The sequence below is a fragment of the Burkholderia sp. GW821-FHT14F03 genome (assembly GCF_058803765.1).
On the sequence record NZ_JBXAPG010000020.1, the window covers coordinates 57,672 to 114,733 of the forward strand.

General features: G+C 68.1%; 47 protein-coding genes and 1 pseudogene (1 of these 48 only partly in view). 24 read left to right on the plus strand and 24 right to left on the minus strand.

What is annotated here, in order from left to right; all coding sequences use genetic code 11:
• The 4 genes from AC1RQF_RS15625 to AC1RQF_RS15640 all read left to right on the plus strand — a co-directional run.
• A protein-coding gene (locus AC1RQF_RS15625; protein ID WP_492872425.1) for a polysaccharide biosynthesis tyrosine autokinase crosses the window boundary here: on the plus strand, positions 1 to 1,105 show its 3' portion. Its footprint begins 1,121 nt before the window's first position; only the last 1,105 of its 2,226 coding nucleotides appear in the window; its start codon lies beyond the left edge, outside the window; it ends in the stop codon at positions 1,103 to 1,105.
• 3 nt (positions 1,106 to 1,108) lie between these two features.
• Positions 1,109 to 2,794, plus strand: a complete 1,686-nt coding sequence (locus tag AC1RQF_RS15630) for a glycoside hydrolase 5 family protein (RefSeq protein ID WP_492872426.1) — start codon at positions 1,109 to 1,111, stop codon at positions 2,792 to 2,794.
• Between the two features lie 2 nt (positions 2,795 to 2,796).
• Positions 2,797 to 4,005, plus strand: coding sequence for a hypothetical protein (locus AC1RQF_RS15635; protein WP_273996771.1), 1,209 nt, complete (start codon positions 2,797 to 2,799; stop codon positions 4,003 to 4,005).
• 413 nt (positions 4,006 to 4,418) lie between these two features.
• On the plus strand, positions 4,419 to 7,091 hold the full coding sequence (locus AC1RQF_RS15640; protein ID WP_492872427.1) for an autotransporter family protein: 2,673 nt from the start codon (positions 4,419 to 4,421) through the stop codon (positions 7,089 to 7,091).
• Positions 7,092 to 7,169: 78 nt separating this feature from the next.
• Here the strand turns inward: AC1RQF_RS15640 and catC are convergent, their stop codons facing one another.
• Genes catC through AC1RQF_RS15655 form a run of 3 tightly spaced genes read right to left on the minus strand, consistent with a single transcriptional unit; the run spans position 7,170 to position 9,563 of the window.
• Positions 7,170 to 7,460, minus strand: coding sequence for a muconolactone Delta-isomerase (catC, locus tag AC1RQF_RS15645; protein WP_273996769.1), 291 nt, complete (start codon positions 7,458 to 7,460; stop codon positions 7,170 to 7,172).
• A 27-nt stretch (positions 7,461 to 7,487) separates the two neighbouring features.
• Positions 7,488 to 8,396, minus strand: a complete 909-nt coding sequence (gene catA / locus AC1RQF_RS15650; RefSeq protein ID WP_273996768.1) for a catechol 1,2-dioxygenase — start codon at positions 8,394 to 8,396, stop codon at positions 7,488 to 7,490.
• A gap of 42 nt (positions 8,397 to 8,438) precedes the next feature.
• Positions 8,439 to 9,563: a muconate/chloromuconate family cycloisomerase gene (locus AC1RQF_RS15655; protein ID WP_273996767.1), complete on the minus strand. Its 1,125-nt coding sequence runs from the start codon at positions 9,561 to 9,563 to the stop codon at positions 8,439 to 8,441.
• Positions 9,564 to 9,652: 89 nt separating this feature from the next.
• Here AC1RQF_RS15655 and AC1RQF_RS15660 point away from each other — a divergent pair, with 89 nt between their 5' ends.
• Positions 9,653 to 10,537, plus strand: a complete 885-nt coding sequence (locus AC1RQF_RS15660; protein WP_273996766.1) for a LysR family transcriptional regulator — start codon at positions 9,653 to 9,655, stop codon at positions 10,535 to 10,537.
• A gap of 86 nt (positions 10,538 to 10,623) precedes the next feature.
• Here the strand turns inward: AC1RQF_RS15660 and andR are convergent, their stop codons facing one another.
• The gene (andR, locus tag AC1RQF_RS15665) at positions 10,624 to 11,547 is read right to left on the minus strand and encodes an anthranilate 1,2-dioxygenase regulatory protein AndR (protein ID WP_492872428.1); all 924 of its coding nucleotides are present in this window, start codon (positions 11,545 to 11,547) and stop codon (positions 10,624 to 10,626) included.
• 192 nt (positions 11,548 to 11,739) lie between these two features.
• Between andR and andAc the strand changes: the two genes are divergently transcribed.
• The 5 genes and pseudogenes from andAc (at position 11,740) to AC1RQF_RS15690 (ending at position 15,559) form a co-directional block, all read left to right on the plus strand.
• Complete coding sequence (gene andAc, locus AC1RQF_RS15670; RefSeq protein WP_492872429.1) at positions 11,740 to 13,011, plus strand: anthranilate 1,2-dioxygenase large subunit AndAc; 1,272 nt, start codon at positions 11,740 to 11,742, stop codon at positions 13,009 to 13,011.
• 13 nt (positions 13,012 to 13,024) lie between these two features.
• Positions 13,025 to 13,501, plus strand: a complete 477-nt coding sequence (gene andAd, locus AC1RQF_RS15675) for an anthranilate 1,2-dioxygenase small subunit AndAd (protein ID WP_273996763.1) — start codon at positions 13,025 to 13,027, stop codon at positions 13,499 to 13,501.
• A gap of 31 nt (positions 13,502 to 13,532) precedes the next feature.
• Positions 13,533 to 13,859: an anthranilate 1,2-dioxygenase ferredoxin subunit AndAb gene (gene andAb, locus AC1RQF_RS15680; protein WP_273996762.1), complete on the plus strand. Its 327-nt coding sequence runs from the start codon at positions 13,533 to 13,535 to the stop codon at positions 13,857 to 13,859.
• A gap of 17 nt (positions 13,860 to 13,876) precedes the next feature.
• Positions 13,877 to 15,046 (plus strand): annotated as a pseudogene (locus AC1RQF_RS15685) (NAD(P)/FAD-dependent oxidoreductase); the annotation flags it as partial.
• A gap of 96 nt (positions 15,047 to 15,142) precedes the next feature.
• Entirely contained in the window at positions 15,143 to 15,559 is a 417-nt protein-coding gene (locus tag AC1RQF_RS15690) for an HIT family protein (RefSeq protein WP_273996760.1), read from the plus strand.
• Positions 15,560 to 15,574: 15 nt separating this feature from the next.
• Here AC1RQF_RS15690 and AC1RQF_RS15695 read toward each other — a convergent pair whose 3' ends face one another.
• From AC1RQF_RS15695 to AC1RQF_RS15710, 4 genes are all read right to left on the minus strand, one after another.
• On the minus strand, positions 15,575 to 17,179 hold the full coding sequence (locus AC1RQF_RS15695; RefSeq protein WP_492872450.1) for a phospholipase D family protein: 1,605 nt from the start codon (positions 17,177 to 17,179) through the stop codon (positions 15,575 to 15,577).
• A gap of 384 nt (positions 17,180 to 17,563) precedes the next feature.
• On the minus strand, positions 17,564 to 19,045 hold the full coding sequence (locus AC1RQF_RS15700) for an efflux transporter outer membrane subunit (RefSeq protein WP_492872430.1): 1,482 nt from the start codon (positions 19,043 to 19,045) through the stop codon (positions 17,564 to 17,566).
• A complete protein-coding gene (locus tag AC1RQF_RS15705) occupies positions 19,042 to 20,100 on the minus strand; it encodes an HlyD family secretion protein (RefSeq protein WP_492872431.1) in 1,059 nt (352 codons plus the stop codon). The genes AC1RQF_RS15700 and AC1RQF_RS15705 overlap by 4 nt, the downstream gene beginning before the upstream one ends.
• A 10-nt stretch (positions 20,101 to 20,110) precedes the next feature.
• Positions 20,111 to 21,739, minus strand: a complete 1,629-nt coding sequence (locus tag AC1RQF_RS15710) for an MFS transporter (protein ID WP_492872432.1) — start codon at positions 21,737 to 21,739, stop codon at positions 20,111 to 20,113.
• Positions 21,740 to 22,090: 351 nt separating this feature from the next.
• On the opposite strand from AC1RQF_RS15710, the gene AC1RQF_RS15715 reads away from it, so the two are divergent.
• On the plus strand, positions 22,091 to 22,534 hold the full coding sequence (locus AC1RQF_RS15715) for a hypothetical protein (protein ID WP_273996757.1): 444 nt from the start codon (positions 22,091 to 22,093) through the stop codon (positions 22,532 to 22,534).
• Between the two features lie 105 nt (positions 22,535 to 22,639).
• Here the strand turns inward: AC1RQF_RS15715 and AC1RQF_RS15720 are convergent, their stop codons facing one another.
• Positions 22,640 to 23,875, minus strand: coding sequence for an NADH:flavin oxidoreductase/NADH oxidase family protein (locus tag AC1RQF_RS15720; RefSeq protein ID WP_273996756.1), 1,236 nt, complete (start codon positions 23,873 to 23,875; stop codon positions 22,640 to 22,642).
• Positions 23,876 to 24,070: 195 nt separating this feature from the next.
• Between AC1RQF_RS15720 and AC1RQF_RS15725 the strand changes: the two genes are divergently transcribed.
• Positions 24,071 to 24,988, plus strand: a complete 918-nt coding sequence (locus tag AC1RQF_RS15725) for an acetoacetate decarboxylase (protein ID WP_492872433.1) — start codon at positions 24,071 to 24,073, stop codon at positions 24,986 to 24,988.
• 52 nt (positions 24,989 to 25,040) lie between these two features.
• The gene (locus tag AC1RQF_RS15730) at positions 25,041 to 26,285 is read left to right on the plus strand and encodes a saccharopine dehydrogenase family protein (protein WP_273996754.1); all 1,245 of its coding nucleotides are present in this window, start codon (positions 25,041 to 25,043) and stop codon (positions 26,283 to 26,285) included.
• Positions 26,286 to 26,681: 396 nt separating this feature from the next.
• Here the strand turns inward: AC1RQF_RS15730 and AC1RQF_RS15735 are convergent, their stop codons facing one another.
• Complete coding sequence (locus AC1RQF_RS15735) at positions 26,682 to 27,833, minus strand: porin (RefSeq protein ID WP_273996753.1); 1,152 nt, start codon at positions 27,831 to 27,833, stop codon at positions 26,682 to 26,684.
• A gap of 572 nt (positions 27,834 to 28,405) precedes the next feature.
• Here AC1RQF_RS15735 and AC1RQF_RS15740 point away from each other — a divergent pair.
• The 3 genes from AC1RQF_RS15740 (at position 28,406) to AC1RQF_RS15750 (ending at position 31,318) form a co-directional block, all read left to right on the plus strand.
• Positions 28,406 to 29,443 carry an ABC transporter substrate-binding protein gene (locus AC1RQF_RS15740; RefSeq protein WP_273996752.1) on the plus strand — a complete coding sequence of 346 codons (1,038 nt, stop codon included), beginning with the start codon at positions 28,406 to 28,408 and terminating at the stop codon, positions 29,441 to 29,443.
• Between the two features lie 73 nt (positions 29,444 to 29,516).
• Positions 29,517 to 30,482 carry an ABC transporter permease gene (locus tag AC1RQF_RS15745; RefSeq protein WP_273996751.1) on the plus strand — a complete coding sequence of 322 codons (966 nt, stop codon included), beginning with the start codon at positions 29,517 to 29,519 and terminating at the stop codon, positions 30,480 to 30,482.
• Between the two features lie 14 nt (positions 30,483 to 30,496).
• Entirely contained in the window at positions 30,497 to 31,318 is an 822-nt protein-coding gene (locus tag AC1RQF_RS15750) for a quaternary amine ABC transporter ATP-binding protein (RefSeq protein WP_273996750.1), read from the plus strand.
• A gap of 365 nt (positions 31,319 to 31,683) precedes the next feature.
• Here the strand turns inward: AC1RQF_RS15750 and AC1RQF_RS15755 are convergent, their stop codons facing one another.
• From AC1RQF_RS15755 to AC1RQF_RS15775, 5 genes are all read right to left on the minus strand, one after another.
• The gene (locus AC1RQF_RS15755) at positions 31,684 to 33,348 is read right to left on the minus strand and encodes a GMC family oxidoreductase (protein ID WP_492872434.1); all 1,665 of its coding nucleotides are present in this window, start codon (positions 33,346 to 33,348) and stop codon (positions 31,684 to 31,686) included.
• A gap of 17 nt (positions 33,349 to 33,365) precedes the next feature.
• Complete coding sequence (locus tag AC1RQF_RS15760) at positions 33,366 to 34,583, minus strand: mandelate racemase/muconate lactonizing enzyme family protein (protein WP_273996747.1); 1,218 nt, start codon at positions 34,581 to 34,583, stop codon at positions 33,366 to 33,368.
• Positions 34,580 to 35,905 (minus strand): MFS transporter, encoded by a 1,326-nt coding sequence (locus AC1RQF_RS15765; RefSeq protein ID WP_492872435.1) that lies wholly within the window; start codon positions 35,903 to 35,905, stop codon positions 34,580 to 34,582. Before AC1RQF_RS15765 ends, AC1RQF_RS15760 begins: the two co-directional genes overlap by 4 nt.
• Before the next feature lie 93 nt (positions 35,906 to 35,998).
• Entirely contained in the window at positions 35,999 to 37,423 is a 1,425-nt protein-coding gene (gene aldA / locus AC1RQF_RS15770) for an aldehyde dehydrogenase (protein ID WP_492872436.1), read from the minus strand.
• Positions 37,424 to 37,733: 310 nt separating this feature from the next.
• A complete protein-coding gene (locus tag AC1RQF_RS15775) occupies positions 37,734 to 38,672 on the minus strand; it encodes a LysR substrate-binding domain-containing protein (RefSeq protein ID WP_273998412.1) in 939 nt (312 codons plus the stop codon).
• A 202-nt stretch (positions 38,673 to 38,874) separates the two neighbouring features.
• Between AC1RQF_RS15775 and AC1RQF_RS15780 the strand changes: the two genes are divergently transcribed.
• Complete coding sequence (locus AC1RQF_RS15780) at positions 38,875 to 39,750, plus strand: LysR substrate-binding domain-containing protein (RefSeq protein ID WP_492872437.1); 876 nt, start codon at positions 38,875 to 38,877, stop codon at positions 39,748 to 39,750.
• Between the two features lie 75 nt (positions 39,751 to 39,825).
• On the opposite strand, the gene AC1RQF_RS15785 is transcribed toward AC1RQF_RS15780, so the two are convergent.
• From AC1RQF_RS15785 to fae, 6 genes are all read right to left on the minus strand, one after another.
• Positions 39,826 to 40,194 carry a hypothetical protein gene (locus AC1RQF_RS15785; RefSeq protein WP_273996743.1) on the minus strand — a complete coding sequence of 123 codons (369 nt, stop codon included), beginning with the start codon at positions 40,192 to 40,194 and terminating at the stop codon, positions 39,826 to 39,828.
• Positions 40,191 to 41,108 (minus strand): hypothetical protein, encoded by a 918-nt coding sequence (locus tag AC1RQF_RS15790; protein ID WP_492872438.1) that lies wholly within the window; start codon positions 41,106 to 41,108, stop codon positions 40,191 to 40,193. The genes AC1RQF_RS15785 and AC1RQF_RS15790 overlap by 4 nt, the downstream gene beginning before the upstream one ends.
• 376 nt (positions 41,109 to 41,484) lie before the next feature.
• Positions 41,485 to 42,852 carry an MFS transporter gene (locus tag AC1RQF_RS15795; protein ID WP_443111456.1) on the minus strand — a complete coding sequence of 456 codons (1,368 nt, stop codon included), beginning with the start codon at positions 42,850 to 42,852 and terminating at the stop codon, positions 41,485 to 41,487.
• A gap of 114 nt (positions 42,853 to 42,966) precedes the next feature.
• Complete coding sequence (locus tag AC1RQF_RS15800) at positions 42,967 to 44,418, minus strand: NAD-dependent succinate-semialdehyde dehydrogenase (RefSeq protein WP_492872439.1); 1,452 nt, start codon at positions 44,416 to 44,418, stop codon at positions 42,967 to 42,969.
• Positions 44,419 to 44,440: 22 nt separating this feature from the next.
• Positions 44,441 to 45,463 carry an aldo/keto reductase gene (locus AC1RQF_RS15805; protein ID WP_273996740.1) on the minus strand — a complete coding sequence of 341 codons (1,023 nt, stop codon included), beginning with the start codon at positions 45,461 to 45,463 and terminating at the stop codon, positions 44,441 to 44,443.
• Positions 45,464 to 45,503: 40 nt separating this feature from the next.
• Positions 45,504 to 46,028 (minus strand): formaldehyde-activating enzyme, encoded by a 525-nt coding sequence (gene fae, locus AC1RQF_RS15810; RefSeq protein WP_273996739.1) that lies wholly within the window; start codon positions 46,026 to 46,028, stop codon positions 45,504 to 45,506.
• Positions 46,029 to 46,359: 331 nt separating this feature from the next.
• On the opposite strand from fae, the gene AC1RQF_RS15815 reads away from it, so the two are divergent.
• Positions 46,360 to 47,373, plus strand: coding sequence for a LysR family transcriptional regulator (locus AC1RQF_RS15815; RefSeq protein WP_273996738.1), 1,014 nt, complete (start codon positions 46,360 to 46,362; stop codon positions 47,371 to 47,373).
• Between the two features lie 287 nt (positions 47,374 to 47,660).
• Here the strand turns inward: AC1RQF_RS15815 and AC1RQF_RS15820 are convergent, their stop codons facing one another.
• Complete coding sequence (locus tag AC1RQF_RS15820; protein WP_273996737.1) at positions 47,661 to 48,650, minus strand: LysR family transcriptional regulator; 990 nt, start codon at positions 48,648 to 48,650, stop codon at positions 47,661 to 47,663.
• 124 nt (positions 48,651 to 48,774) lie between these two features.
• Between AC1RQF_RS15820 and AC1RQF_RS15825 the strand changes: the two genes are divergently transcribed.
• On the plus strand, positions 48,775 to 50,067 hold the full coding sequence (locus AC1RQF_RS15825) for a DUF445 domain-containing protein (protein WP_273996736.1): 1,293 nt from the start codon (positions 48,775 to 48,777) through the stop codon (positions 50,065 to 50,067).
• 645 nt (positions 50,068 to 50,712) lie between these two features.
• On the opposite strand, the gene AC1RQF_RS15830 is transcribed toward AC1RQF_RS15825, so the two are convergent.
• Positions 50,713 to 51,189, minus strand: a complete 477-nt coding sequence (locus tag AC1RQF_RS15830) for an Lrp/AsnC family transcriptional regulator (RefSeq protein ID WP_273996735.1) — start codon at positions 51,187 to 51,189, stop codon at positions 50,713 to 50,715.
• Positions 51,190 to 51,381: 192 nt separating this feature from the next.
• On the opposite strand from AC1RQF_RS15830, the gene AC1RQF_RS15835 reads away from it, so the two are divergent.
• The 5 genes from AC1RQF_RS15835 to AC1RQF_RS15855 all read left to right on the plus strand — a co-directional run bounded on the left by AC1RQF_RS15835 (position 51,382) and on the right by AC1RQF_RS15855 (position 56,363).
• Positions 51,382 to 52,590 carry an amino acid aminotransferase gene (locus tag AC1RQF_RS15835; protein WP_273996734.1) on the plus strand — a complete coding sequence of 403 codons (1,209 nt, stop codon included), beginning with the start codon at positions 51,382 to 51,384 and terminating at the stop codon, positions 52,588 to 52,590.
• Positions 52,591 to 52,637: 47 nt separating this feature from the next.
• Positions 52,638 to 53,021 carry a RidA family protein gene (locus AC1RQF_RS15840; protein WP_492872440.1) on the plus strand — a complete coding sequence of 128 codons (384 nt, stop codon included), beginning with the start codon at positions 52,638 to 52,640 and terminating at the stop codon, positions 53,019 to 53,021.
• A gap of 181 nt (positions 53,022 to 53,202) precedes the next feature.
• Entirely contained in the window at positions 53,203 to 54,276 is a 1,074-nt protein-coding gene (locus tag AC1RQF_RS15845) for a porin (RefSeq protein WP_492872441.1), read from the plus strand.
• A gap of 90 nt (positions 54,277 to 54,366) precedes the next feature.
• Entirely contained in the window at positions 54,367 to 55,806 is a 1,440-nt protein-coding gene (locus AC1RQF_RS15850) for an amino acid permease (protein ID WP_273996732.1), read from the plus strand.
• 302 nt (positions 55,807 to 56,108) lie between these two features.
• Positions 56,109 to 56,363 (plus strand): hypothetical protein, encoded by a 255-nt coding sequence (locus AC1RQF_RS15855; protein ID WP_492872442.1) that lies wholly within the window; start codon positions 56,109 to 56,111, stop codon positions 56,361 to 56,363.
• A 246-nt stretch (positions 56,364 to 56,609) separates the two neighbouring features.
• Here AC1RQF_RS15855 and AC1RQF_RS15860 read toward each other — a convergent pair whose 3' ends face one another.
• Positions 56,610 to 56,876: a hypothetical protein gene (locus AC1RQF_RS15860; RefSeq protein ID WP_273996730.1), complete on the minus strand. Its 267-nt coding sequence runs from the start codon at positions 56,874 to 56,876 to the stop codon at positions 56,610 to 56,612.
• Between the last annotated feature and the right edge of the window lie 186 nt (positions 56,877 to 57,062).

The following is a 57,062-nucleotide window of genomic DNA, read 5'->3' on the forward strand; positions in this document are numbered from 1 at the left end:
GAAGGCCGATTTCGATTCGCATTTCAAGGCGCTGCCAAATGCGGCGCGCCGTACGTCGGATCTGACCCGCAGCGTGAAGGTCGCGGAAGACATCTACGTCGCGATGGTCAACAAGGCGAATGAACTGATGGTCACGCAGTCGGGCACGCTCGGCAACGTGCACCTGATCGACACGGCCGTGCTGCCGGCCGAACCGTTCAAGCCGAACCGGCTGTTGATCGTGGTGGCCGGCGCGGCGGGCGGCTTCATCGTGGCGGTGCTGTTCCTGTTCTTCCGCGCGCAGTTGCAGCCCGCGTTCGACAACCCGCGCGTCGTCGAACGTCAGCTCAATGCGCCCGTGCTCGGCAACGTGCTGTACAGCGAACGGCAGGCGCAGCTCGACCGGCTGCAGTTCGTGCGGCTCATCGAGCCGGAGCGGCCGAACGATTGGGAAGTGATCGGGCCGCGTCAGGCGGGTCAGCATTTCCTGCTGGCGGCCGACCGTACCGGCGATCTGTCGATCGAGGAACTGCACCGCGTGCGCGCGTCGCTGCAGTTCCGCATGGCGCAGACCAGCAACAACATCCTCGCGGTGACGGGCGCGACGGCGGAAACCGGCAAAACCTTCATCGCGGCGAATCTCGCTGCCCTCAGCGCGCAGGCGGGCCAGCGGGTCCTGCTGATCGACGGCGACCTGCGGCGCGGCCGGCTCGCGGCCTTGTTCGGGCAGCCTCTGCGGCCCGGGCTCGCGGAGGTGCTGGCCGACGACCTCGACGTGCGCGAGGCGATTCGCAGCGTCGGCATCGACGGGCTGTCGGTGATGGCGGCCGGCCGCTATCCGGCGAACCCGTCGGCGTTGCTGTCGACCCCGGTCCTGCGCGAACGGCTCGCCGATCTGGCGAAGCGCTACGACATCATCATCGTCGATACGCCGCCCGTGCTTGCCGCGAGCGATGCGCACCTGATCGGCGCGATCGCCGGCTCCTCGGTGCTCGTGGTGCGGCCGAACGCGCAGAGCGCGAACGAGATCTCGGAAGCGTCGCAGCAGCTCGACCGCACCGGCTCGTGCGTCGTCGGCGTGGTGCTGAACGCGATTCCGCGCCGGCGCAGCGAGCGCTACGCCTGAGCCGTGAAGGTCTTCCCGCATCGTCGTCTGCGCGTCTGCGCGCGCGGGCTGCCCGGCGCGTCGTGGGCCGTCCGCGCGGCCGCGTTCGGCGCGGCGGTCCTGGTCGCGGCGAGCGCGCCGGCGGCGCGGGCCGCCTCGGCGGACGCCGCGCTGACGCTCGCCAATGCGCCCGGCTCGCTGATCCTCGCGCAGCCGGGGCCGTTGCCGCTGCGCTTCTCGACCCAGGTGCCGCCGGGCGCGGGCGAGGCGACCGTGACGGTCGAATTGCTTGGCCGCGATCGCGACGGCGCGCCGCTCGACGCGCCCATCGCCGTCTATCGCGCGGCAGCGCAGCCGGACCTGCGCATCGACGTGGCCTTGCCGCGTCCGGGCTGGTTCGCGGTGGATGTGCGCATGAGCCGCGCGGGCGCGGTGCTGGCCGAGCGCCGTTTCGGCGCGGCCGCGGTGCCGGCGGCTGCCGAGGGCTTGCCGGACGCCGGCGTCGCGACGCACTTCGGCCAGCATCGCGGCGATCCCGAACAGGTCATGCCGCTGATCCGCCGCGCCGGCTTCAGCTGGTTCCGCGATGAACTCTACTGGGATCAGATCGAACGGACGCCGGGCGTCTTCGCGTTTCCGCCCGACTACGATCATTACCTCGCCGTCGCGGCGCGGGAGGGCCTGAAGCCGCTCGTCGCGCTCGACTACGGCAATGCGGCGGCGTATCCGGGGCTGTTCACGGGGCCGCAGGGCTTTCCGCGCACGGTGAAGGAGCGCGCGCTGTTCGCGCGCTATGCGGCGCGCGTGACGGCGCGCTACGCGGGCCGCATCAGGCACTGGGAGGTATGGAACGAGCCGTCGTTCGGCCCGATCCGCCTCGAGGATTACGCGGCGCTTCTGACGAGCACGTCGGCAGCGATCAAGCAGCAGGACCCCGGCGCGCAGGTGATCGCGTGCGGCGGCGGCGGCGCGGGCGGCGGCCCGGGCGGCGACTGCGCCGAACCGATGCTGAAGCAGCTGCCGCGCGCCGTGTTCGACGGCGTCAGCATTCATCCGTACATGACGCCGTTCGATCCGGACGCCGGCTATCCCACGCCCGGCACGTCGCTTTCCGCCGTCAGCATCCCGACTGTGTGGCCCATCCTGCGCGATCGGGTGGTGCACGCATCGGCGTCGCCCGAGCGGCCGCCGGGCCTGTGGGTGACGGAACTCGGCTGGCCCTCGCGCGCGGCGAACTCGCCGCTCACCGATGCGACGCAGGCTGCCTTCCTGCTGCGCAGCTTCCTGCTGTCGCGCCGCTATGCATCGGTGGTCGCGATGTTCTGGTATGACTTCGTCGACGACGGCGTCGATCCGGCCGATTCGGAGAAGAACTTCGGGCTGTTGAGCGCGGACCTCGCGCCGAAGCCGGCCTATGTCGCCGCCACGGTGCTCGCGAACGCGCTGGGCGCGCGCGCCTGGCGGCGGACCCTGTACGAAGCGGGCGGGGCGCGCGTCTATCAATTCGGCGACGCCGCGCCCGTGTTCATCGGCTGGCGCGCCACGGCGGCGGCCGGCCCGGTCCGCGTCGCGGTGCCGGCGGGCCGCTATCGCCTCAGTGACTGGCAGGGCGCGATGCGCGACGTCGTCGTGCCGGCCGAGGGCTACACGTGGACGCTCGGGCCGATGCCGCAATACCTGATTCCCGCCGCCGTCCAGGGCAAGGGGTAGCCATGTACGCCCGATTCGTCTCGATGCTGTTCTACATGCTGTTCACGTGCGTGGTGCTGAACCCGCAGGTGGGCGGCTTCACGATCTACCTGTACATCTTCGTGCCGTTCCTCGATCCGGATTTCTCGCGCTTCGTGATGGATACCGCGCGCAAGTGGAGCGGCCCGTTGCTGTTGGCGGTGGCGGCGGGCGCGATCGGCTCGCCGTCGATGGCGATGCGGATCGCGTCGATCGCGATCTGCATCGCCTACCTGATGTACACCCACGAGCGCCGCATCGCGTATCTGCAACCGTGGATCGTATTCAATGTCGCGTTCGCGACCCTGCAGTTCACCACCTACTACGTCGACCGCCCGCTGTCCTACCAGCTCGGGCCGACGGCGATCTCGGAGATGGTGTGGGGGCCGTACGCGACGCTCACCTACACGAACTTCTTCGAGGTGTTCTACTTCTCGCGCGTGTCGGGCCTGTCGCGCGAGGCGGGCTTCTTCTCGTCGCTGCTGGTCGGGTCGTTCATCGTCTACCTGTACACGGAGAAGCCGACCTGGAAGATGATTGCGATCTATGCGATCGGCTTCTTCATCAGCTTCTCGAAGTCGACGGCGGCGATCGGCATCGTCGCGCTGCTGTATCCGTACCGGCACAATGTGCGGCGCGTGCATCCGCTCATCGTGCTGGTGCTGTTCAGCGCCGCGATGTGCGGGTTCTCGCTGTATCTCGCCGCGCATAATTTCTTCGAGTCGGATACGTTCGGCCATCGTTTCAGCGGCTATGCATTTCTGTTCGATGCGCGCATCGATGATCTGATCAAGGGCATCGATCAGCATGAGATCGTGCGGCGCTACGGCGACCTCTCGTACATCCGGCTCGTGCGCAAAGACATCAATGTCGCGGGCTTCGCCGGCCTCGCGGACAACGTGACCGAGATGGGCCTGTTCCCCGCGCTCGTGGCGCTCGCCGTGCTCGCGTTCACGGTCAGCGACGGCTTCAGCATGATGATCCTGTTGCTGCTGACATCGACACTCGCGCTGTCGTCGGTCACCTCGATCATTCCGATCGCGTATCTGATCGCCTATTGGCCGCGTTTTTCCGCATACAGCAGGGCGCGCGTCGCGCGCGCGAACGTGGAGCGCGAGGCCATCGCCGCCGATCCATGGCGAGTGAAACCGGTTCGCTCGAATCCGCGCGCACCGGATGGACGTTTCATTTGACAATCGTTTTTGCGCTTTAATTGTCACTTCTGCATTGGTGCAATGCGGCGATTGCATTTTATCCACCGACGAATGTGAGCCAGCCTACATAATCCAATCAGCATCGCACCCTCTTCTTGACCCATGCGGATCGGGTCAGTAGTTTGGCACCAGCATCAGAACGCACGTAAATCAGAACACCTAAGTATTTGACACTCGGGCCACAAGCTCGCCGCGCTCTGATCACTAATTTCCAACTTCTGACTTTAGACAAGAAAATGCTGCGATCTATCGGAGGCCGTTTGAAACGGCACACGAAGACAGCTGCGGCGCGCGTCGCCCCGATGCCTTCATGGTTCAACCTCACACCGCGTTCGATCGCGTCCGTTTCGGGTAAACGGACAGATGACAGCGGTTTCGCGATGACGCGCGCGGTGACTGCCGCGTCGGCCGTGCTGGCGTTCCTGCCCGCATCGGTCTATGCGAACTGCACGACGACGGGCCTCAACACGGTCTGCGACACCGCCGCGCCGTCGCCGTGGACGTCGACGATCGGCACGGGTTCGTCGACGCCGACCGGCTCGACCATCACGCTCAATCCCGGCAGCCAGCTGGTGGTGGGCGACGCTTCGGCGATCTCGGTCGGCCAGAACACGACGATCACGGTCGGCTCGGGTTCGCTGGTGCAGAACACGCCCGTGTCGAATCCGGGCTTCTACGGCACCGGTTCGAACACCATCGACATGTATCACGGCAATACACTCGTGATCGAGCAGGGCGCGCAGGTGATCTCGTCCGGCTCGGGCACGGACGGCCAGCTGTGGCGGGCCGAGCCGATCAATACCGAAGGCTCGAACAACACGATCATCAACAACGGCACGATCCGCGCGACGAATTCCGCGGCGATCTGGTTCGACAACCTCATCGAGACCGGCCCGAACACCGTCGTCAACAACGCGACGGGCGTGATGATCGCGCCGGGCAGCGTGATCGGCGGCGGCGACGATCCGATCGATTTCACGAATCGCGGCAAGATCGTCGGCGACCTGACCTTCATGGGCGGCGACGACGCGCTGCACCTGTACACCGGATCGAGCATCTCGGGCACGCTCGACGGCGGCGGCGGCAACAACCTCGTCACGCTGAACGGCACGGGGGCCGGCACGATGTCCGGCACCTTCACGAACTTCCAGACGCTGTACAAGCAGGACAGCGGCACCTGGACCCTGACGGGGCCGCTGTCCGGCATGACGCTCGCCGAGGTGCAGCAGGGCGTGCTCGTGCTCAACGGCGACAACTCGGGCTATACCGGCAAGATGGTGGTCGACGCGGCCGGCACCTTGCAGGCCGACGCGGCGAGCCTGCCGAACGCGATCACCGACAACGGGCTCGTGCACGTCGCGCAGCCGGCCGACGCCGCGTATGCGGGCAGCATCACCGGCACGGGCGCGCTGCTCAAGGACGGCGCGGGCGCGCTGACCTTCAACGGCGTGCAGTCGTACAGCGGCGGCACGACGGTTGGCGCGGGCACGCTGATCGTCGGCGACGCCGCGCACGCGAACGCGGCGCTGTCGGGCGGCGGCCCGGTGCAGGTCAACGCGGGCGCGACGCTCGGCGGCTACGGCGCGGTGACCGGCAACGTGACCAACAACGGCACGCTCGCGGTCGCGAACGCGCTCGCCCAGCTCGCGAGCGGGCCGGCCGGCAATTTCGCGGTCAACGGCAACCTGACGAACGCGGGCGTGATCCGCCTCGGCGGCGCGCAGATCGGCAACACGCTGACGGTGACGGGCAACTACCTCGGCAGCAACGGCACGATCGCGATCAACGCCAAGCTGGGCGGCGACAATTCGCCGACCGACAAGCTGGTGCTGAACGGCGGCACGGCGAGCGGCACCACCGCGCTCAAGGTGACCAACGTCGGCGGCGGCGGCGCGCTGACGAGCGGCAACGGGATCCAGGTCGTGCAGGCGCTCAACGGCGCGACGACCGCGGCGGGCACCTTCACGCAGGGCACGTCGGTCGACGCCGGCGCCTATACCTACTCGCTGTATCGCGGCGGCCTGAACGGCAGCGATCCGAACAGCTGGTATCTGCGCTCGCAACTGGTCGGCCCGGTCAAGCCGGACGTCTTGCCGCCGACGCCCGTGCCGACCTACCGGATCGAAGTGCCGATCTACGCGGAGGTCGCGTCGCTCGCGCGCGAGATGGGCGTGCAGCAGCTCGGCACCTTCCACGACCGCCTCGGCTCGCAGACGCTGCCGTCCGAGACGGGCCCGGTGCCGGCGGCATGGGGGCGCGTGTGGGGCAATCACGTGAATCTCGCCAACGAGGGCACGGTGAACCAGGGTTTCGACGGATCGATCATCGGCGGCCAGGTCGGCCAGGATCTGTATGCGGACCGCACCGCGAGCGGCCATCGCAATCATTACGGCTTCTTCCTCGGCTTCACGCGCGCATCCGGCGACGTCAGCGGTTTCGCGCTCGGCCAGCAGGGCCTGCCGGTCGGCAACCTGTCGATCAACTCGTACAGCGCGGGCGGCTACTGGACCCACATCGGGCCGAGCGGCTGGTACACGGACACGGTGCTGATGGGCAGCACCATGACGATCGATCCGAAGTCGAACAACAACATCGGCGCGACGACGCACGGCACCTCGATGACGGCGTCGGTCGAGGCCGGCGCGCCCGTGCCGTTCTCCCAGAGCCTGATGTTCGAGCCGCAGCTGCAGCTGATCTTCCAGCACACGAACATCAACGACCTGAACGACGGTACGTCGAGCGTCTCGTTCGGCAACGCGAACTCGGTGATCGGCCGGATCGGCGCGCGGCTGTTCGGCACCTTCACGGCGGCCGGCGTCGTCTGGGAACCGTATGCGCGCCTGAACGTGCTGCACTACTTCGGCGGCTCCGACACGGTGTCGTTCGGGAACAGCGCGACGGTGTCGACCGAGCAGAACGCGACGCTCGGTCATGTCGGCGTCGGGGTGTCGACGCGCTTGAACCAGCGGGTCAGCGTGTATGCGTCGGCCGGCTACTGGTTCAACCTGAGCGGCGCGCACCAGCGGATGGTGGGCGGCAACGCCGGCGTGCGCGTGAGCTTCTGATCCGGGCAGGACGGCCGGAATCGACGCCGCTCCTCGGAGCGGCGTCGTGCGTTTACGGCGCGCCGCGCGCGGGGGCGCTCAGCGATCGTCGTCGTGGATCGACGACGGGTGGCGGCACAGCGCGCGCACCTCGATCTCCATGTACGGGAACAGCGGCAGCTGGCTCAGCACGTCGTGCAGGTGCTGCGGGCTTTCGACGTCGAAGACGCTGATGTTCGCGTAGCGTCCGGCGATGCGCCACAGGTGCCGCCAGATGCCCTCCTGCTGGAGGCGCTGCGAGACGGCCTTCTCCTCGGCCTTCAGGCTCGCGGCTTTCACGCCGTCGAGGTCGGCGGGCAGGTTGACGGTCATTTCCACATGAAACAGCATGGTCGATGGCTCCCGGTGAATGGCGCGTCAGGCGCTGGCCCGCGCGCGCTCGACCTCGGCGCTCGGCAGGCTCGCGCGCTGCCGCAGCAGCGTGAAATCGAAATCGATCAGCACGAACGGCCCGTCGACGCCATAGGGCCGGCCGGCCGCGCCCTCGGCGCGTTGCAGCGCGGGCACGAGGCCGTCGCGGGTCGCGAATGCGAAATCGTCCCACAGGTACGGGTCGCCGTCGATGTTGATCTGGGTCGTCAGCTTGCGGTGATCCGGCGCGGAGACGAAGAAATGAATATGCGCGGGCCGGTGGCCGTGGCGGCCGAGCTGGTCGAGCAGGCGCTCGGTCTGGCCGCCGGGCGGCACGCTGTAGCCGACCGGGACCACGCTGCGGAAGCTGTAGCGCCCCTCGGCGTCGGCGCGGATCGAGCGGCGCAGGTTGAACGGCGGCTGGGCGGGATCGAAGTGCGAGTAGTTGCCGAGGTGGTTCGCATGCCAGACCTCCACCAGCGCATGCGCGAGCGGCGCGCCGGTTTCGTCGAGCACGCGGCCGCGCATCACGAGCGTCTCGCCGGGCTCGTCGCCGCTGTCGAGCCGCGCGTGACCGTCCGACGCGGGCGCGCCCGCGACGTACAGCGGCCCTTCGATCGTGCGCGGCGTGCCGCCCGCGACGCCCGCGCGCTGTTCGGCTTCGTCGAGGCGCAGGTCGAGGAAGTGCTCGAAGCCGAGCCCGGCGGCGAGCAGCCCCAGCTCGCCGCTCCTGCCCGCTTCGCCGAGATAGTTGAGCGCGGTCCAGAATTCGTCGGGCTGCACGTCGAGGTCCTCGATCGTCTGGAACAGATCGCGGACGATGCGGTTGACGAGCGCCCGGGTGCGGGCGTTGCCGGGCCGGGTGGCGCTGTCGTCGATCGACTTCAGCAGCGTGTCGATGGCTTCCCTGTTCATCATGCGTCTCCTGTGGTGTCGTGTGGGGTGTCGGGGGCGGGCTCAGCGGCGCCGCAGGCGTTCGATGCGCGCCCAGTCCGGCGCGATGCCGAGCCCGGGCCCGGTCGGCAGGTGCAGCGCGAAATCGTGATAGCGCAGCGGCTCGACCAGGATCTCCTCGGTCAGCAGCAGCGGGCCGAACAACTCGGTGCCCCAGCCGAGCGAATCGAAGGTGCTGAACACCTGCGCGGAGGCGATCGTGCCGATCGGCCCTTCGAGCATCGTGCCGCCATACAGGTCGATATGCGCGGCCGACGCGATCGCGGCGACGCGCGCCGCGCCGAGCAGGCCGCCCGATTGCGCGATCTTGACCGCGAACACGTCGGCCGCGCGCGCCTGCGCGAGCCGGAAGGCGTCGTGGGGGCCGTGCAGCGCTTCGTCGGCCATCACCGGCACGGCCGCCTGCGCGGTCAGGCGCGCGAGGCCCGCGTGGTTGGCGGCGGCGACCGGCTGCTCGATCAGGCTCACGCCTGCCTCCGCGAGGCGCGGCGCGGCCCAGAGCGCGTCGGATTCGCGCCAGGCCTGGTTCACGTCGATGCGCACGTCGCCGCGCGCGCCGAGCGCGCGCTTGATCGCGACCACGTGCGCGACGTCGTCGGCCACGGCGCGCGCGCCGATCTTGAGCTTGAAGGCGCGATGGCGGCGCGCGTCGAGCATCGCTTCCGCCTCCGCGATGTCGCGCTGCGTGTCGCCGCTCGCGAGCGTCCACGCGACCTCGAGCGTCTCGGTCGCGCGGCCGCCGAACAACTCGGACAGCGGCACGCCGAGCCGGCGCGCCTGCGCGTCGAACAGGGCGGTCTCGACCGCGCACCGGGCGAAGCGGTTGCCCTGGATCGCGCGCCGCAGCCGCGCGAGCAGCGCGCCCGGGCGGGTCGCGTCCTGGCCCAGCAGCAGCGGCGCGAAATACGTGTCGAGGTTGACCCGGATGCTCTCCGGGCTCTCCTCGCCGTAGGCGAGGCCGCCGATGGTCGTGCCTTCGCCGACGCCCTCGACGCCGTCGCTGCAGCGCAGGCGCACCAGCACCAGGGTTTGCCGGTGCATCGTCGCGACCGACAGCTTGTGTGCGCGGATGGTCGGCACGTCGACGAGCAGCGTCTCGACGCGGTCGATGGTGGCGGTTGCTATCATGCGATTCCTCCTGTGTCGCACAGGGTAGGGACGGACGGGCGGGGGCGTCCAACACCGTTTCCGACTACTTCCATACTTTCGAGGTATGCATGGAATTGCGCCAGCTTCGGTATTTCATCGCGGTGGCCGAGGAGATGAACATCACCCGGGCGGCGGAGCGGCTGCACATGACGCAGCCGCCGCTGAGCAGACAATTGCAGATGATCGAGGAGACGCTCGGCCTGCCGCTGTTCGAGCGGGCCGCGCGGCCGCTGAAGCTGACCGAGGCGGGGCGGGTGTTCTATGCGCAGGCCAAGCGCCTCGTCGACCAGGCCGACGAGCTGGCGCCGCTGACGCGCCGGCTCGCGCAGTTGTCGGCGCGGATCGTGATCGGCTTCGTGCCGTCCACGCTGTACGGCGCGCTGCCCGAGGTGATCCGCGCGTTCCGCGAGCGCGCCCCGTCGATCGAGGTCGCGCTGATCGAAATGTTCACGATCGAGCAGCTGGGCGCGCTGAAAGGCGGGCGCATCGACGTCGGCTTCGGCCGCGTGCGCTTCGACGACGAGCAGCTGGTGCGCGAAGTGCTGGTCGAGGAGCGGCTGATCGCGGTGCTGCCGGACGGCCATCCGCTCGCCGATCCCGCGCGCCCGCTGATGCTGCGCGATCTGGCGCGCGAGACGCTGATCGTCTATCCGAGCACGCCGCGCCCGAGCTTCGCCGACCAGCAGCTGTCCGCGCTGCGCGACGGCGCGCTCGCGCCCGCCGCGGTGCACGAGGTGCGCGAATTGCAGACGGCGCTCGGGCTGGTGGCCGCGCAGGTGGGCGTGACGCTGGTGCCGGAGAGCATCGAGGGCCTGCGGGTGCGCGGCGTCGTGTATCGGCGGCTGGCCGAGCCGGTCGCGACCTCGCCGATCATCATGAGCCGCCGGCTGCACGATGCGAGCGCGACGACGGCGCTGTTCTGCGAGGTCGCGCGCGCGTGGTGCGCGCGTTAACTCGGGCGTGACGGCGCGCGTCGGCCTGCTTGCCCCGCGCCGGAAGGCCCCGCGCCGGGATGCCCCGCGCGCATGGACCCGTTCCGCTAGAGCCGCCCGTCGACCGTTCCCGACGGCAATTCCCCGAATCGTTCCCGGTACGCGAGCGCGATATCGGCGATCCGCAAGCCGGGCGGCGCACCACGCAGCCGCTCGCGCGCCTTGTCGAGCCGGATCTGTCGCAGGTACTGCATCGGGCTCACGCCGCGGAACCGCAGGAAGCCGTCGCGCAGGGTGCGCTCGGGCACGCCGGCGGCGCGCGCGACATCGGCGAGTTGCAGCGGTTGCGCGGAATGCGCGTCGACATAATCCTGCGCGCGCCGCACGAAGGCCGGCGCGGGATCGGCGCGAAGCGCCGCCGCCGCCGCGGAGGCGTGTCCGTCGACCAGCAGGTCGAGCAGCAGGCGCTCGACCTGCGCCGCGACGCGCGGATTGGCCTGCGCGGAGCCGAGCAGGGCCGCCGAGCCCGCGACGCACATCAGCTGCTGTCGCCACGCGGCCAGCGACGCCTCGCCGACCTCCACCACCGGTTCGAGCGCGGGGCCGCACTCGCCGGTCGAGGCGGCGAGCGCCGCCGCATCGATGCGCAGCACGAACTGTTCGCAGTCCGCAGACAGGCGCGCGTCGAAACATTCGCCGGGCGCGCACAGCACGCCGGTGCGCCGGTCGACGTCGACCGTGCGGCCCATCGAGCGGACTTCCGCATGCCCCGCGAGGCAGAACATCAGCAGGTGATAGCCGTCCACCGCCTCGACGCGCACGCGCATCGCGTCGCCGAACGCGATCGCGCCGATGCCGAGCCCGCCAAGCCGGACGAAATCCATATGGGCGGCGCCCGGATGGCGGCTGTCCGGCATCAGCGCATGCGGCTGCATCACGCGCGAAATCCGCTCGCGGGTTTCGTCGAGATCGCGGGACTCGAAGAGCCGGTGCGCACGCAGCGCGCGCGGCTCGAATGGGGTCGGGGACATCGTCGTCTGCCTCGCATCGTGGCGCCGGTTCGACTGGCCGGGCGGCATGGGAATCCGAGCATCCTAGCGCAGAAAGCCGCCGGAAGTGGATAGTGCGGCGCCGCAATCGCACTTTCCGGATAGACGGCGGCGCGGGTCTTTTCAACAATCGCTCCCAATCGGCGGTGTGCCGTCACGATCAGGAGAGAGGAGATGGAACAGACCGAGCAGCCCCTGCGCCGGCTGGCGCGCGACGATGCCGCCGAGGTGCGGTTTCCGCACGACGACGGTTCGCGCGTGCCGTACAAGGTGTTCAGTTCCCAGGCGGTCTACGAGCGCGAGCAGGAGCGGATCTTTCGCGGTCCGGTCTGGAATTTCGTCGCCCTCGAAGCGGAAATTCCCCAACCCGGCGATTTCAAGAGCACCTTCGTCGGCGATACGCCCGTGGTCGTCACCCGCTGCGAGGACGGCGCGCTCGCCGCGTGGGTGAACCGCTGCGCGCATCGCGGCGCGCAGGTCTGCCGCAAGGCGCGCGGCAACGCGAGTTCGCATACCTGCGTCTATCACCAGTGGAGCTTCGATCCGGCGGGCAACCTGCTCGGCGTGCCGTTCCGGCGCGGCCAGAAGGGCATGAGCGGCATGCCGCCCGACTTCGACCCGGGCCGGCACGGCCTGCGCCAGCTGCGCGTCGACAGCTATCGCGGGCTGGTGTTCGCGACCTTCAGCGAGACGGTCGGCGCGCTGCCCGACTACCTCGGCGCGCAGATGAGGCCGTGGATCGATCGCATTTTCCACAAGCCGATCGAGTATCTCGGCTGCACGCGCCAGTATTCGTCATCGAACTGGAAGCTTTATTTCGAGAACGTAAAGGATCCCTATCACGCGAGCATGCTGCATCTGTTTCATACGACCTTCAATATCTTCCGGGTCGGCATGCGCGCGCGCGCGATTCCCGATGCGACGCACGGCCTGCACAGCCTGATCACGGTGACGAAGACCGCCGACGACACCTCGGCCGCGTATCGTCAGCAGCATATCCGTTCGTATGACGAAGGGTTCGCGCTCGAGGACGATTCGCTGCTCGCGCTCGTGTCCGAATACGATGAGGACACCACCAACCACATTCAGCCGATCTTTCCGCAGCTGGTGATCCAGCAGATCCACAACACGCTGGTCGCGCGCCAGCTGCTGCCCAAGGGCCCCGATCATTTCGAGCTGGTGTTCCACTTCTTCGGCTACCAGGACGATACGCCCGAGCTGCGCGCGCTGCGCATCCAGCAGGCCAACCTGGTCGGCCCGGCCGGCTATATCTCGATGGAGGACACCGAGGCGACGGAGCTGGTGCAGCGCGCCACGCTGCGCGACCCGGACGCGACCTCGGTGATCGAGATGTCGCGCGCGAATCCCGACCAGCAGGACACGACGATCACCGAGAGCCTGATCCGCCGCTTCTGGGTCGGCTACCAGCAACTGATGGGCTATTGAACGGGAGCGCGACATGAGCGACGACATCCGGACGTGGTTCGAACTGCACATGCTGCAGTCGCGCTACATCGGCCACCTCGACAACGACCGGCTCGAACAATGGCCGGACCTGTTCACCGAGGACTGCACGTACGAAATCATCCCGAAGGAAAACGCCGATCTCGGCCTGCCGGTCGGGATCATGCATTGCACGAACCGGCGCATGCTGCGCGATCGCGTGGTGTCGCTGCGTCACGCGAACATCTACGACGCGCATTCGTACCGGCACATGACGTCGGGCCTCGCGATCGTCGCGACGCGCGACGGCGAGATCGACACCGAGAGCAGCTACGTGGTCGTGCAGACCCGCAGCGACGGCGAATCGCAGGTGTATCAGGCGGGCGTCTACCGCGACACCGTCGCGCGCACGCCGGAAGGGCTGCGGTATCGCGCGAAGCGCGTGATCTACGACACCTCGCGCGTGCGGACCCTGCTCGCGACGCCGATCTGAAGCCAACCCGACGCACTGGAGGACAGAACCGATGAACGATGCCACCGTCGCGACCTGGCGGCCGCTGGGCGCGCTCGACGAATTCACCGAGGGCGAGCCGGCCGCGCGCGTGATCGAAGGCCGGCCGGTCGCCGTGTTCCGGCTCGGCGATGCGCTGCATGCGCTGCACGACCTCTGCACGCATGGGCATGCGCGCCTGTCCGACGGCTTCGTCGAGGGCGATTGCGTCGAGTGCCCGCTGCACCAGGGGCTGATCGACATCCGCAGCGGCGCGCCGCGCTGCGCGCCCGTGACGGAGGCGGTGCGCGTCTATCCGGTGCGGATCACGGACGGCCGGGCGGACATCGATGTCGGCTGATCCGTACCTGATCCTCGGCGGCGGAAACGCTGCGCGCGCGCGACGCGGCCGCGCGCATCGTGATGGTGGGCGCGGAGCCGGAGGTGCCGTATGACCGGCCGTGCCTGTCGAAGGAGGCGTTGCTCGCGGAGGACGGCGCTGCGCGCGCGTTCGTGCGCGACGCCGCGTGGTATGCGCGGCAGCGCATCGAGTTGCGGCTCGGCGTGCCGGCCGTCGCGCTCGACCGGGGCGCGCAGCGGGTGCGGCTCGCCGACGGCGTGGCGTTGCCGTATGCGCGTTTGCTGCTCGCGACCGGCTCGCGGGTGAGGCGTTTCGACGGGCCGGTCGAGGCGGGCGTGCGGCTGCACTACGTGCGCACGCTGGCCGACGCGCACGCGCTGCGCGCGGCGTTGCAGCCGGGACGGCGCGTCGCGGTGCTGGGCGGCGGCTTCATCGGCCTCGAAGTGGCCGCGGCGGCGACGCGGCGCGGCTGCGCGGTCACCGTGATCGAGCCCGGCGAGCGCCTGCTGCGGCGGGGCGTGCCGGAGTCGGTCGCCGCGTTCGTGCACGCGCTGCACGCGCGGCACGGCGTGGACCTGCAATGCGCGACGCGGCCCGCACGGATCGCGCGCGGGCCGCATGGCGGCGCGCGCATCGAGACGAACCGGGGCGCGGTCGACGCGGAGGTCGTGGTGGTGGGCATCGGCGTGGCGCCGAATGTCGAGCTGGCGGCCGAGGCGGGGCTGGAGACGGCCGACGGCATCCGCGTCGACGCGGGCGGGCGCACCGCCGATCCGGCGATCGGCGCGGCGGGCGAGGTCACGTCGCATTTCAACCCGTTGCTGGGGCGTCATGTGCGGGTGGAGTCGTGGCAGGTCGCGGAGAACCAGCCCGCGGTGGCCGCGGCGAACCTGCTGGGCGGCGACGAGATCTATGCGGAGTGGCCGTGGCTGTGGTCCGATCAGTACGACTGCAACCTGCAGACGCTCGGCGTGTTCGAGGCGGAGCACACGCTCGTGTTGCGCGGCGATCCCCGGCAAGGCCCGTTCTGCGTGTTCGGGCTGCGTCCCGACGGCGTGCCGGCGGCCGCCGCGGCGGTCAACGCGGGGCGCGAGATCGCCGCGAGCCGGCGGCTCCTCGCGGCGGGCGAGCCGCTCGACGCGCGCCGGCTCGCGGACCCGTCGATCCCGCTGCGCGCGCCGCGCTGACGCGGATTGCGCGGCATGGCTTGCGGGATTGGCCGCGACCGGTAAGAATCGACATCCCTGATCGCTGTCGATTGCATTTCACACCGGGAGACCCAGATGGCCTACGACCAATCCAATATCTTCGCGAAGATCCTGCGCGGCGAGATTCCGTGCATCAAGCTGTGCGAGACCGACACCACGCTCGCCTTCATGGACATCATGCCGCAGTCCGAGGGCCATGCGCTGGTGGTGCCGAAAGAGGCGGCCGAGACGTTCTACGAGCTGTCGGAAGCCGCGGCGGCCGATTGCATGAAGATGGCGAAGCAGCTCGCGATCGCGCTGCGCAAGACGCTCGAACCGGACGGCCTGTTCATCGGCCAGTTCAATGGCGCGGCGGCGGGCCAGACGGTGCCGCACGTGCATTTCCACCTGATTCCGCGCTGGCGCGGCGAGGACCTGCGCATGCATGCGCGCGAGATGGCCGACGCGGCGCAGCTCGAAGCGCTCGCGGTGAAGATCCGCGCCGCGCTGTAGGCGCGCGCGGCCCGCTCACAGCTGGTCGTCGATCGGCAGCAGCACGGCGAGGCCGGTCAGCAGGTTGCGATACAGGCCGGCCTGCGGATCGACGTGGTACGTGTGGACCTGGCCGTCCTCGACGTCGGTCCACACCAGCGGCGAAGCGGTCGCGCCCGGCTGCGCGCGCGCCTCGGGCGTAGCCAGCGTCACGCGGTAGCTGATCGCGGGCGCGCTGACCTGGTCGAACAGCGTCGCCACCTGGCGCGCGAGCGCCGGGCTGTGGATCACCAGCGCCATCTCGGTGTTCAGGTACGCCGAGCGCGGATCGAGGTTCATCGAGCCGATCACGAGGATCTCGCGGTCGATCACATAGGCCTTGGCGTGCAGGCTCGCGCGCGAGCGCGAGCGCGAGCCGAACATGTTCAGCGGACGCGGGCCCTGCTCCGGCTTGTATTCATACAGCTCGACGCCGCGCCGCAGCAGCGGCGCGCGATACGGCGCATAGCCGGCCTGCACGGCGACGGCGTCGGTCGCCGCGAGCGAATTCGTGAGGATCGCCACCCGCACGCCGCGCGCGGTCAGCGCGCCGAGCGCGGCCACGCCCGCGTCGTGCGGCACGAAGTACGGCGAGAACACCTGGAATTCGCTGCGCGCCGCCTGGGTCAGGTCGACGAGCCGCTGCATCGGCGGGCTGCGATAGGCCGCGTCGGGCCGCGCGATCTTGTCCGGCGAGTCGACCTTGAATTCGGCCGGCGCCCACACGAGCCCCAGTTCGTTTCGCTCGATCTGCGCGGCGAGCGGCGTCGCATTCAGCGGCTTCGCGTCGTAGGGAGCCGCGTTCGCGCGCCAATGCGCGCGCAGCGCGTCGCGCGTCGCGTCGAGATCATGCGGGTCGAAGCGCTGGTGGTTCAGCGCGCTCAGCGGATACGCGCTGCTGCTCGCCCAATAGGCATCGAAGCTCGCCGATACGTCGCGCGCGACCGGGCCGGCCGCGAGCACGTCGAGGTCGCGAAAGCGCAGCGTCGGGCTCGCGCTGAAATATTCGTCGCCGAGATTGCGGCCGCCGACGATCGCGAGCTGGTTGTCCGCGATCATCGCCTTGTTGTGCATGCGGCGCGTGAAGCGGTCGATCTTCGTGAACAGGTTCGCGGTGCGCGCGAACATGCCGCGCTGCGCCGCGCCGAACGGATTGAACACGCGGATCTCCAGGTTCGGATGCGTGTTCAGCGACGCCATCACCTGATCGATGTCCTTGAAGTTCAGGTCGTCGACCAGCATCCGCACGCGCACGCCGTGGTCGGCCGCATACAGCGCGGCCCCGAGCAGCAGCTTGCCCGTCGTGTCCTCGGCCGCGATGTAGTACTGCATGTCGAGCGTGCGGGTCGCCGCGCGCGCGAGCGCGATGCGCATCTGCAGCGCCTCGGTGCCGGTGTCGAGCACGCGGAAGCCCGATTCGCCCGGGTGCGCGCGCATCGGCGCGGCGAGCGCGCCGGACAGCGGCGTCGCGGCGTCGGCGGGCAGGGCGTGGGAGACGCTGCGGGGCAGCGACGTGGCGGGCGGCTGGGTCGCGCAGCCGCCCAGCAGCGCGAGGGTCGCGCCGAGCGCGGCGCACAGGCGGACGACAGGCGCGGAAAGAATCGGGCGGCGCGCACGGGCGCCGGGGCGGGCGGAATGGTCCAGCACGCTGCGGACTCCTGGATGATGCGGCAAGCGCCGGGAGGCGGCTTTGCAGGCATTCTAGGGGGCCCATGCGACGCGGGTCAACCGCGTGGCGCAGCGGGCGCGGGGCGGCCGTCGGGCCGTCACGGCCCGCCGCGCGTGCGTGCATGACGCGCGTATGCGGCGGGTTCGCGTCGCACGGCGTCGATTCGGCCGCGCCGCACCGCGCGCGACCGAGCGGCGCGGGAGGCGCATGTCGCCCGCCCGGCCCGCCTGCCGCTGTGCCGGGCGGCGCGGCGCGGTTCGCGTCGACGCCCTCGCTGAAGGATCGCACTGGGCTCCCGCACGACACGCGCGCCGGCATCAGCGCGCGTCCGCGCGCGCACCGCCTGCCTCGGCGACCGGAAACGCGGTCTCCCAACCGCCGCCGAGCGCCTTGAACAAGCCGATCAACGCGAGCGCCTCGTCGGTCGCGGCCGTGACCCGCGCCTGCTGATCCTTGAGCAGGGCCTGCTGGACCGTGAGCACGTTGAGGAAATCGGTCGCGCCGGCCACGTACTGACGGTGCGCCTGTTCGAGCGCCACGCGATCCTGCGCGATGGCTTCGGCGAGGCGCGCGCCGTGATGCTGGCGCGCCGCGTACTCCGTCATCGCATCGTCGATCTCGTGCCAGGCGGCGAGCACCGTGCGCCGGAACGCGAGCATCGCCTCGCGCTGCTGCGCGGTGCGCAGCGCCAGCTGGCCCTCGAGGCGGCCCCCGTCGAAGATCGGCACGCTGAGCGCCGGTCCGATGCCGAACATGCGCGCGCTCCATTCGCCGAGATCGCCCGAATGCATCGCCTGCAGCGCGACGTTCGCCGACAGCGTGATGCGCGGATAGAAGCTGCCCCGGGCGACGCCGATGTCGGCCGTCGCCGCGTGCAGGCGCGCCTCGGCCTCGCGGATGTCGGGGCGGCGCTCGGCGAGTTCGGACGGCAGCCCCGCCGGCACCACGGGCGGCGTGACCGGGATCGGCTCGGCCGCGGCGAGCAGCGCGTCGAGCGTGCCCGGCGGTTCGCCGAGCAGGTAGCCGAGCGCATTGACGCGCCGCGCGCGTTGCGCCTCGAACAGCGGCAGCTGCGCCTCGATCGTGCGGACCTGCGCGGTGGCCTCGGCGACCTCGAGCCGGGTCGCGACGCCGTCCTTGAAGCGGATCTGCGTGAGCGCCTCGCTATGCCGGGCGATGTCGAGATTGTCGCGGAGGATCGCCTGACCGGCCTGCACGCCGCGCAATTGCACGTAGTTGCGCGCGAGTTCCGCGAACACCGAGACCAGCACGTCGCGCCGCATCTCCTCGCTCGCCTGCGCATTCGCGCGCGCGGCCTCCTTGAGGCGGCGCACCCGGCCCCACAGATCGAGTTCCCAGGAGGCGTCGAAGCCCGGCTGCCACAGGTTGTAGTCGGTTTCTCCGTTCAACCCGGATACGTCGAGCAGGCCGCGCCGGCTCGAACGCGCATGCTGGTACGACGCGCTGCCGTTCAGTGACGGCAGCGCGGCGGCGTCCGTGACGCCGCGGATCGCGCGCGCCTGCGCCAGGCGCTCGGTGGCCGCCTGCACGTCGAGGTTCGATGCGGCCGCGCGCTCGATCAGCGTCACCAGCCGCGCGTCATGGAATGCACGCCACCAGCGCGTCTCGACCGGATCGGACGTGACGAGGCTGCGCGGCGAATCGTGTGCCTGTGCCGCGAGATTCCAGTGCGCGGGCGCGACGGCATCGGGGCGTTGAAAATCCGGACCGACCATCATGCAGCCGGCGAGCGAAGTCGCGCACGAAGCGAGCGCGAGCGCGCGGATGAGCGGCTTCATCGCGACGTTCTCCCCGCGGGCGTCGAGGCCGTGTCGATCTCCGCGACCACCGACATGCCGGCGCGCAGCGGCTCGCGCGCCGCCTGCCCGGGATCGAGCACGATCTTCACCGGAATGCGCTGCACCACTTTCGTGAAATTGCCGGTCGCGTTGTCGGGCGCGATCGCGGCGAAGGTCGCGCCGGTGGCGGGCGCGATGCTGTCGACGCTGCCGCTGAACAGCCGATCCGGATAGGTGTCGACGCGCACCAGCGCGCGCTGTCCGGCGCGCACGCGCGTCAGCTGGTTCTCCTGGAAATTGGCGATCACATAGGCGTCGCGCAGCGGCACCACCGCGAGCAGCGGGCTGCCGGGCGTCACGTACGCGCCGACGCGCGCCGCGCGCTGGCCCACCACGCCGTCGACGGGCGCGACGATGCGCGTGTAGGAGAGCCTGAGCCGCGCCGTGTCGAGCGCCGCGCGCGCGCGTTGCAGGGCACCCTCGGCCTGCGCGCGCTGCGCGTTCAGCACGTCGACCTGCTGCCGCGCGGCCGTCGAGGCCGCGCTGTCGCGCGCGACGGCGGCCGCCGACATGTCGGCGCGGGCGCGCGCCTGCTCCGCGCTCTGGGTGCTGCCCGCGCCGTGTCGCGCGAGATCGGCGTAGCGTTCGAGATCGGCGCGCGCGAACGCGTGGTTCGCGCGGCTCTCGGCGAGACCCGCATCGGCCTGCGCGATCGAGGCGCGCTGCTGGACGAGGCGGGTCGACGCGTGATCGAGCGCGGCCTGCGCGACCGCGACGTCGGCCTGTGCGGCTTCGAGCGCGGCCGCGTAGTCGCGATCGTCGATCTGCGCGAGCAGCTGGCCGCGCTTGACGGCCTGGTTGTCGTCGACCGTCAGCGCCGCGATTTGTCCGGCGATGCGCGGGCTGACGAGCGTGAAGTCGGCGGCGACGAACGCGTCGTCGGTGGCTTCGCGCGTGGTGTTGCCGACCATGCCGGTGAGCGCGGCGCACGCGGCGGCGAGGGCCAGGACGGCGGCGAAGGCCATCAGGCGGCGCCGGGAAATGAGTTGGGACATGAGGAAACCTTCAGGATGCGGCGGGAGGCGCTCCCGCGCCGGGCGGATAGACCCGGGTGGGAACGAACGGGATCAGCACGAGCATCGCGGCGGCGAGCGCGATCATCAGCCAGTACATGTCGGCGGAGGCGAGCACCAGCGCCTGCTCGCGCACGCGGCGATCGAGCACGGCGAGGAACGCATCGTGATCGAGGCCGAGACGCGTGGACAGATCGTGCCGCGCGAGCGCGAACGCCTGCGGGCTCGCGGCGAGCCGATCGATCAGGTGCGCGGAGTGCAGGTGTTCGCGCATCGTGATGAAGCCTTCGGTGACGGCCCCGCCGACGACCACCGAGAAGCCCTTCACGGTGTTGAACCACGACGAGGCGAACGGGCCTTCGGCGGCCGACATGCCGTGGGTCGCGAGCATCAGCAGCGGCACGACCGTCATCGGCTGGCCCAGCACCTGCAGCGCCTGCAGCAGGTAGAAGTTGTCGCGCTGCCAGTCGGCGGTGAGGCGGGTGCCGGCGTAGCACGACAGGCCGATCAGCACGAAGCCGAGCGCGAGCACCCAGCGGCAGTCGACGCGCCTCAGGTTGCAGAGCGCGGTGACCAGGGGCAGCGCGATCAGTTGCGGCAGCGCGACCGCGAGCGCGAGCGGCGCGCTCTGCGCGGGCCGATAGCCGTGCACCTCGGCGAGATAGCCGAACGGCACGCCGAGCGCGCCGACCAGGATCACCAGCACGCCGGCGAGCGCGACGAGCGAGAAGCAGAGGTTGCGGCGCGCGAGCAGCTGCAGCCGGAAGAACGGCAGCGGATGGAACCACTCGTTGACGAAGAACAGCACGAGCGCCGCGCTGCCGCCGGCGAGCAGCAGGCAGATGACGGGCGAATCGGTCCAGCCGAGCCGCGTGCCCTGCGACAGGCCGATCACGAGCAGCGTGATCGCGGGAAAGCCGAGCAGCACGCCGCGCCAGTTGAACTGACGCAGGCGTTCGAGGCGCGGCGGATCCTGCGGCAGGCCGTAGGCGACGAGGCCGATCGCGAGCAGCGCCTGCGGGACGATCTGCCAGAACACGAAGCGCCAGCCGACCTGATCGGTCCAGAACGCCGCGAGCGGCGTGCCGAGGTTGGGCGCGAAGGTGGCGGTGAGCGCGTAGGCGCCGAGGCCGTAGAGCTTGATGCCGGGCGGCAGGAAGCGCAGCGCGACCGTCATCAGCATGGGCGGCAGGCAGCCGCCCGCGAAGCCTTGCAGCGCGCGCAGCACGTACAGCGCGGGCAGGGACGGCGCGAACGGGAACAACACGCCGAGCAGCGCGAACGCGGCCGTCATCGCGATCGTGAAGCGGCGCAGCGAGAAGGTGCCCGAACACCACGGCGCGAACATCATCGCGGCGACCTGGGTGGCCTCGTAGAGCGCGGTGAGCCAGCTGCCGTCGTCGTGGCCGACATGGAAGACGCCGCGGATGTCGGGCAGCGCGGCGGCGGTGACCCGGTCGTTGATCTGCGCGCACATCACCGCGAGCAGCACGCCGCACAGGCCGAGCGCGATGCGGGCGTCGAACGGCTGGGGCAGGGGGGCGGGGCGGGCTTCCTGGCGGGACGGGGGCTGGGTGGCGGGCGCGGCGGGGAGGGGCAGGTGGAGGGTCGTGCCGCTCACGGCGCGGATCCTCCGGCGACGGGTGGGGCGGCGGGATGCGCCGCGACGGCGATGGACATGGGTCGGGCTCCGGGGAATGAGGGTGGAGCCAGTCTAGGCGGGCGCGGCGGGTTCGGCGATGCCGCGCGGCGCATGCCTGCGATGCGCGGGATGCACGGGTCCGCATGCGCCCGTGATCGGGAATGGGAAATCCGATCGTCAGATAAATTTAATCGAATTGAAGCAATTGAAAGCGATGCGCTTTTTTTGTTTTTCGACTTGGTAAATGGTTTAACGATTTCTATATTCGTATCTGCCGTTTCGTGAGAAATGAAGCGGAAATGTAATTAATAAATTGAAAGGGGAACCGCAATGAGCGAGATTTCAGGACGTGAAAGGAATGTCGATGCGACAGCGGTGCTGGCCAAGATCGACGACGTGATCGAAGATGTCGACTGGCACATCTACGATGGTTTGCTCGTGACGCACAGCGTCCCTGCCGACCAGAAGATCTACCTGGTGCTGCAGGGGGAACTGCGTCATGTTCCGAACCTCAGGACCTTCAACAACCTGTTCAAGTCGCCCACGGTGAGCATAAACGATTACCTGGTCGATCGTTGTCCGCGCGGTACCGCCCTGTCGGATGGCGCGGTGATCGTGATAGCGGGGGCGCTGAATCAATTTATCATTACCGACGGCGTGAAAATGTTGATTCCCGACCCGGCTACCAGAGACAAGTTCCAATTAAGAATCGACCCCGTGATCGTTCCCGACATCATGCTTGAATTCATCCCGAAAGGGCCGGATATCGGCTGATGGACGATACGCGCCGGGGTATCCCGGGCGGCCGCCGGCGCGTGTTGCGCGCGTCGGCGGGGATTGACGGTGCGACGCCCCGGGCTGCGGGGCGTCGCTTTCCGATCAATGCCGGGCCAACCGCGCCATCGCGCGCCGGTAGCGGCGCGTGCGGCACGCATTGCCCACTTCCTGCAGCACCAGCGCGCGCCACGGCGCGACATGCGCATCGGTCGTCTGGCCGCGGCTCAGCTTGCGCAGCTGGAACTTGACGCTCGCCATGTTGGCGAGCGAGGCCAGCGCCTTGTTCTTCCAGGTGATCGGCGCGAGCGCGGGCGCGTTGTCCTTGCCCTTGCGCCAGTCGCGCGGCAGGTACGGATCGAGGGCGAGCGCGGTGCCGATGCCGACCATGTCCACGCCGCTGTGCACCACCTGCTCGGCCACCGGCCGGCGCCGGATGCCGCCCGTGACCATCACGGGCATCTTCGCCACCGTGCGCAGGTCGCGCGCGAACTCGACGAAATAGGCTTCGCGCGCGAGCGTGCGGCCGTCGCGCGCCTCGCCCTGCATGGCCGGCGCTTCGTAGCTGCCGCCCGACAACTCGACCAGATCCACGCCGAGCCCGTTGAGCAGCATCACCACCTGCCGCGCATCGTCGACGCTGAAGCCGCCGCGCTGGAAGTCGGCCGAGTTGAGCTTCACCGCGACCGCGAAGCCGGGCGACACCACGGCGCGCACCGCCTTGACGATCTCCAGCAGCAGGCGCGCCCGGTTCTCCAGCGAGCCGCCCCATTCGTCGGTGCGGCGATTGGTGAGCGGCGACAGGAATTGGCTCAGCAGATAGCCGTGCGCCGCATGGATCTCCACGCCGGTGAAGCCGGCCTGTTCGCCGAGTTGCGCCGCGCGCGCGAAGCGCCGGATCACGTCGTCGATGACGTCGCGCGTCATCGCGCGCGGCGTGCCGAAGTACTTGGACATCTTGCCCAGGTTCATCGCCACGGCCGACGGCGCCCAGGTTTCCTGGCCCAGGTTGGCCTGCATCTGGCGGCCGGGATGATTGATCTGCAGCCAGAATTGCGCGCCCCGGGCGCGGCCGATCGCGGCCCAGCGGCGAAACTTGTCGAGCTGCCGGTCGTCTTCCAGCACCACGCCGCCGGGCCCCGTCATCGCGCGGCGGTCGACCATCACGTTGCCGGTGATGAGCAGGCCCGCGCCGCCCTCGGCCCAGGCCTCGTACAGGCGCATCAGCCGTTCCGACGGCCCGTGGTCGGCGTCCGCCATGTTTTCCTCCATGGCGGCCTTGGCGATGCGGTTCGGAATGCTCGACCCGTTGGGGAGCGTCAGGGTGTCGAATACGTTCATGGCAGAGGGCCTCGTGTGATCGTGGCTCGACTTTAGGTTTGAAGTCAGCTTCAAGGTCAAGCGTCTTTTTCAAGGGTGGGATGCCGTGCGTCGATGCGCCCCGGAACGCTTGACCTTGAAGCCGTGTTCAATCTTAGAGTGGGCGTCGACGGTGACCGACCGGCGGGACGCCGGGGCACTCGGCGAGGAACTTCAATGGACAGGGACGGGCGTTTCACTCAGGTCGAATTCGGTGCGCAGCAGGTCGAGGTGCCGGCGGGCGGTTACTACGACCGCTTCCGGATGAACCCGGACCTCGACGAGGTGGCGCGGGATCCCGCCGCCGGCAACATCGAATATTTCCGCAGGATACCCAAGCATCTGGCGGCATCGCGGATCGGCCCGACCTGGGCGCCGAACTTCTATTACCGCGCGGGCAGCGTGCAGTTGCTGATGCTCGCGCCGCTGGACCGGCTGCGCGCCACGCTGCCCGCGCCGCTCGAACCGCTGCGCGCGGTTCCCGGCCATGGACTGGTGGCGCTGACTTTCTTCTCGTATGCCGTCTGCGACAACGATCCCTACGACGAAGCGTCGGTCGCGGTGGTGATCCGGCGGCCGGGCGCGCGCGGCTCGCATGCGCGGGAACTGTTGCAGTCGATGCGGCGCCGCAGCTTCTGCGCGCACGTGCTGGCGCTGCCCGTCACGACCGAGATCGCACGGGTGCGCGGCGTGCACGGCTATCAGCTGCCGAAATGGCGGGCCGCGATCGACGTGGCCATCGGCGCGGACGTGAACGCGTCCATCGCCGCGCCCGACGGCACCCCGGACCTGATCCTGCGCGCGCCGCTGCCGGCCTTGCGCGAGGTCGCGCCGCAGTCCCACATGGCGAGCACGACGATGATCCACCTGATCGACGGCGCGTGGCACCAGACCTCGGTCCAGACCAACATGCTATCGTTCGCGCAGCGCATGCTCCCGCGCGACGTCAGGCTGACGCGCGGCGGCGGCCCGCTGAGCCAGCTGCTGAACGGGCTGGGCGCCGCCACCCGGGTTCGCCTGGACGTGGTCAAGGATGCGCAGCTCGTGCTCGACCTGCCGATGCCGCTGACGGCGTTCGATCCTGCCGGACACTGAGCGCGCGGCCGCCGTGCCGGCCGTCCCTCCCGCACTTCGCAAGGAATCCTCGATGACCGCTCCGGATCTTGATTTCGTTGTGTTTGGCGCCACCAGCTTCGTCGGCCAGATCCTGACCCGCTACCTGGCCGAGCATCTCGCGGGGCAGGCCGATGCGCCGCGCTGGGCCATCGCCGGCCGCGCCGAGGCGAAGCTCGCGAACGTCCGGCAGGCGCTGGGCGAGGCGGGCCGGTCCCTGCCCGTCATCGTCGCCGACGCCGGGAACGACGCGCAGCTGCGCGCGCTGTGCGCGCGGACCCGGGTGGTGGTCTCCACCGTCGGGCCGTATGCGCTGTACGGCGAGCCGCTCGTGAAGGCCTGCGCGGAAAGCGGCACCGACTATTGCGACCTCACCGGCGAGACCCAGTGGATCCGGCGGATGATCGCGCGCTACGAAAGCGCGGCGCGGCAATCGGGGGCGCGCATCGTGCATTGCTGCGGCTTCGATTCGGTGCCGTCGGACCTGGGCGTGTATTTCCTGCAGCAGCAGGCGCTGCGCGCATGGGGCGTGCCGGCGACCCGCGTCAAGATGCGCGTCAGGACGCTCAAGGGCGGCGCGTCGGGCGGCACGGTGGCGAGCCTCATCAACGTCGTCAGGGAGGCGACGGCCGATCCCGAGTTGCGCAGGGCGCTGCTGAATCCCTATGCGCTGTGCCCCGAGGGGCACGGCTTCACGGTGCGTCAGCGCATGCTCAAGGGCGCGAGCTTCGATGCGGATTTCGGTGCGTGGATCGCGCCGTTCGTCATGGCGGCGATCAACGAGCGCGTCGTGCATCGTTCCAATGCGCTGTCGGGAAATGCGTATGGCGGCCGCTTCGCCTATGACGAGGCGATGCTGACCGGGGCCGGTTTCAAGGGACGCCTGGCGGCGCTCGCGATGACGGCGGGCCTCGGCGCGTTCATGGCGGGCGTCGTCGTCAAGCCCGTGCGCACGCTGATGGAGCGCTTCCTGCTGCCGAAGCCCGGCGAAGGCCCGAGCCCGGAAGCGCAGCTGGCCGGCCGCTACGATATCCGCTTCGTGGGGCATGGCGACGCGGGCCAGGTCATGCGCGTGAAGGTGACCGGCGACCGCGATCCGGGTTACGGCTCCACCGGCAAGATGCTGGGGCAGGCGGTGCTGAGCCTGGCGGTCGACCACGTCAAGGACGGCGCGAAGGTCGGCCGCGCGGGCGGCTTCTGGACGCCGGCCACGATGTTCGACGACCGTTTCATCGCGCGCCTGACGCGCGATGCGGGCCTGCGTTTCGAGGTGATCTGAGCGCGTTCGTCGGATGGGCCGGGCGCGTTCCCCGGGCAGCACGAAACGCGTCGCGGCGCTTGCGACGTGACATCGCGTGGAGGTGACGCGCATCGCTGCCGTCGTTGAATCGATGACGAGACATCCGAAGTTGAATCACGCCTGCCGGGCCGACCGGGTTCGACTGTCGCCGGATCGCGGGGCGCCGCGTCGATGCGGGGGCGGGCCTCGCGAACGGACGATACCGTCCCGCGCCGACCGTCTCCCATTCCCTCAAGCGTGCGACGAAGCGATCGGGCGCTCTGCTGCCGGCGATCCATGAAAAAGCCGCCCGCGGGCGTGACGCCTGCGGGCGGACAAAGACACCTCGGGCCGACCGGCGCGGGCGTCGCGTGAAGAACGGAGAACCGGGGCGCGTCAGAACTTGTGGCGCAGCGCGAGGCGCACGGCCACCTGGTTCGACGTCGACGACGGCGCGTCGGTGCCGGGGATGAACGCCTGGTCGAGGATCGAGTTCGTCTTGTCGCCCGCGACGTGCTGGTACGCGGCCTGCAAGTACACGTCGGTGCGCTTCGACAGGTTGTAGTCGGCCATCAGCCCGACCGAGTGGATCTTCGGTTTCGCGTCGCCGGTCGACGCGTCGTACTTCTCGAGCGACAGCACGTACTGCGCGCCGACCATGAACGCCGGCGTGATCTGGTACGAACCGTTCAGCTCGAAATTCTGGTACTTGATCGCGCTGACCGTCGCGCCGGGCGCGATGATCGCGCCCGGCGTGCTCAGGTAGCCGTTGCCGGTCGGGTTCTTGTAGTTCGAGTTCGTGTACGCGAAACCGACCGTCGCGGCCCCGAACGTGTAGTTGATGCCCGCGCCGAATACGCGCATGCGCTCGGCGATGTAGCTCGCGTCGTTCGCGGTGATCGCGCCGGCCGAACCGTCGCCCGGATGGTTCGCCTGCAGGTACGCGGCGCCGATCAGCAGCCCGTTGTTCTGGTACTGCGCGCCGAAGCTGTACGCGCGGTTGTCCGAGAAGTTCGTGCTGTTGCTGAAGCTGTACGCGCCGCCGAACTGGAAGCCGCTGAAGTTCGGGCTCGCGTACTTCACCGTGTTGTCGAGGCGGAACGAGTTGTCGGTGTTGTCGTTGTCGAACGGATGCGCGAGCAGGTAGCCGCCCCAGTTGCCGTTGGCGGTGGTCGGCGCGAGATAGTCGACGACGGAGTCGTACTGGCGACCGAACGTCAGCGTGCCGTACTGCGCCTGGCTCAGGCCGACGTACGCCTGGCGGCCGAACATGCGGCCGCCCTGGTTGAGCCGGCCGCTGTTCACGTCGAAGCCGTTTTCGAGCTGGAAGATCGCCTTCATGCCGCCGCCGAGATCCTCGCTGCCCTTCAGGCCCCAGCGGCTGCCCTGCGCGTAGCCGCTCGCCATCTCGTAGACGTGGCCGGCGCCGGCGTTGTTCGTGTAGTTCAGGCCTTCGTCGATCACGCCGTACAGCGTGACGCTGTTTTGCGCGAACACCGGCGAGGCGAATGCCGCCGTTACGGCGAGCGCCGTCAGTTTCTTGTTCATTGAGAGATCTCCGGGATATCCAGCTTGTATCGATTGTCGTGAGCGCGTCCGGCGAGGCGCGTCCCGTCATCCGGGGCGATCCGGCGCAGCGGGCGCGGCGCCGGACGCGCGCAAGGCGCGGCGGCGCGGCGACCGACGGTGTCGGGCCGTGTCTCCTCCGATGACACCGGGCATTCTTCCCAAGCCGAAAATGAAGCGAAAGCGAGTAATTTCGATGGGTGGGATCGGGATCGCCAATGGCGGGCCGGCGGGCGGCTTCGACGGCCAAGACGGCATGCGCGCGGCCGTGCTTCAAGGCCGGCCGGGCCGCCGTCGAACCGGGGCGCGATACCGCCCGCGCCGGACCGCGCGCGCTTGCTTACAATTGGCCGCGAAGTCCGTCCGGCGGGCCTGACAGCGCGTTCCGATATTGATTGGCGGCGCCGATTGCAATGATCGGAATTACTCGTTTCCCTAAACAATTTGGCGGCGGAAACATGCAGACTGACCGGACGTGGATGGATTTGCGATTCGCCGGTCGCCGCGCATGCCGCGACGCACAAACAACAGATTCGATTTGGAGACAACCCACCATGCAGATTCGACGACTGAAAGCGGTCCTGTTCGCCGCCGCGGCAATCCTGTCCGCGCCCGCGGCCCACGCGGCCGGCGGCGCGTGCGCCGACGGCAGGACGGTCCATTTCGCGGGCATCACGTGGGAAAGCGGATCGTTCGCGACCGAGGTGTTGCGGCAGATCATGGAGAAGGGGTACGGCTGCAAGACCGACGTCGTGCCGGGCAGCACGGCCGCGACCGAAACGGCGCTCGCGCGCAACGACCTGCAGATCTGGGCCGAGCAGTGGACGGGCCGCAGCGAGATCACCGCGAAGGCCGTCGCGTCGGGTTCCGTGAAGCTGATCGGCGACACGCTGCCGGGCGGCACGACGGAAGGCTGGTTCGTGCCCGAATACGTGGTGAAGGGCGATCCGGCGCGCAACCTCAAGCCGGTCGCGCCCGGGCTCGTGTCGGTCGACGATCTGCCGAAGTACAAGCAGGTGTTCGCCGACGAGGAGGAGCCGGACAAGGGCCGTTTCCTGAACTGCCCGACCGGCTGGGACTGCGAGCGCGTGAATACGCGCCTGCTGCGCGTGCTGAAGCTCGACCAGTCGTATACGAACTTCCATCCGGGCACGGGCGCGGCGCTCGACGCGGCGATCGCGTCCGCGTACCAGCGCGGCGCGCCGATCGTGTTCTATTACTGGGGCCCGGCCGCGCTGATGGCGAAATACAAGTTCACGGCGCTGAAGATGCCGGCCTATAACGAAGCATGCTGGAAGACGCTGCGCGACGAGAGCAGCACGCACCAGTGCGCGTCGTCGTACATGGTGTCGCGGCTGACGGTCGGCGTGTCGAAGCCGTTCGCCGATGCGAATCCCGATCTCGTCGGCGTATTCGGCAAGGTGCGTTTTCCGATGGACTTCCTGAACCAGACGATCCTCGAGATGACGACGAAGAAGATCGACGGCGCGGCGATGGCCACGCAGTTCCTGAAGACCCGCCCGGACCTGTGGAAGCAGTGGGTGCCGGCCGACGTCGCGCAGAAGATCGCCGGCAGCCTGAAGGGCGCGTAACCTGCGCGCGGCGGCGGGCCCGCGCCCGCCGCCGCCGCCGTCACGCGCCCGCGCGGCGCGACGGAGAATCAACATGAACGGCTTCTTCCTGCACCTGTCGATCGCCGACTGGGTCAACAGCGCGCTCGAGACCTTCGTCGCGCAATACGGCGACAGCTTCCATCATTTCAGCACGCTGCTGCTGCGCTACCTGCTCGTGCCGCTCGAAGGCGCGCTGCGCGTGGCGCCGCCGTGGCTCGTGCTGCTGGTCGTCGGCGCGATCGCGTGGAACGCGACGCGCCGCATCGGCCTCGGCGCGCTCTTCATGCTGCTGCTCTACGCGATCGGCTGCTTCGGCCTGTGGGACAAGCTGATGCAGACGCTCGCGCTGATGCTCGTCGCGACGGTGCTGTCGGTCGCGATCGGCGTGCCGGCCGGCATCCTCGCCTCGCGCAGCGCGTGGCTGCGCCGGGTGCTGCTGCCGGTGCTCGACGTGATGCAGACGCTGCCGAGCTTCGTGTACCTGATCCCGGTGCTGATGCTGTTCGGCCTCGGCAAGGTGCCCGCGATCCTCGCGACGATCATCTACGCGCTGCCGCCGCTGATCCGCCTGACCGACCTCGGCATCCGCCAGGTCGATCCGGACGTGACGGAAGCCGCGCGCGCGTTCGGCACGACGCGCTGGCAACTGCTCGTGAACGTGCAGCTGCCGCTGGCGCGACCGAGCATCATGGCCGGCATCAACCAGACGACGATGATGGCGCTGTCGATGGTCGTGATCGCATCGATGATCGGCTCGCGCGGGCTCGGCGAGGACGTGCTCGCGGGCATCCAGACGCTCGACGTCGGCAAGGGCACGCAGGCCGGCCTCGCGATCGTGATCCTCGCGATCGTGATCGACCGGATCAGCCAGGGCTTCGGCCAGGAACGCCGCGCACGGCGACGGCTCGCGCAGCAGCGCCGGCAGAAGGGCGCGTCGCGCGTGCCGTACCGGCAGCCGCGCAAGGCGCAGTCGGCGAGCGTCGATTCGAATCAGGCGGCGCAATCGTCGCGCGCATAGGAACGGAGGCAGACATGGCGACCATCGACGTCAAACACGTGTACAAGCTGTTCGGGCCGCAGGCCGCGCATGCGCGCGTGCTCGACCTGCTGAGGAGCGGCAAGCGCAAGGCCGACGTGCTGGCCCAAACGGGCTGCAACGTCGGGCTCAACGACGTGAGCCTCGGCATCGCGTCGGGCGAGATCTTCGTGATCATGGGGCTGTCGGGTTCCGGGAAGTCGACGCTCGTGCGGCACTTCAACCGGCTGATCGAGCCGACGGCCGGCGAGATCGTGATCGACGGCAGCGACGTGATCAAGCTCGACGCGCACGGGCTGCGCGAACTGCGCCGCTTCAAGGTCAGCATGGTGTTCCAGAACTTCGGGCTGCTGCCGCACCAGACCGTGCTCGACAATGCCGCGTATGCGCTGCGCACGCGCGGCGAGAAGCGCCACGACGCGGTCGAGGCGGCGCGCAACTGGCTGACGAAGGTCGGGCTCGACGGTTACGGCGACCATTATCCGGACGAGCTGTCGGGCGGGATGCGGCAGCGCGTCGGCCTCGCGCGCGCGCTGGCCGCCGATACCGACGTGCTGCTGATGGACGAGGCGTTCTCCGCGCTCGATCCGTTGATCCGCACCGAGATGCAGGATCAGCTGCTCCAGCTGCAGGCGACGCTCGCGAAGACGATCGTGTTCATCACGCACGATCTCGACGAGGCCTTGCGGATCGGCAACCGGATCGCGATCCTGCGCGACGGCACGCTCGTGCAGGTCGGCACGCCGGACGACATCCTGTCGCGCCCGGCCGACGATTACGTGCGCAGGTTCGTGGAGAAGCGCACGAGCGCGAACTGACGCGCCGGGCCCGGTCAGGCCGCGCGGCGCGCGGCCTTCGCCGGCAAGGTGTGGCCCGGTGTGCGTGCCGGAATCGATCGGGATGTACGCCGCGTCGTGCGCGTCAAGGCAGAGAAGGTGCGCCCTGAGTCTCGCCCGACGTGACGACGACGGCAAGCAGCGCGAAGGCCGGGCCGGTCGGCGGCGTGGCACGGCTTCGTCGCAACCCGACCGGCGGACATGATGACGATCGGCGCGAGAGAAAGGCGATCGCGCGCCGCCTCCTGATTTCTTTCCTGTGTGTCGGCTTTGAATCGGAAACCTGCCGCGCGAGGAGGATGCCCGCGTGAGGCATGACCGGCTTTCGACCGGCTCACGCCGGCCGTTCAGTGCGCGACGGGTTCCCGCTCGCTTGCCGGCGCGGCCGTCTCGTCCCGCCCCGCATCGGCCAGAATCAGATCCGCGCCTTTCTCCGCGACCATCATCGTCGGCGCGTTGATGTTGCCCGACGTGATGTTCGGGAACACCGACGCATCGACGATCCGCAGCGCCTGGAGCCCATGCACGCGCAACGAGGCGTCGACGACCGACGTCGCCGCATCGGGTCCCATCGCGCACGATCCGCACAGGTGGTAGATCGAACCCGACTGCTCGCGGAAGTACTGCAGCATCGCTTCGTCCGAGTCGACCTGCGGGCCCGGCGAGATTTCCTCGACCGTCATCGATTCCAGCGCCGGCGCGCGCATCAGCGCACGGATCACCTTGCTGCCCTGCACGGCCTCGTCGAGATCCTTCTGCGTGGTGAGCGCGTTGATGCGGATCTTCGCGGCGTCTTCCGCGCAGTTCGATGCGATCTCGATCGTGCCGCGGCTCGTCGGCCGGCACGGGTTGAACGCGATCAGGAAGCCCGAATACGGCTCGGGCTTGATGCTCGCGTGCGCGCTCTTCGGAATGCGGTACGACAGCGGGTTGAAGTAAAGCTGCAGGTTCGGCTCCGATGCGTCGCGCGCGCCGCGGAAGAAGCCGCCCGCCTGATTCACGCTCATCGCGAGCGGGCCGCGCTTCGTCAGCAGGTAGCGCAACCCGATCTTCAGCTTGCCGACGAGCGTGCCCATCTCGTCGTTCAGCGTCGGCCGGTTCGCCTTGAAATAGAAGCTCACGCACAGGTGATCCTGCAGGTTGCGGCCGACCGCCGGCAGCGCATGCACGAGCGGCACGCGCCGGCGCGAGAGCAGCGCCGGATCGCCGACGCCCGACAGTTGCAGCAGCTTCGGCGTATCGACCGCGCCGGCCGCGAGGATCACCTCGCGCGCGGCGACGAGCGTTTCGTCGCCGCGCGCGCCGGCCACGACCACGCCGGTCGCGCGCGTGCCGTCGAACGTCACGCGCCGCACCAGCACGCCCGGGCGCAGCGTGAGATTCGCGCGGCGCAATGCGGGCCGCAGGTACGCGACGCTGCTCGAACAGCGTTCGCCGTTCTTCGTGTTCAGGTCGTAGATGCCCGCGCCTTCGAACTGCGCGCCGTTGAAGTCGTCGGTGCGCGGCAGGTTCAACTGCTCGCAGCCTTTCAGGAACGTGTGGACGATCGGATGCACGTCGGCCTTCATCGACGTGATGTGGATCGGCCCCGTCGAGCCGTGATGCCGCGGATCGGTCGCGCCGGCCGCATGGGTTTCGAGCTTGCGGAAGTAGGGCAGCACGTCGTCGTACGCCCAGCCCGGATTGCCGGCGTTCGCCCAGTCGTCGTAGTCGCTGCGCTGGCCGCGCACGTAGACCATCGCGTTGATCGAGCCCGACCCGCCGACCACCTTGCCGCGCGGGCAGTACAGCTGGCGCCCGGCGAGCTGCGCCTCGGGCTCGCTGTAATACATCCAGTTGTAGCGGCGGTTGTAATAGGTCTTCGTGAAGCCGACCGGCACCTTGAACCAGAACGACGCGTCGCGCTCGCCCGCTTCGAGCAGCAGCACCGAATGCCGGCCCGATTCGCTGAGGCGGTTCGCCAGGATGCAGCCGGCCGAGCCCGCGCCGACGATGATGTAGTCGTAAGTCATGGTCGCGTTTTTCCCGGTCAGCCCTTGGCGGGGGCGAGATCCTTCACGTCGACGGGCTTCTCGCCCATCTGCAGGTGCAGCCGCTCGCCGGTATAGGGCGTGTGACGGCGCACGACGTCCATGTCGAGCTCGATGCCGAGGCCCGGCTCGTTCGACGGGACGATGTAGCCGTCTTCCCAGCGGATCGGCGTCTTCACGACTTCCGAGTGGAACCCGCCCCAGGTCATGATGCTTTCCTGGATCAGGAAGTTCGGCGTGCAGGTCGCGAGCTGGATGCTCGCGGCCGCGCCGACGGGCCCGTTGTACAGGTGCGGCGCGATCTGCGCGTAGTGCACTTCCGCGAGCGTCGCGATCTTCTTCGCTTCGAGCAGGCCGCCCACGCGGGCGACGTTCAATTGCAGGATCGACGCGCCGCCCGCCTGCAGCAGCTTGTGGAATTCGTACTTGGTCGTCAGGCGCTCGCCGGTCGCGATCGGAATCGACGTGTGCTTCGCGACTTGCGCGATCGCTTCCTCCTGGCCCGGCGGCACGGGTTCCTCGAACCACAGCGGGTCGTATTTCTCCAGCCGTTTCGCGAGCCGGATCGCCGACGACGGCACCATCTGCCCGTGCGTGCCGAACAGCAGGTCGGCCTTGCTGCCGACGGCCTCGCGCACGCGGCGGCAGAACAGCTCGCAGCGGTCCAGCACTTCGAGCGACAGCTGGTGGCCCGAGTAGGCCGTATACGGGCCGGCCGGATCGAACTTGACCGCCGTGAAGCCGAGCTTCACGTTCTCGGCCGCGCATTCGGCCGCGAGGTCGGGATCGTCGTAGTCGTATTCGCCCTGCGCGTTCTTCGGATACAGGTAGGTGTACGAGCGCAGCCGATCGTGGATCTTCCCGCCGAGCAGTTCGTACACGGGCTTGCCGGCGGCCTTGCCGATGATGTCCCAGCACGCCATTTCGAGGCCGCTGACGACGCCCATCATCGTGAGGTCGGGCCGCTGCGTGAAGCCGCTCGAATAGGTCTGGCGGAACAGCCGCTCGACGTGGTGCGGATCGTGGTTCAGCAGGTAGCGGTCGAACACGTCGTCGATGATCGGGCCCATCGCTTTCGGATGGAACGTCGCCGAGTAGATCTCGCCGACGCCTTCGATGCCGTCGTCGGTCTTCAGCTTCACGAAGATCCAGTACATGCCGCCGATATGCGGCGGCGGCACGGCGACGATATGGGTTTCGAGCGAAACGATCTTCATGCGGATTCCTTGAGACGGTATTTGAGGAACGCGGCGGCGCCCGCGCCGCAGAGCGCGACGGCGGCGATATAACCGAAATAGAGCTGATAGCCGTGCGCGCCCGGATAGGCCTGCGTCACGTAGCCGTTGATCAGTGGCACGAATACGTCGGGCGAATAGCCGAGCACCGAGATCATGCCGATCGCGAGGCCCGCGCAATGCGTCGGCACCTTGCAGTCGTCGAGCAGCGACCAGTACAGGCCGCGGATCGCGTAGGTGAGGATGCCGATGAACAGCACGAGCACGACGAGCATCGCCTGCGGGCTGTGCGGCGGCGCGGCGATCAGCCCGACCAGCGACAGCGCGGCGAGCAGGAGCGCCCAGAACAGCACGGACACCTTCGATACGCGGTCGCCGAGGAAACCGCCGCCGATGCCGCCGATCGGGCGCATCCACAGCTTGAGCGTGGTGATGAAACCGGCCGCCGTCGCGCTGAGCCCGAAATTGCCCTCGTGCAGGTAGGCGGAGAAGCTGTAGGTCGCCCAGAACACCTGGTAGCCGCAGAACACGATCGCCGCGACGAGCCACAGTTCGGGAATCGCCGCGAGCGTCTTCAGGTCGGTCAGCACGCTGCCTCGGCGCTTCGTCGCCGTCGCGCGGTCGCCCGCGCCCGCCGGATCCTTCACCAGCGCCAGCAGCACGCCGAGCGTGATGCAGAAGCCTGCGTACAGGTGCACGACGAGCTTGAAACCGGCCGCGTCGGTGCCGCCGTGCGCCTGCGTCACGTAGGCGAACAGCGTGATCGCGATCGTCGCGAGCAGCGCCTCGACCAGCCCGCGGCCGCCGTCGAGCAGCCCGAAGAAGCGGCCCTGTTCATCGGGGCCCGCGATCATGTTCACGCGCTTGATCACGGCCGCCCAGAACGTGAGGCCGGTGGTCAGCCCCCAGCCGCCGAAGATCAGCACGAGCGTGTCGAACGACGGCCCGGTCGCGTACACGAGCCCGAGCGCGCCGGTCGCGAGCAGCGAGAAGCAGATCAGCCAGCGCGGCGACAGGCGGTCGGCGAGCCAGCCGCTCGGCAGGTAGCTGATGAGGAAGATCGTGCCGAGCGACGAATACAGGTAGCCGAGCTGCACGTCGTCGATATGGAAGAACTGCAGCATCGTCGGCTGGTATACCTGCCGCAGGTACAGCATCGGATAGATCGCGCCCGCGGCGATCACGAGCAGCAGCAACTGCAGGTAGCGTTGCGCGCGCGCGTCCTGCGACGCGTGCGTCGGGGCGTGCCCCGCGAGCGACGCGAGGGGCGTCGACGGTTGGGTCGGCATGATGTCGTCCTCCATCAGACTTCCTTCGGGCGGAAGCCTGCAGATTTATTGTGTGTTAGATCGGATCAGGGGCGACGCGCGCGCCGGAAGCGGCGCGTCGGCGTTGCGTCAGTACTTCATGACGACGAGGCGCGTCTGCGTGAATTCGAGCATCCCGTGCTTGCCGTCGTCGCCGCCGAGGCCCGAGCGCTTCCAGCCGGCGTGGAAGCCCTGGTACGGATCGGCCGGCGTGCGGTTCACGTACAGTTCGCCCGCCTCGATCGCGTTCGCGACCGTCATCGCGGTGCGGTAATGCTCGGTGTAGAGCACCGACGACAGCCCGAACTGGTGGTCGTTCGCGAAGCCGACGGCTTCGTCGATCGTCCGGTAGCGCAGCACGGGCATGATCGGGCCGAAGGTTTCCTCCTGCACGATCTCCATGTCCTGCCGGCAGTTCGTCAGCAGCGTGGCCGGGTAGAAGAAACCGGGGCCGTCGGGGATCGCGCCGCCGGTTTCGAGCGTCGCGCCGTCGGCGATCGCGCGTTCGACCATCGCGTGAATATGCGCGCGCGCCGATGCGCTGACGAGCGGGCCCATGTTCGACGGATCGGCCGCGCGGTCGCCGCTGCGGACCGCGCCCATCTTCTCCTTCAGCAGCGCGACGAAACGGTCGTGCACGCTGTCGTGCACGTACACGCGTTCGATGGCCGTGCAGAGCTGGCCGCAATGCGTGGTTTTCGATGCGACGAGCGCGGCGGCCGCGCGTTCGAGGTCGGCGTCGGGCTCGATGATCGCGGGCGTCTTGCCGCCGAGTTCGAGCGAGGGTTTCGCGATGTTCGCCTTGCAGTAGTCGAGCACCTTGCGGCCCGCGTTCACGCTGCCCGTGAGCGTGATCATGCCGACCGCCGGATGCGTGCACAGCATCTCGGCCGTCGCGTGGTCCATCGTCAGGATGTTGACGACGCCGGGCGGGAAGCCCGCGTCGTCGGCGGCTTTCGCGATCTCGAACGCGGACACCGGCGTGTGGTTGCTCGGCCGCACGACCACGGTGTTGCCGGCGATCAGCGCGGGCGCGACCTTGCGCAGCAGCGTGTAGACGGGATAGTTGAACGGGATCAGGCATGCGACGACGCCGATCGGCTCGCGCTGCAGGAACAGGTTCTCGTCGGGCGTGTCGCTCGGGATGATCTCGCCCTCGATCCGGCGCGCCCATTCGGCGTGGTAGCGGGTGATCTGGCCGGCGTAGACGGCTTCGTTCGATGCGTCCTCGACGCTCTTGCCGGATTCCTGCGCGAGCGCCGCGCCGATGTCGGGCGCACGCGCGGTCAGCGCATCGGCGAAGCGGTGCAGGTACGCGGCGCGCTCGGCGCTCGGCAGCTTGCGCCACGCTTTCTGCGCGGCCGCCGCGGCGTCGACGGCGGCCAGCGCGTCGGCCGGCGTCGCGGCGGGCACGCGCGCGAACGGCGCTTCGGTGGCGGGATTGTGGACGACGATGAAGGCGTCGCTGTGCGGGGCGACGAAACGGCCGTTCACGTAGTTGCGTTCGGTGCGCATGAGGTGGCTCCTCCGATGGATTCGGGCGGATCGCTGCGGTGGCGAAACGCGCGTTACGGGATGGAAGTCATTCTGTTCATGCGTTTAGCGCACGACAAACGACTTATTTTCGCGTCGAGCATGAGAAAAACGCACGTTACTCGACGAATCGGCCGGAATCGCCCGTCCGGCAAGGCCGCCGAGGCGGCAGCGGGACGGGGGCGGCCGTCGGGGCGCGTTTTTCGACAGGGGCGAATGGGACCGGTGTGGGCGCCGGCATCGCCGGCCAGGCCCGCGCCCGCGCCCGCGGCCGGCCGGGGCGGATCGCCGGCTAGGCCAGCGGCACCTGCGGCAGCGGCGACGACGGTTCGAGGTGGCGCTTCGCGAGCCACACTTCCTGCTGCAGCCAGTCGCGGAATTGCACGATGTGCGGCAGGTTCGTCTGTTCGGGCCGCGTGACGAACCAGTACGATTGATGGCCGTCGACATGCACGTTGAGCACCTGCATCAGTTGCCCGGCCGCAAGCTCGCGCGCGACCATGTGGCGGTCGGCGATCGTGATCCCGAGGCCGTCGATCGCCGCGCGGATCGCGTGGTCGAGCAGGTCGAATTCGTAGCCGCCGCGCGTGTCGACGTCGGTGATGCCGGCCGCCTTCAGCCAGTGTTGCCAGGTCAGGTAGCGCTGGTCGTCGGTCGCGAGCACGTGCAGCAGCGTGAAGCGGTTCAGATCGATCGGCGCGCCTTCCTGCTGCAGCCGCGTATACAGCGCGGGCGCGCAGACGGCGATATGCTGCTCCTGCATCAGCAGCGCGTTGTCGAAGCCGTCCCATTCGCCGTCGCCGAACCGGATCGCGCAGTCGAGCACGCGCGATTGGCCGAGGCTGTCGTTGATGCGGGTCGTGAGGCTCAGTTCGAACTCGGGATGCGCGTCGCGCAGCCGGCCGAGGCGCGGCATCAGCCAGCGCGCCGCGAAGGTCGGCGGCACGTTGGCGTGCAGGCGGTTCAGGTGGGTTTTTTCCTGCAGGTTGCGCACGGTCAGCTCGATCTTGTCGAACGACTGCTGCAGCGCGCGCAGCAGCACGCGGCCGGCCGCCGTCAGTTCGAGCTGATGATGGCGGCGCTCGAGCAGGGTTTCGCCGAGCTGGCCTTCGAGCTGGCGAACCTGGCGGCTCACCGCGCTCTGCGTCACGTTGAGCAGTTCGGCCGCGCGGGTGAAGCTGCCGGTGCGGCCGGCCATCTCGAAGGCTTTCAGCGCATTCAGCGCCGGCATCTTGCGTCTCACGGGGGTGTCGTGTCTGGTTCGGAATGCCTATTGTAGGCGGGCGGCCGCTGCGATGGGGCGACGAATGCCGTGGCGCGCGGCCGGGCATCCGGGTTTTCACGGCCTGACGATCGGCGTATTTTTTGCGATAAAGCTGCCCGCGGAACAGCCGGCCGGGCCGGCGGCAACACGAACGAGAGGAACACACATCATGCGGAGCCTGCCATCGTTGATCGCGCTGCGATTTTTCGAGGAGACCGCGCGTCACCTGAGCTTCAACCGCGCGGCTGTTTCGCTGTGCGTGACGCAGGGCGCGGTGAGCCGGCAGATACGGCTGCTCGAGGAAGCGCTCGGCGCGCGCCTGTTCGAGCGCGATCACAAGGGCGTGCGCCTGACCGACGCGGGCCAGCGCCTGCTGCCGTTCGTCGGACAGGCGTTCGATACGCTCGAACGCGGGCTCGGCGAGTTCGCCTCGGCGCGGCCGGGCGCGAAGCGACGCCTGACGGTGTCGCTGCCGCCGACGTTCGCGACGCAGTGGTTTTCGCCGCGGCTCGGCGCGCTCGCGGAGGCGCTGCCCGACGTCGAGCTGTCGATCCGCACCGAGCCGGCCGACGATTGCCATTGCCACATCCGCTTCGGGCGCGCGGCGCGGCCCGGGATGCAATCGGAGTTGCTGATGATGGAGCGCCATGCGCTCGTCGGCGCGGCGCGCTATCGCGGCGACGCGCTCGACACGCTGCTTGGCCGCCTGCCGCTGCTGCACGTGCTGCACGAGGGCAAGCGCCTGACGCTGTGGGCCGACTGGTGCGAGCAGGCGGGCGTGCCGGTGGCGCGGATCGGCGACGGCATCGAATGCTCGACGCTCGAACAGGCGATCCGCGCGGCGCGCAAGGGCGCGGGGCTCGCGGTGGTCGACCTGAACATGATCGAGGAGGAGATCGGCGAAGGCAGCCTCGTGCGGCTGTCGCCGGTGCAGCCGATCGGGCCGTTCGGCTACTGGCTCGATGTCGAGCCGGAGAGCGTCGCGGCCGAGCCTGTGATCGCGTTCGCCGCATGGTTGCGGGAGCAGGCGGCGAGGCGGGGGTAGGGGCGGGATCGCGGGGCGGTGGCGATCACGCCGACGATGATCGTCGATCGTCGCCGGCGGCGATCCGCCAATATGTCAGAGTGTGTCAGCCAGTGCGGAGTAGAGGTCGGGATCCAGGCCGAAATGCATGAACGTTTCCCGGCCCCCGACGGCTCTGGCCTCGGCTTCCGAGATGATGGGCAGCATGCACTTCGACGGATCGATGGGGCCCACGTCGAAGACGGTTCTTGGCAGCGGGCGCGCCGGTTCGCGGGTCGGCCGTGCGACGGGCTCGACGACGGACGTACGCGCGAGGCTGCGACGGAGTTCATTCGCGAGAATTTCCTCGAGGAGCCGCCTCACTTCCGAACGCCAGGCGAGACGATTTCTTGTCATCATGCGACTGCGCGCCGCCGATGGCCGCGCGATCCGGAATCCGGTGATCGGGCTGTGCTTTTCTGTCATCCGTAGATCCCCTTCTCGATCAGGTAGTCCGGCAGCGTCAACACGGATGCGCCGTGCGGCGCAACGTCGAATGTCACCCATCGATGCGATCCGGCGATTCGCCAGAAGTCTCGTCCGAACCGGGTCGCATAGAGCATGCGCAGGGATCGAAGCGACCCATCGGCCAAACCGACCGGGTATCCCTGGAAATACTGGAACAGGGCGGCTTCGTCGGTATGCGCGTCGGGAATGGGGGCATCGAAGCCGAACCTCGGCCATGTGTAGTATCCATGGAGCCGAGGGCCATCGGGTTCCGGTGGTGATTTGCGGCCACCCATCGCCAAAGCGCTGATGCGGGCGATGCCCAACGTATCACACGCTCGAACGATTCGCCAGAGCATTGCTGCGCCGAGGCCGGCGACCGCGCTGTCGGCCAGATCGATTGCACGGAGTTCGAGCACACGCGTGTCAGCGGTTTGGAATACCGATACCCGGTTTTCCGATCGGATCAACGTCGGGTGGGTGACGGCGAATGTCAATTTTCCCGTGCTGTCCAGATAGGCCTGAACATCCGACCCGGCAGGCGCACCGCATAACGAGACGAGCAGCGCGTCGGAAACGTGGCAACCGACGCCAAGCAGTGCGGGGATGTCCAGATCGTTTCGTTCGATCGCCAGTCGATCATCGAAAAACGTCGCCTCGTAAGGTAGCGTGTGACTGAGGTCGACATGGCGGATGGGCATGGCTGCTGACGGGAGGCGGAAAACCTCAGCATATCGCCGCGAATCCGGCGCGCCGAGTCCGCCGAACGGCCAGTTCAAATGCGCGGAGACCGCCCGTCCGGCCCGAGCTACGCTCAGTCGAATGTCGGCAGTGAAGCGCGGCTGAACCAGGTGCCAAGCAAGATGAGCCAGTCGACTCTCATCGCGCGTCATCCCGGTTTGCCCGGGATGGATAACGCTTCAGACCGAGTTGCGGCGTGACGATGTCTTCGATCATGATCGGCGTTCGTACGGAGAGGGTCCGGCAACGCGACCTGAAAGCAGGCCGGCGCCGGAGGCTCCCGGGGCGCGGCGGGCGCGCCCGGCACGCGTCCCGTTCGGCTTGTCCATCCTGTGGGGCGTCGGCGATCCGCCGACGCGGATCGACATCCTCCACGGCGCGCGGGACTGCGCGTCGATTCCGTTCTGAGAGATTTCGCGAATCGCATCCCGGCCAACCACATCGCGCAGCGCAGCGGCGCGTAAGCCGTGTGTCGACGCGAAAAAACCGGGCGCGGCGACGCGGGCGCGCACGAGCCTCGCCCCGCCCTCAATGCCCCGACGCCTCTTCCAGCGTCAGATGCTTCGTCTCCGGCGCCCACGCGATCGACACGATCATCCCGGCCAGCAGCACGCCCGCCAGCGCGAACATCGTCGCGTGAAAACCGAGCGTCGCGATGCCGACCGGCAGCAGGAACGTGCCGATCGCCGAACCGAGCCGGCTGCAAGCGATCGCGAGACCGACGCCGCACGCGCGCACCTCGGTCGGGAAGCATTCGGGCGGGAACACGCCGACGAGGTTGCTGAACGCCGACATCGTCAGCGTGAAGATCGCGAACGCGACGATCATCGCGAGCGCCGCCGACGACGGCAGCACCGCCAGCGCGACGAGCGACGCGCACGTCACCGCGAACGAGCCGATCAGGAAGCCGCGCCGCGACAGCCGGATCGTCAGCCAGATGCCGATCAGCGCACCCAGCACGAGGAACGCGTTCAGCAGCAGGTCCGCGCCGAAGCCTTCGGCGAGGCCGATCGTCTTCAGGATCGTCGGCAGGAACGTGTAGATCGCGAAATACGGAATCACGAGGCACACGAAGAATGCGCAGTTGAAGAGCGTCCGGCGCACCAGGTCGGGCCGGAACAGCCGGCCGAAGCCCGCGCTCGCATGCGGAGCGGCGGAGCCGTCGAGCACCACGTGCGGCCCGAAATGCTTCGCGACGATCGCGCGCGCTTCCCGCACGCGGCCCTTGCCGAGCAGCCAGCGCGGCGATTCGGGCGTGCCGATTCGCAGCACCAGCACGATCAGCGCGGGCAAGGCGGCCGACGCGAGCAGCCAGCGCCACGCATCGGGCGCGGCGTCGCTGTACGCGAGGCCGAGCACGTTCGCGGCGACATAGCCGATCGTCCAGATCACGCTGAACGAACCGAGCAGCGCGCCGCGATGCCTGCGCGGCGAGAATTCGGCGAGGATCGCATGGCCGACCGTGAAGTCGCCGCCCATCCCGAAGCCGATCAGCACGCGCAGCAAGCACAGTTCGAGCGGTGAGCTGACGAAGAACTGCGCGAACGCGGCGGCCGTGATGATCACGAAGCTCGTCAGGAAGATCTTCTGCCGGCCCATCCGGTCGGACAGCCAGCCGAACACGAGGCTGCCGAAGAAGATGCCGATCAGCGCCGAGCTGCCGATCATCCCCATCCAGAATGCGTCGATCGGCATTTGCTTGCCGAGCGCGGCCAGCGCGTAGCCGATCGTGCCGAGCGTGTAGCCCTCGGTGAAATGCGCGCCGAAGGTCAGGCCGGCGATTTTCACGTGGAAGCGGTTGAGCGGCACGTCGTCGAGGGCGACGGGGCGGTGCGGCGCATCGGCGCCGCGCGGCAGCGCGCGGGCGCTGCCGGATTGAACGTTGGCTTGGATCAAGCTGTCTCCGGATTCGTCATGCCTGCGGCGCGCGGGCGTCGAACGACGCCGCGCGGCCGTGCAAGAGGCCGCGCGGCCGGGCGGCGCGCGGCGCGGATCGACCACGGGGCGCGGTCAGCGGCCGAGGCCGGCCATCAGCGTGTACTTGAGTTCCACGTATTCGTCGAGGCCGTACTTCGAGCCTTCGCGGCCAAGCCCCGATTGCTTGACGCCGCCGAACGGCGCGACTTCGGTCGAGATGATCCCGTCGTTGACGCCGACCATCCCGCTTTCCAGCGCGCCCGACACGCGCCACGCGCGGCCGAGATCGCGCGTGTAGAAGTACGCGGACAGCCCGAACGGCGTGTCGTTGGCCGCGGCGACGGCTTCGTCCTCGGTCGCGAAGCGGAAGCAGCCCGCGACGGGGCCGAAGGTTTCCTCTTCGGCGATCAGCATGTCGGGCGTCATGCCGGTCAGCACGGTCGGCTCGTAGAAGGTGCCGCCGAGTGCGTGCCGCTTGCCGCCGGTGAGCACGGTCGCACCCTTCGCGGCGGCGTCGGCGACGTGCCGCTCGACCTTGCCGAGCGCCGCTTCGTTGATCAGCGGCCCCTGGTCGACGTCGCCCGCGAGCGCGTTGCCGACGCGCAGCTTGCGCACGGCGTCCGCGAGCTTGCGCGTGAAGGCGTCGTACACGCCGTCCTGCACCAGGAAGCGGTTCACGCACACGCAGGTCTGGCCCGTGTTGCGGAACTTCGACGCGATCGCGCCTTCGACCGCCGCGTCGAGATCGGCATCGTCGAACACGATGAACGGCGCGTTGCCGCCGAGTTCGAGCGACAGCTTCTTCAGCGTGTCGGCCGACTGCTTCGCGAGCAGCTTGCCGACCCGCGTCGACCCCGTGAACGACAGCTTGCGCACGGCGGACGAACTCGTCAGCGTCTCGCCGATCGCGACCGCGTCGCCCGACACGACGTTGAACACACCCGCCGGCACACCCGCCCGTTCGGCGAGCACCGCGAGCGCGAACGCCGACAGCGGCGTTTCTTCCGACGGTTTCAGCACCATCGTGCAGCCGGCCGCGAGCGCGGGGCCGGCCTTGCGCGTGATCATCGCGAGCGGGAAATTCCACGGCGTGATCGCCGCGACGACGCCGACCGGCTCGCGCGTGACGACGATCTGCGCGTTCGGCTTCGGGCTCGGAATCACGTCGCCGTACATGCGCTTCGCTTCTTCCGCGAACCATTCGAGAAAACTCGCCGCGTAGGCCACTTCGCCGCGCGCTTCCGCCAGCGGCTTGCCCTGTTCACGCGTCAGCAGCTCGGCAAGCGTGTCGCGGTGTTCGAGCATCAGCTCGCCCCAGCGCTTCACGCGCGCGCCGCGCTCCTTCGCGGTCAGCGCGCGCCATGCGGGAAACGCGCGGGCGGCCGCGTCGATCGCGCGCTGCGTGTCGTCGGCGCCGCCTTTGGCGACCTTCGCGATCGTTTCGCCGGTCGCCGGGTTCAGCACCGGATAGGTTGCGTCGCTCGCGCCATGCGATTCGTGCCATTCACCGCCGATGTAATGGCCGGTCCTCAGAAATTCGTTCATTGGATTGGGTTCCTTCAGTGCTTCAGTCTGCGGCGAAGACGCCTTGCGCCGGACGCGACGCGCGCGCGATGCGCTTGCCGGCCGTGTAGTCGTTGATCAGGTCGCACGGCGTGTAGTTGCGCTCCAGTTCATGTAGTTCGTCTTCGGTGAGCTGCGTTTCAAGCGCGCCGAGCGCGCTGTCGAACTGCGCGACGGAATCGGCGCCCACCAGCATGCTCGCGATGCCGGGCCGGCTCAGCACCCACGCCTGCGCGATCTGCGCGGGCGGCACGCCGCGCCGCTTCGCGACCTTCGCGACCGATTCCGCGATCGCGAGCGACGACGCGTCGCCGTACATCTGCGCGGTGAAGAAATCGGTCTGGTTGCGCGTCGATTGCGGTTCGCAGGTCAGGAGGCCGCGCGCGAGCGGGCTGAACACCGATACGCCGACGCCCTGGTCGATGCAGTACGGCACCATCTCGCGTTCTTCCTCGCGATACGCGAGGTTGAGCTGCAACTGCATGTTGATCGGCTTGTCCCAGCCGTTGCGTTCGCAGGCCTGCATGATTTTCGCGAACTGCCACGTGTACATCGTCGACACGCCGATGTAGCGCGCCTTGCCCGCGCGCACGATGTCGTGCAGCGCGCTCATCGTTTCCTCGACGGGCGTGTTCACGTCGAAGAAATGCAGCATGAAGATGTCGACGTAATCCATCCCGAGCCGCTTCAGCGATCCGTCGATGCCGTCGAGCACGTGCTTGCGCGAATGGCCGCCCGCGTTCGGATAACTGCCCATGTCGTAGCCGACCTTGGTCGTCACGACAAGCTCCTCGCGGCGCGCGTTGCGCTTGAGGATGCGGCCGACCACTTCCTCGCCGACGCCCGTCGAATAGAAATCCGCGAGATCGATGAAGTTCACGCCGGCGTCGAGCGCGCGGCGCACGATCGGTTCGCTCTGCGCTTCGTCGAAGATCCACGGCTTCCATTCGGGCGTGCCCATGTTCATCGTGCCGAGACACAGGCGGGACACCTTCAGGCCGGACTGGCCGAGGCGGACGTATTCCATGCTTCCTCCTGATACGGCCGTGCCGGCCGTTCGTTGTCCGTCAGTTCTTTTTCGGCGTGTAGAACGGATTCGACACGTCGCGCGCGGCGGCGAACACGGCGTCGCGATGCGGCAGCCCTTCCATCGCGGCGACGATCGCGTTGCGGCACGCGCGGTAGTTATTCTCGAACACGGCGTCGAGGTCGTCGGTCTGCGGGTTCACCCAGTTCGCCGATACGACGACCCAGTCGTTCTCCGCTTCCGGCGGCAGCGTGCCGTTCTCGAGCGCTTCGGCCACGGCCTTTGCGATGCCGGCCTGCGATGCGCCCCAGGTGGCGTTGCCGTGGAAGTCGCCGGCGATCTGCGCCTTGTTCACGTACAGCGTGAGCGGCTTGGTCGGCACGCCCGGCTGCGCGATCACGACGAACGGCGCATGGCCGGCCGACGGCGTCGCGAGCGCGGTCGCGAAGGCCTGCCCGGCCGGGCCGTCGCGCGGGCCGACCAGCACGTTGATGTGCGCGAGGTTGACGCCGGGGCCTTCGAAGCCTTCGCCGATGTAGAGCTGCCTGGGTTGGGATGCGGTCATTGCGGTGTCTCGTCGATAAGGTTGGATGTGAGGCGATTGGATTGTGGTGGGCCGCGGCGCGGCCGGTGAATCGATGTTTTCTGATCGAGGTATGAGTTTTCGTCGTCTCCGGGAAAGCCCTCGGTCTGGTGCGCAAACGCCCGCCGGGCGGGCCGCGGCCGCCGTCGCGACGGCAAGCGCGACAGGATCGGCGGGTGCGCGTTCGCGCGCCGGCTTCGGGTTTGTCATACCCGGGCAGGGGTTGGAGGGCCGAGCGCATCCGGACAACAATCGGCGTACTCCGAACCCTATCTTTCGTCTTCCCATTACTTTTCGAAAGCGAGTAATTCCGATGGCTGCCATTGAGAAACCTGTCGATTCGCGCCAGCCCCCCCGAGAGGGGCACGCCTCCGAGGGAACGTCCTGCGGAACGGAAAACCTGGGGCGGCCCGGCGGTTTCTCGCGGCCCGATTGGTCGAAGCTGAGTTCGCTCGATCCGGAACTGATCCGGGCATTCGTCGCCGTCGTCGAAAGCGGCGGCTTCACCGCGGCGGCCCGGCAACTGCATCGCACGCAGTCGACCATCAGCCTGCGCATCCGCACGCTCGAGGAGCGGCTCGAAACGCACTTGTTCATGCGCAACAGCCGGCGGCTCGAATTGTCGCGCGACGGCGAGAATTTCCTGATCCACGCGCGGCGGATCATCCAGGTGCACAACGAGGCGATCATCGCGTTGAAGCAGACGAGCAGCGACCGCGGCGTCGTGCGCTTCGGGCTGCCCGAGGACTACGCGGAGCTGTGGCTGCCGGACCTGTTGAAGTCGTTTTATGCGCTGCGGCCGGGCGCGCGCCTGCACATGCATTGCCGGACCTCGCTCGAATTGCTCGACCGGCTGCAGGCCGGCGAGCTGGACGTCGCGCTCATCGTGCGGCACGGGCCGAACGCGGGCGGGCGGCTGCTCGGCCGCCACGAGGTCGTGTGGGCCGCGCACCGCGATTTCACGCTCGGCGCGCATGCGTCGGTGCCGCTCGCGCTGTTTCCCGAAACCTGCTGCTACCGGCAGCGTGGGCTGCAGGCGCTCGCGACGGCCGAGCGGCCGTATCACGTCGTCTATACGAGCCAGAGCCCGACCGGCATCAAGATCGCGGTGAACCACGGCGCGGCCGTGACGATGATCGATCGCTGCACGCTGCCCGAGAACTGGCGCGTGCTCGACGAAACGGACGGGCTGCCGCCGCTGCCGGCGGCCGATCTCGAACTGCACCGCTCGCCCGGCATCTGCGACCCGCTCACCGACGATCTGGTGTCGCTGATCGAATCGATGGTCGACGAACGGCGGCTCGCGTCGCTCGAAGCGTTCGCGTAGCGGGGCGAACGGGGCCGGCGCGAGGCGGCGCGAAGGGTGCGGGCCTGGCGCGAGTCCGCCTGCCGCTTTTCCCGCGACGTCTGCACGGTCTTTTCCTGGAAGCCGTCGCGGCCTCGATCGGACGCTGGCTTGCGTTTGTTCCGGCAAACCCGCGGCGGCCGTCGACGCCTCCCTTGCCGATGCGCGGCGGCCGCGCCTTCGCATGGCGCGCGCCGCGTCCTGTCCCGCCCGGCGGCGCGGGGCGCCTTCGAGGCGACCGCGAGCACTTCATGATCCCGACGTGACGTTCAGGGGCGAACGGCGCCGCCCGCCTGCTTCGAGCGGGCTTGCGCGTCGTCCGGCACGAGAGCGTCGTCAGCGCATCCTTCGCCGTCCGTCGGCGCGCGTCCGCATGCGTCGCGGATGACCCGTCGCAGCCACTGGTGCGCGGGGTCGTTCTGGAAGCGCGGATGCCAGGCCTGCACGATCACGATCTCGTCGAGTGTCAGCGGCAGGTCGAAGGCGCGCACCCGCAGGCCCATGTCGCTCACGCTGCGCGCCACGTGCGCGGGCAGCGGCAGCACCAGCCCGGAGTTGCCGAGCGCGAACACGGCCGAGTAGAAGGTCGGCGCCACGAGCGCGACCGTGCGCTGCAGCCCCAGCTCGCCGAGCGCGCGATCGATCGGCCCCGACACGCGCCCGCGTCGCGACACGCTGATCTGGTCGAACGACGCGAAGCGCGCGGGCGTGATCGGATCGTCGAAGATCGGATGGTCGTCGCGCGCGAGCCCGACGAAACGCGTGCTGAACAGCGGCTGCACATGGAAATCCCCGCCCAGCGGCCGCATCGCGCTGATGTAGAGATCGGTGTCGCCGTCGCGCAGCACGTCGTCCTCGGTCGCGCTTTCGGGCAGCATGCGCAGCACCGCGCGCGGCGCGTCGCGTCGCACGCGATCGAGCAGCGCGCCGCCGAACGAACTGGTGAAGGTGTCGTTCGCGTGCAGGTTGAAGCGCCGGTCGAGCGTCGCCAGATCCAGCTCGCGCTCGGGCCGCAGCACACGGCGCGCGGCGTCCAGCGCGCCGCGCACCTCGTCGCGCAGCGCGAGCGCGCGCGGCGTCGGCACCATGCGCCGCCCGGCCTTCACGAGGATCGGGTCGCCCGTCGCCGCGCGGATCCGCGCGAGCGCGCGGCTCATCGCGGGGCCGCTCAGGCCCATCCGCTGAGCGGCGCCCACGACCGAGCCCTCCTGCAGCAGCGCATCGAGGGCGACGAGAAGGTTGAGATCCGGTATCTGCATGCGTCATGATCCCGCCCAGCGCGGGTTGAGTTGGCGTGAGGGAAGATTGTAGGGCGTCCCTTGCGCGTCATGCTAAGGTCTAACGCCGCGCGCCGTCGCGCGTACCTTCACCCATCCGATCCGTATGTCCGACGCGAAGCTTCACGAACTGAACACCAGCAAGCGCCGCGCGCTCGCGCTGCTCTTCGCGGCGGCGGCCGTGTTCGTCACGATGCTGTGCCTGCCGCCCGGCTTGTGGGTCGACGGCGCGAAGGCGGTGGCCGAGGCGGCGATGGTCGGCGCGCTCGCCGACTGGTTCGCGGTGGTCGCGCTGTTCCGCCGCGTGCCGATTCCGTTCGTGTCGCGCCATACCGCGATCATTCCGAACAACAAGGAGAAGATCGCGGATAACCTCGCCGCGTTCGTGCGCGACAAGTTCCTCGATTCCGCCTCGCTGATTGCGCTGCTCAAGCGTCACGATCCGGCCGCGCGTTTCGCGCAATGGTTGGGCGCGCCCGAACATACGACGCTGCTCGGCGCGTATGCGACGAAACTGTTCGAGTTCGCGCTCGACATGACCGACGACGCGCGGATCCAGTCCTTCGTCAAGGATGCCTTCCGCGCGGCGCTCGACAAGGTCGACCTGTCGCAGTCGATGGGCGCGATCCTCGGGACGCTGACCCGCGACGGCCGCCACCAGGCGCTGCTCGACGATGCGATCGCCCAGCTGGTCCGGTTGCTGCGCGATCCGGACAACCGCACCGCGATCGCCGGCTACATCGTCGACTGGCTCAAGGGCGAATATCCGAAGGCGGAGCGCCTGCTGCCGACCAACTGGCTCGGCGAGCATGGCGCGGAGCTGGTCGCGAACGCGGTGAGCCGCGTGCTCACGCAGGTCGCCGACGATCCCGGCCACGCGCTGCGCGGCCATTTCGACGCGGCCGCCGCGCGGCTCGTCGAGAAGCTGCGGCACGACCCGGCCTTCATCGACAAGGGCGAGGAGATCAAGCGCTACCTGCGCGACGGCGAAGCTTTCAATTCGTATGCAAAGGCGTTGTGGACGCAACTGCGCGCGTGGCTGAAGGCCGATCTCGCGCGCGAGGATTCGACGCTGCGCGGTCGGACGGCCGCGCTCGGTGCGTGGCTGGGCGAGCGGCTCGCGGCGAGCCCGTCGCTGCGCGCCTCGACCAACGAGCACATCGAACGCGCGGCGGGGGAGATGGCGCCCGAGTTCGCCGCGTTCCTGACGCGCCACATCAGCGACACGGTCAGGCATTGGGACGATCGCGAGATGTCGCGGCAGATCGAGCTGAACATCGGCAAGGACCTGCAATACATCCGCATCAACGGCACGCTGGTGGGCGGGCTGGTCGGGCTCGGGCTGTACGTGGTGTCGTGCCTCGCGCGCTGGGCCGGCGCGCTGCCGCCGCCGCACTAGCGCGGCGGCGGCGCGTGCATTTTTTCCACTCACGAACGGGCCAGGACGATTCGAACGCTGCCGGGCGACGCGGTATGGATGTCGGTCGAATCGGTTCCGCCGTGCCAGGCGGGCGGTCCGGGTTTCCGCCGAAACACCCGCGTGCATGTGTGCCGAGGAGGTTCGCGGCAGGGCATCGCCGACGTGCCGCCTGCTGGCCCGCGGGCGCGACGAATCGTCTGATGATCGGGAGATCTCGCGGGATCGCCGTGGGCGTGGTCGCGCATTGCTCGCGTTCAGGTCGGAGGAATGGGCTGCTGCACGGATGGCCCGCGCGCCCCCGGACCGGCGCGCCGACTTCCGCCAAACGCGCCGGCGCGGAGCGGGCGGGTTCGCCTGCGCATCCGTTCCCGAGCGGTCATCGATGGTCACGCTGGCTTTTCGGATGACTGATTGATCGGCTTCGGAAGCCGATCATGTCGACGAGCGGCTGCCCTGTCGCGCGTCCACGGCTATTTCGGTTGAACCGATGGCGCTTCATCGCTCGGGCGTAGCCGCCGCGAAAGAGTGTGCGTGTCGCCGACGCGCAGGTCGGCGTTCGACCAGGCCGCTCGGAATCACATTTCTGCAAGCTTCGAGTGCGAATCCTGAAAGCATCGCGGCGATCTATACCCGCTTGTCCGCTAGTTCCAACACGGAGCCGTCGCGCTTCAGCGTCGCCAGGACAATGCTGGAATTGATCAACATGACGCCCGTCGCACGATGCAGGCGGTTCATGACGAAATCGGAGAAGTGCTCGAGACTGCGGGTGCGCACCGTCAGCACATAGTTCGACGCACCGGTGACGACCTGCGCGGAGACCACTTCCGGCCACTCCTGAAGCGCCTGCACGAACTTGTCGTGCCAGTCGTCGGCATCGGGGCGCATCGACACATGCACCAGCGCTTCAAACTCGACACCGATGCTTTTCGGCGAGATCACGCACCGGTAGCCGTCGATGATGCCTTGCTCTTCCAGCAGCTTGACGCGCCGCAGGCACGCCGATGGCGACAGTGCGACGGCGTTCGCCAGATCCTGATTGCTGATGCGTCCGTCGTTCTCCAGCTGGCTGAGTATGCGCAGATCGGTGCGGTCGAGGCTCATGTCGCAGAATCTTCCGAAATCCGGTTTTTGATTCGCACACCCTATCATAGGTTGGCCTTATCTATCGCAGAGTCTGAAGCACATTTCATTTCTTCATCGATAACATGTCGTCGAACACGTAGTCATGAGAGGCGGCGTGCCGTACTTGCCCGCCCCTGTGCAATTTTTTTCTACCGGCACCCATCGTTGATCATGTTCGAACATATTCCTGCCTATCCGGGCGACCCGATCCTGTCGCTCTTCCAGACGTTTCAAAGCGATCCCGAGCCTCGCAAGGTCAACCTGAGCATTGGGCTGTACTACGACGAAACGGGCATGTTGCCCATCCTGGACAGCGTTCGCGCTGCTGCGGCCCGCGTGAACGAGCAGGTCGCGGCGTATGGGTATCTGCCGATGGAAGGCATGGCGAGCTACCGGCAGGCGCTGCAAAGTCTGATCTTTGGCGCCGGCAGCGCCGCGCGGCGCGAAAACCGGATCGCGACGATCCAGACCGTCGGCGGGTCCGGTGCGATCCGTCTCGGTGCGGAACTGCTCAAGCGCTATTTCCCGGACAGCGCGATCTGGATCAGCGATCCGACGTGGGACAACCACCGTGTCCTGTTTGCGTCCGCCGGTCTCGAAGTCCACACCTACCCGTACTACGACGCGACGACCAATGGCATTCGCTTCGATGAAATGATGGCGACGTTCGCCTGCCTGCCGGCGCGCTCGATCGTCCTGCTGCAGCCGTGCTGCCACAACCCGACCGGTATCGATCTCTCGCGCGAGCAATGGAGCGAGATCGTCGAGATCTGCGGGAAGCGGGATTTGATTCCGTTTCTCGACATGGCTTATCAAGGCTTCGGCGACGGCCTCGCCGACGATGCGTGGCCGATCCGCGCCATGGCGGATGCCGCGCTTTCATTGCTGGTGAGCAATTCGTTCTCGAAGAATTTCTCGCTCTACGGAGAACGTTGCGGGGGGCTCTCCGTCGTGTGTCCGACCGACAAGCAGGCCGCCAACGTGCTCGGCCAGGCCCAGGCCGGCGTGCGCCGCATGTATTCGAGTCCGCCGGGCCACGGCGCCCGGTTGGTCTCGACGGTGCTGAGCGATCCCATGCTCCTTGCGCTGTGGAAGAGCGACGTGGCCGCCATGCGCGAGCGCATCAAGCGTATGCGGTTCGCGCTCAAGCAGCGGCTGGAGGCCCATCTGCCGCATATGTCGTTCGACCACATGGTCGCGCAGCGCGGCATGTTCAGCTATACGGGCCTCACGCCCGCCGAGGTCGACGTTCTGCGTGAGCGAAAGAGCGTCTATCTGCTGCGCTCCGGCCGCGCGTGCATGGCCGGCCTCAACGACGCCAATATCGATTGCGTGGCCAGTGCGATCGGCGAAGTGCTGAGGACGCGCAAGGTCTTGTGAGGCCGAATCTGTTTCGGATTGCGTATGAAATCATGCGAGGAATCGTGATGCCCCAGATTATCCCGGTCGAATTGCCCGAGCCCGATCAGCCCTTCTCGTGGGCGACCCGTGCCAACGGCATGATGTTTACGGCGCATGGCCCCGTCGATCGCAGCGGCGCGATCGCGGGCAGCGACATCGAGGAGCAGGCGCGGCTGACGTTCTCGAATCTCGCTTCCGCCGTCAAGGCGGCGGGGGCTCGGATGCGGGATGTCGTGCAGGTGCTGATCTACATGGCCGACGCACGGGATATGGCGGTCATCGACGCCGAATACCGCACCTTTTTCGAGGCTCCCTATCCGAACCGCGCCTGTGTGGCCGTGCAAGGCTTTGCACATCCCGGCATGCGCATCGAACTGGTTGCCTATGTTGCGCTCGGTTCGCCTTCATGACGCAGGGCCGGGCGTGAAGCCGGCTTGCCGGTCATGGCGATGGCGATGCCGGAGACGAGGTTCGTGGGGCAGGTTTGAACGCAGGAGACCACGGGACACTCGGACTGCCCCACCGAGGTTCCGCACCCCCTAGTCTGCATGCTTGATGGCAGGGCAGAGAAAGGTAAAACAGGAGAAGCACATGAAAAGGTTTGGAGTACTGATAACGGGAGCCGTGGCGTGCATGGCTGTATCGGATCATGCCTCGGCTCAAAGCTCGGTTACGCTGTATGGCATCGTCGATCAAAGCATCCGGTACGCGACGAATGCCGATGCGAACGACAACGCCAGCGTGCAGATGGCCAACGGCGCCATTACCAACAGCCGCTGGGGGCTGAAAGGCGCGGAAGACCTGGGCAACGGCCTGAAGGCGATCTTCCGTCTGGAGAGTGGTTTTGAACCCGAGACCGGCCAGTTGGACAGCAAGAACACGTTGTTCAACCGTTATGCCTATGTCGGGCTGCAGGGTAATTTCGGCACGGTCGAAATGGGCCGGCAAACCACGGAAGGCTTCAATCTCTTCGGGGATCTCGATCCGCTGACGGTCGGCAACTACACGGCGAACTACTGGCCATACTTCCTGACGCAAGGGTACGTGAGCAACACCGTCAGCTACAGCCAGACGATCGGCGGCCTGAACATCGGCGCGAGCTACGGGTTCGGCGGTCAGGTGGGCAGCCTCAGCGAAAACGCGTATTGGGGGGTGCGCGGCGAATATACGGCCGGCGCGCTGACCTTGGGCGGCGTCTACCAGCAAACCCGCGACATGCAAAGCCACGCCCAGCAGATGTGGGGCGCTGCCGGCCGCTATGTCGTCGGGCCCGCTTCGATCTTCCTTGGTTATGTCGGCGGCATGGACGCGACGGGCGAGATCGACCAGTACCTGAACGACCCGAGTCGCCAGGTGGGCTACGGGTCGTTCGTCGACCATCCCCGCAAGGATACGATCGGCTACGCCGGCTTCACGTATCAGGTCAATCCGGCGATTACGGTCACCGGCGCGTTCTACCGGGACACCATCAAGAACGTCAACGGTATCGGCGGCAATGGCGGCAAGCGCTATACGGGTGTGGTCGAGGCCGAATACGCGCTGTCCAAGGCAACCCAGGTGTACGGCACGGTCGACTACAACAAGGTATCCGGCGGCGCGGTCACCGAGTTGCCCGGCAGCAGCAATCAAACCGGCTTGGCCGTGGGCTTGCGTCACATGTTCTGATCGCCGCCGGGGTTCGATGCATGCCTGCCGTGCATCGGCGAAAACACAGGATGTATCGCAATCCATATCAAATGACGGAGGAGACATTCCATGAATTCGGAAGAAAGATTCGATCAGATTGCCGTACGGGAGGGCGGGCTCAAGCGCACGCTCAGCGCCCGCCAGATGTCGATGATTGCAATCGGTGGGGCGATCGGAACGGGCCTGTTTCTCGGCAGCGGTTTTGCGATCGGTTTTGCCGGCCCGAGTGTGTTGATCAGCTATGGGATCGGTGCGGTGATCTCGCTGCTGCTGATGGGCTGCCTTGCGGAAATGACCGTTGCCCATCCCACCCCGGGCTCGTTCGGCGCCTATGCCGAGCACTATCTGAGCCCATTGGCGGGTTTTCTCGTGCGCTATGCGTACTGGGCGTGCATCGTCCTTGCCGTCGGCACCGAGGTGACGGCCGTCGCGCTCTATATGAAGTACTGGTTTCCCGCCGTGCCGGGCTGGATGTGGATCGTCGGATTCTCCAGCGTACTCGTGCTGGTCAATGCATTGAGCGTCGATGTGTTCGGCTCGATCGAATACTGGTTTTCGGTGATCAAGATTACCGCGATCGTTGCTTTCATCGTGATCGCCGGCTATGTCGTCTTCGTGAACCCGTCGCTCGTCGCGTCTGCGGATGGCGGCGCCTCGGCGGCGGGCTTTCGCCATTACGTCGACGCAGGCGGATTTTTCCCTCATGGCGTATGGGGCATGTGGGTTGCCGTTATCGTCTCGATCTTCAGCTACCTGAGCATCGAGATGATCGCGGTGGCCGCGGGCGAGGCTCGGGATCCCGAGCGCGCCGTCACGCGCGCCTTTCGCTCGACGGCCGTTCGTCTGGTCCTGTTCTATCTGATCACGCTTGCCTTGATGATGGCGATCGTCCCCTGGACCGTCGCCGGCCGTGACGAAAGTCCGTTCGTCAAGGTGATGGCCGCGATTCACATGCCGGGCGCGGCGGGGGTGATCAACTTCGTCGTGCTGGTCGCGGCGCTGTCGGCGATGAACAGCCAGCTCTACATCACAACCCGAATGATGTTCAGTCTCGCGCGCGCCAACCATGCGCCCCGCGGCCTGGGTGAAGTCAACAGCCGGGGCGTGCCGCTCGGGGCGCTGCTGTTGTCGACGGCGGGCATCGCGGTGGCGACGATCGTGAGCGTCATCTACCCGAATGCGTCCTTTACCATCATGATGGCCATCTCGATGTTCGGTGCGATGTTTACGTGGATGATGATTTTCGTCACGCATTACTTTTTTCGCCGTGCCTGGGCGCGCAGCGGCCGCCCCGCGCCCGGTTTCAGGATGGCGGGATTTCCGCTGCTGACACTGCTCGGTGCGGGGTTGATGCTCGCCATCATGGGGACGACGTACTTCACGGCCGAGTTTCACCTGACGCTGATCTTCGGCGTGCCATTCCTGATCCTGCTAAGCGCGCTGTACTTCGCGCGGACGCGACGCCGGTCCGCGTTGTCGCAGGCGGAGCCCCCGCTTCCGCGACACTGATGAGGCCGTCGCGCGCGACCGGAGGCGCGCGCGATTCTCGTATCGCGGGTGCTGAACGACGGCTCATCATGCCAGCGCGCATTCCCGTTTCGGGAGATCGGCGCGCTCGGAGAGCGCAGGCCATCTGTCTTCGCGGGTGACGCGCGGCCGGGGGCCGTGAGTGCGGCGGCGCGACAGGCCCTTGCGCCGGCAGGCGCGCTTCTGGAACGTGAATTGTTGTCAGGCGCCCGGTTCGGCGTAGGCCGGGCTGATTGCCGCGCGTTAACTATCTTGCCGTCCATTCAATATTTCAAGGAACTACGATGAAAAAGGTCACTGTCCTGATCGTATCGATGCTGGTTGCGTCCGGCGCCTTTGCTGACGAACTTCATAATAAGGCGATGGCTGCGACGCATGATTTGCAGCAAGCCATTGGCGAGATGCACGTCATACAGCAGGAGCACGGCGGCGAGTTCGGCGGCCACATGGCCCGCGCGGAAAAGTTGGCGCAACAGGCTGAGCAGGAGCGCGGCGCTGCCTTGGAATACTACCGGGCGCACCACCCGGGCTGGCAGTAATCGAGGACGTTGGGCCGGCCGCCGCTTTCGGCCCAACCGATTCGCGACGAGGATCCCGGGCGCCCATGCGCGCCCGGGCCTCGGCGGCGATTTCCCGACGGGAACGGGCGGTTGACGATGAAGCCGGAGGCCATGCCCGTTCGCGTGGAATTGATTTGAATCGTTGACGAAAGCCAAACGTGAGCTTGACGCCCGGCGTCAGGCGAGTTCACCCGGCAAGGTCGCCGGCGAACAGGTGAACGGAGCCTAGCGGTGATGCCACCAGATCAGGCCGGCCGGGATCGCGGGCAGCAGGAAGATCAGCGCGAAAATCGGCAGCTCGTCATTAAACGTATAGCCCACGCGGTAAACGCCGATGAACATGTTCGCCGCCGAGATCAGGAACCAGACCGGCAGGAAAAACGAGGCGGCGGTGCCGAACGCCCGGCCGTCCTGATTGCCGAGCGAGCGCGACAGATAGAGGCTCGCCACCAGCAACACGAAGCCGGCTCCGATGATCAAGGCCGAACGCATGGCGGGCTTCTCCTGTCTGTGAATGAGCTGCAGTTATGGGCGCCATATAGCATGCCTTTTTTCCCCCCGGCGTTGCTAGTCCCGCCCGGCCTTTTTTGCAGGCGAATGACAAAAATCCACGAAACGCGACTGTTGTGCGCGCAATTCGCGCACAGCGATGCGCTGAGGATGACGAAATGCCCGCAT

Bases quoted from the DNA above. Each gene is read 5' to 3' on its own strand.
- AC1RQF_RS15635 (WP_273996771.1), top strand. From the start codon at position 2,797: ATGTACGCCCGATTCGTCTCGATGCTGTTCTACATGCTGTTCACGTGC.
- catC (WP_273996769.1), bottom strand. From the start codon at position 7,460: ATGCTGTTTCATGTGGAAATGACCGTCAACCTGCCCGCCGACCTCGAC.
- catA (WP_273996768.1), bottom strand. From the start codon at position 8,396: ATGAACAGGGAAGCCATCGACACGCTGCTGAAGTCGATCGACGACAGC.
- AC1RQF_RS15655 (WP_273996767.1), bottom strand. From the start codon at position 9,563: ATGATAGCAACCGCCACCATCGACCGCGTCGAGACGCTGCTCGTCGAC.
- AC1RQF_RS15660 (WP_273996766.1), top strand. From the start codon at position 9,653: ATGGAATTGCGCCAGCTTCGGTATTTCATCGCGGTGGCCGAGGAGATG.
- andR (WP_492872428.1), bottom strand. From the start codon at position 11,547: ATGTCCCCGACCCCATTCGAGCCGCGCGCGCTGCGTGCGCACCGGCTC.
- andAc (WP_492872429.1), top strand. From the start codon at position 11,740: ATGGAACAGACCGAGCAGCCCCTGCGCCGGCTGGCGCGCGACGATGCC.
- andAd (WP_273996763.1), top strand. From the start codon at position 13,025: ATGAGCGACGACATCCGGACGTGGTTCGAACTGCACATGCTGCAGTCG.
- andAb (WP_273996762.1), top strand. From the start codon at position 13,533: ATGAACGATGCCACCGTCGCGACCTGGCGGCCGCTGGGCGCGCTCGAC.
- AC1RQF_RS15690 (WP_273996760.1), top strand. From the start codon at position 15,143: ATGGCCTACGACCAATCCAATATCTTCGCGAAGATCCTGCGCGGCGAG.
- AC1RQF_RS15700 (WP_492872430.1), bottom strand. From the start codon at position 19,045: ATGAAGCCGCTCATCCGCGCGCTCGCGCTCGCTTCGTGCGCGACTTCG.
- AC1RQF_RS15705 (WP_492872431.1), bottom strand. From the start codon at position 20,100: ATGTCCCAACTCATTTCCCGGCGCCGCCTGATGGCCTTCGCCGCCGTC.
- AC1RQF_RS15715 (WP_273996757.1), top strand. From the start codon at position 22,091: ATGAGCGAGATTTCAGGACGTGAAAGGAATGTCGATGCGACAGCGGTG.
- AC1RQF_RS15720 (WP_273996756.1), bottom strand. From the start codon at position 23,875: ATGAACGTATTCGACACCCTGACGCTCCCCAACGGGTCGAGCATTCCG.
- AC1RQF_RS15725 (WP_492872433.1), top strand. From the start codon at position 24,071: ATGGACAGGGACGGGCGTTTCACTCAGGTCGAATTCGGTGCGCAGCAG.
- AC1RQF_RS15730 (WP_273996754.1), top strand. From the start codon at position 25,041: ATGACCGCTCCGGATCTTGATTTCGTTGTGTTTGGCGCCACCAGCTTC.
- AC1RQF_RS15735 (WP_273996753.1), bottom strand. From the start codon at position 27,833: ATGAACAAGAAACTGACGGCGCTCGCCGTAACGGCGGCATTCGCCTCG.
- AC1RQF_RS15740 (WP_273996752.1), top strand. From the start codon at position 28,406: ATGCAGATTCGACGACTGAAAGCGGTCCTGTTCGCCGCCGCGGCAATC.
- AC1RQF_RS15745 (WP_273996751.1), top strand. From the start codon at position 29,517: ATGAACGGCTTCTTCCTGCACCTGTCGATCGCCGACTGGGTCAACAGC.
- AC1RQF_RS15750 (WP_273996750.1), top strand. From the start codon at position 30,497: ATGGCGACCATCGACGTCAAACACGTGTACAAGCTGTTCGGGCCGCAG.
- AC1RQF_RS15755 (WP_492872434.1), bottom strand. From the start codon at position 33,348: ATGACTTACGACTACATCATCGTCGGCGCGGGCTCGGCCGGCTGCATC.
- AC1RQF_RS15760 (WP_273996747.1), bottom strand. From the start codon at position 34,583: ATGAAGATCGTTTCGCTCGAAACCCATATCGTCGCCGTGCCGCCGCCG.
- AC1RQF_RS15765 (WP_492872435.1), bottom strand. From the start codon at position 35,905: ATGGAGGACGACATCATGCCGACCCAACCGTCGACGCCCCTCGCGTCG.
- aldA (WP_492872436.1), bottom strand. From the start codon at position 37,423: ATGCGCACCGAACGCAACTACGTGAACGGCCGTTTCGTCGCCCCGCAC.
- AC1RQF_RS15775 (WP_273998412.1), bottom strand. From the start codon at position 38,672: ATGCCGGCGCTGAATGCGCTGAAAGCCTTCGAGATGGCCGGCCGCACC.
- AC1RQF_RS15780 (WP_492872437.1), top strand. From the start codon at position 38,875: ATGCGGAGCCTGCCATCGTTGATCGCGCTGCGATTTTTCGAGGAGACC.
- AC1RQF_RS15785 (WP_273996743.1), bottom strand. From the start codon at position 40,194: ATGACAGAAAAGCACAGCCCGATCACCGGATTCCGGATCGCGCGGCCA.
- AC1RQF_RS15790 (WP_492872438.1), bottom strand. From the start codon at position 41,108: ATGACGCGCGATGAGAGTCGACTGGCTCATCTTGCTTGGCACCTGGTT.
- AC1RQF_RS15800 (WP_492872439.1), bottom strand. From the start codon at position 44,418: ATGAACGAATTTCTGAGGACCGGCCATTACATCGGCGGTGAATGGCAC.
- AC1RQF_RS15805 (WP_273996740.1), bottom strand. From the start codon at position 45,463: ATGGAATACGTCCGCCTCGGCCAGTCCGGCCTGAAGGTGTCCCGCCTG.
- fae (WP_273996739.1), bottom strand. From the start codon at position 46,028: ATGACCGCATCCCAACCCAGGCAGCTCTACATCGGCGAAGGCTTCGAA.
- AC1RQF_RS15815 (WP_273996738.1), top strand. From the start codon at position 46,360: ATGGCTGCCATTGAGAAACCTGTCGATTCGCGCCAGCCCCCCCGAGAG.
- AC1RQF_RS15820 (WP_273996737.1), bottom strand. From the start codon at position 48,650: ATGCAGATACCGGATCTCAACCTTCTCGTCGCCCTCGATGCGCTGCTG.
- AC1RQF_RS15825 (WP_273996736.1), top strand. From the start codon at position 48,775: ATGTCCGACGCGAAGCTTCACGAACTGAACACCAGCAAGCGCCGCGCG.
- AC1RQF_RS15830 (WP_273996735.1), bottom strand. From the start codon at position 51,189: ATGAGCCTCGACCGCACCGATCTGCGCATACTCAGCCAGCTGGAGAAC.
- AC1RQF_RS15835 (WP_273996734.1), top strand. From the start codon at position 51,382: ATGTTCGAACATATTCCTGCCTATCCGGGCGACCCGATCCTGTCGCTC.
- AC1RQF_RS15840 (WP_492872440.1), top strand. From the start codon at position 52,638: ATGCCCCAGATTATCCCGGTCGAATTGCCCGAGCCCGATCAGCCCTTC.
- AC1RQF_RS15845 (WP_492872441.1), top strand. From the start codon at position 53,203: ATGAAAAGGTTTGGAGTACTGATAACGGGAGCCGTGGCGTGCATGGCT.
- AC1RQF_RS15850 (WP_273996732.1), top strand. From the start codon at position 54,367: ATGAATTCGGAAGAAAGATTCGATCAGATTGCCGTACGGGAGGGCGGG.
- AC1RQF_RS15855 (WP_492872442.1), top strand. From the start codon at position 56,109: ATGAAAAAGGTCACTGTCCTGATCGTATCGATGCTGGTTGCGTCCGGC.
- AC1RQF_RS15860 (WP_273996730.1), bottom strand. From the start codon at position 56,876: ATGCGTTCGGCCTTGATCATCGGAGCCGGCTTCGTGTTGCTGGTGGCG.